This window comes from Mesorhizobium sp. CA5, assembly GCF_020165105.1.
Classification (GTDB): domain Bacteria; phylum Pseudomonadota; class Alphaproteobacteria; order Rhizobiales; family Rhizobiaceae; genus Mesorhizobium.
Map to the genome: position 1 here is coordinate 114335 of NZ_JAIUHJ010000013.1, position 54852 is coordinate 169186.

A 54852-nucleotide genomic window follows, 5' to 3' on the forward strand; every position below is an offset into this window, starting at 1 on the left:
CGCCCCCGTGATGCGGAAGCCACCCAGCTCGTCGGAGAAGGAATAGGCGCCGGTCGCCCAGACCTTCACCGGATCGGCTTCCGCCGGAAGGGTCAAAAAGAGGAGCGGAAGAACCGCGCGCCAGGCCATGCCTGGCGTGAAGAGTAAGCGCTTCGATGAAAAGCCGGCTGGCTCTGGACTGCGCATGACGCGAAGTATCGCCGATAACCAAGCCGTCGAACAATTAAAAACATGCCGTCGCCGCCTGGCCTGTCAACCAAGTGGCGCTGGCCTATGCTTGGCCATGGCCTGCGCGGCGACCGTTTCGTAGGGAAAACCGCGACTTTTTGTCGAAATCGGCATTGTCACGTCAGCGCCGGTTTCGCGTCGCGAATTGATGCGCTATGCAGCGCATGAGCCAGCACAATGCGAGAACATGGCGAGCCAGTGAGGGGCCGATGAGCGAAATCGAACGCGAGAGCATGGAATTCGACGTGGTGATCGTCGGCGCTGGTCCCGCCGGCCTTGCCGCCGCGATCCGTCTGAAGCAGCTCAACCCGGACCTTTCCGTCGTCGTCCTGGAGAAGGGCGGTGAGGTTGGCGCCCATATCCTCTCCGGCGCCGTCGTCGACCCGATCGGCATCGACCGGCTGCTGCCCGGCTGGCGCGAAGAGGAGGGCCATCCGTTCAAGACACCGGTGACGGACGACCATTTCCTGGTGCTCGGGCCCGCCGGTTCCTTCCGCCTGCCGAACTTCCTGATGCCGCCGCTGATGAACAACCACGGCAATTACATCGTCTCGCTGGGCAATGTCTGCCGTTGGCTCGCGACCAAGGCCGAGGCGCTGGGCGTCGAGATCTATCCGGGTTTTGCCGCGGCAAGCCTCGTCTACAACGAGGCCGGCGCCGTCACCGGCGTCATCACCGGCGACATGGGCGTCGAGAAGGACGGCACGCATGGCCCGGCCTACGCGCCCGGCATGGCGCTGATGGGCAAATATGTGCTGATCGGCGAAGGCGCGCGGGGATCTTTGGCCAAGCAGCTCATCGCCAAATACAAGCTTTCCGAAGGCCGCGAGCCCGGCAAATATGGCATCGGCCTCAAGGAGCTCTGGCAGGTCAAGCCCGAGAACCACAAGCCTGGTCTCGTGCAGCATTCCTTCGGCTGGCCGCTCGACATGAAGACCGGCGGCGGCTCCTTCCTCTATCATCTCGAGGACAACCAGGTGGCGGTCGGCTTCGTCGTCCACCTGAACTACAAGAACCCCTATCTGTCGCCCTTCGAGGAATTCCAGCGCTTCAAGACCCATCCGGCGATCGCCGGCACCTTCGAGGGCGCTAAACGCATCGGCTACGGCGCACGCGCCATCACCGAGGGCGGCTGGCAGTCGGTACCGAAGCTTTCCTTCCCCGGCGGCGTGCTGATGGGATGCGCGGCAGGCTTCGTCAACGTGCCGCGCATCAAGGGCTCGCACAATGCGGTGCTCTCCGGCATGCTGGCGGCCGAGCATGTGGCCGGGGCGATTGCCAGCGGCCGCGCCAATGACGAGCTCACGTCCTACGAGGAAGCCTGGCGCGGCACCGATATCGGCAAGGACCTGAAGAAGGTGCGCAACGTCAAGCCGCTCTGGTCGCGCTTCGGCACCGTTGTCGGCGTCGGCATCGGCGGTCTCGACATGTGGCTGAACACGCTGTTCGGCTTCTCGCCCCTCGGTACGCTGAAGCACGGCAAGGCCGACTATGCGACGCTCGAGCCGGCGGCGAAGCATCAGAAGATCGCCTATCCGAAGCCGGATGGCGTCTTGACCTTCGACCGGCTGTCCTCGGTATTCCTGTCGAACACCAACCATGAGGAAAACGAGCCGGTGCACCTGATCGTCGGCGACATGGCGTTGCAGCAGCGTTCCGAGCACGATGTCTTTGCCGGTCCCTCGACCCGCTATTGCCCGGCCGGCGTCTATGAGTGGGTGGACAAGGACGGCAACGCCGCAGCTGACCCGTCGGCCAAGGATGTGCGCTTCGTCATCAACGCGCAGAACTGCGTGCACTGCAAGACCTGCGACATCAAGGATCCGAACCGGAACATCAACTGGGTGCCGCCACAAGGCGGCGAAGGCCCGGTTTACCAAGGCATGTGATCCGCTCCGACCTGGCCGTCTCGACCGCCGCTCCAACAGGCCCGGCGAAGGTCCGATAGCCGCGCCTTATCGGCAGAGACCGTTGAAGCCGGGCGCCGATTATGGTCTGCTTCGCCTCCAAAGTAGGAGGCGGACATGCAGCGCATCAGCCTGGCGATTTTAGCTGCTGCCGGCATGCTTTCTTGCGCGCCTGCCTCCGCCGGCACCAAGCTGACCGTGCATGTGCGCAGTTACGACGTCGCCGGCAGGACCGGGGCTGAACTGATCGAGGCAATGGACGGCCTCGGGCCGAGGCACGGCCATGCCACGCGCGCCATTGCCGAGACCGGCTATACCGTGCATTGGAACCTCGACGTGAAACGGGACAACGGCATCTGCCGGCTGCGCCGGGCCGACGGCACGATCGACCTGACCTACACCTTTCCGCGCCGGACGTCCCCATCCGGCCCGGTCCTGCGCAAGCGCTGGGAGCGCTTCATGGCCGGCGTGCGCCAGCATGAACATACCCATGGCCGCATCGCCAAGCAGATGATGCGGGCGACCGAGACGGCGCTTGCCGGGCTCGAGCGGCAGGACAACTGGTTCTGCACCGGTCTTCGCTGGGACGCCAAACGCCGCATCGACACGATCTATGCCGACTACGAGGCCAGGCAGAATGCCTTCGACGCGCGCGAGCACCGCGACGGCGGCCATGTCGAGAAACTGGTCAATGCATTGATGGGGAAGAACTGAAACTCCAGCCCGTTCGCCGACCGAGCGGACGTCAGCTCCGCGGCTTGTCCGGCGCGTCGTTCGCCGCCAGCGCCGATTTGTGCTCGTCCTCGGGCGCGTTGCTGTCGGTCGGCAGCGTGAATTCGACGAGCACCGGCAGATGGTCGGAGCCGGTATCCTCCAGCCGGGCCGACGAAAGGATCGTCACCCCGCCCTTGCTGAACACCTGGTCGATCGGCAGGCCCGCATAGCGGCGCAGAACGTCGGGCAGCGTCCGGTGGATCCAGGTCGGACCGGCCGACGGCATCAGCGTCATGCCGCTCATTCGCGCCACCCGCCGCACCGCCGCGCTCCACGGCACGGCATTGCAGTCGCCCGCCATGATGGCGGTCTCGCCGAGCGCGGCCAGCGGTTGCGCCAGTTCGCCGATCTGCCAGGATTGCTCCTTCGGCCACGGCCAGCTGAGATGGATCGCGGCGACATTGACCGGAATGCCGCCGAAATCGATCATGGCGGTAGCCATCGCGCCGCGCGGCTCGCAACGCGGCGCGGTGCCGGTGGCGAAGGGACGGCGCGAGAGCAGCGCGACGCCGAAAATGCCATTGGGGTAGTCGCACAGGATACGATAGGGGTAGGCGCCGGCGATATAGCTGAGCTCCTTCGCCCACATGCCGGACACTTCGTCGAGCGTGATGACGTCCGGGTTGGTCCTGCCGATCAGCGACAGCACCTTCTTCGGCGTCGGGTTGTTGAAGCGCAGGTTCATCTGCAACAGGCTGTAAGTGATGCGGTCGGCCGGCTTTGCGACCGCCTGCTGCGCCGACAATCTGGGCAGTGCGCCCGTCGTCGTAGCGAAGCAGGCGATGGCGAAGACCAGCACGGCGACGGCCTGCAGCCGGTAGGGACCGGCCACCAGGGCCAGCGCGAGCAAGGCCGTCAGCAGGCTCAGATGCATGCGGAAATGCGAGAAGGAATCGAAGGCCGGATGCAGCGCGCCGAAGAACCCGGCCAAGAGCGCAGCCGAGCATGCCATCATCGCCAGGACTATCAGCTGAGCCATCATGCTCAAGCGCGCACCGCCCGTTGTCATTTTCTCCGAAGCCCCAGTCTTCCGTTCGGACCGGTTATCGGCCAAATTGCGGCCCAAGCAAGACGACCGATTGCCTCGCCGGTCGCTGGCAGGCGTGCGGCTATTGGAATGCCGTTTCGGAAAAGCTTCTGAGCTTGCGCGAATGCAGCCGCTCCATCGGCATTTCGGCCAGCTTCTCCATCGCCTTGATGCCGATGGTCAGATGCTGCGCCACCTGCCGCTTATAGAACTCGGTCGCCATGCCGGGCAGCTTCAGCTCGCCATGCAGCGGCTTGTCGGAAACGCACAGCAGCGTCCCGTAAGGCACGCGGAAGCGGAAGCCGTTGGCGGCGATGGTGGCCGATTCCATGTCGAGCGCGATGGCCCGGGACTGCGACAGGCGCTGCACCGGTCCGCGCTGGTCGCGCAGCTCCCAGTTGCGGTTGTCGATGGTGGCGACGGTTCCGGTGCGCATGATGCGCTTGAGGTCGTAGCCCGACAGGCCGGTCACTTCGGCGACCGCCTCCTGCAGCGCCACCTGGATTTCGGCCAGCGGTGGGATCGGCACCCAGACCGGCAGGTCGTCGTCGAGCACATGGTCCTCGCGCACATAGGCATGCGCCAGCACATAGTCGCCCAACGCCTGCGTGTTGCGCAGCCCGGCGCAGTGGCCAAGCATCACCCAGGCATGCGGCCTCAGCACCGCTATGTGGTCGGTGATGGTCTTGGCGTTGGACGGGCCGACGCCGATATTGACCATGCTGATGCCGCCATGGCCCGGCTTCTTCAGGTGGTAGGCCGGCATCTGCGGCAGGCGGTGAGGCGGCGTTCCTTCGCTCGGCGAGCCGGCCCCCGCCTTGGTCACGACATTGCCCGGTTCGACGAATTCACTGTAGCCGCCTCCACCACTCTCCATCAGTTCGCGGGCGCGCGCCACGAATTCGTCGATGTAGAACTGGTAATTGGTGAACAGCACGAAGTTCTGGAAGTGCTGCGGACTGGTCGCCGTGTAGTGCGTCATGCGGTGCAGCGAATAATCGATGCGCTGCGCGGTGAAAGGCGCCAGCGGCCGCGGCTCGCCGAACGCCACCTCGAAGGTGCCGTTGGCGATCTGGTCGTCGGTGCCGTCGAGATCGGGCACGTCGAACAGGTCGCGGATCGGCCGCTTGATGCGCTCGGCGGCGGCGCCGTCGACATAGGTGCCTTCCAGGAAGGCGAAATGCAGCGGGATGGGTGTCGTCGATTCCGAGACCGTCACCGTCACGCCGTGATTGCGCATGATGAGCCGAAGCTGCTCGATGAGATAGTTCTCGAACAGTTGCGGCTGCGTGATCGTGGTGGCGAAATGGCCGGGCGTCGGCATATGGCCATAGGCCTGGCGCGAGTCGACCTGGCTGAACGAGGTCGTGGTGACGCCGATCTGCGGATAGAAGGCCCGGTAGCGCTTGCTTTCATCTCCGCCCGCGGCAAGGGCTGAGAAAGAATCGCGCAGGAATTTGGTGTTGCGGTCGTAGAGCGTCTGCAGCGCCGCGACGGCCTTTCTGGCATCGTGGAAGTCCTGCTTGCCGAAGGGCTCCGGCATGACGACCGAGTCGATGGCTTGGGGGTAGATTCGCTTTTCCATGGCTCAATATAGAGATTTGGAAGAGCGGTTGGGAGGGGTGAGCGGACAGGAACCGCAACCCAGCTGGAGATTTTTTGTTATCGCTCCGATTCAAGGTGTGACGCGATTCAGGTCAGGCCGAGTCGAGAAAAGTGGATTCCGAGAACCGGAGCGGAGCGTACTTGAGCTACGCGAGCACCGGAAGCGCAGGAAGCCGCTTTTCGCAGGCCGGCCTGAACTGAATATCGTCACACCTACCCCCGCTGCAGGCTGATCAGCAACACGAAGCCTACGCTGGTGTTCTTGTGCGGCGGCGCCTCGATCCTATGGCTTGTATCGGCCCGCATCATCGGCACCGCCAGCACCGGGGCTGCCAGCAGCATCAGGATAAGCATCGCCCGCGGCAGCAGCCGGAGGATCTTCGTTGCATTGTCGGCGATGCGGTTCATTTCGGTGGTATCCCGGTTTCCAGCTTGGTCGATTTTAAGCTTTGTCGTTTCAGCGCTCGATTTGGTTCACGAGGCCGACAATGCGGGCACCGGCCGTTCCCAAGGGCGGGCCGAATGACCGGCCTCCGCCACCAGGATGGCGAAGAGCATGCCGAACAGGCTCATCAGCAGGCAAACGATGGTAAAGCGACGGGCAAGCATTTCTCTCTCCTTCAATGCGGGAGAAAATGCCTGACGGCCTCTGAACCGGTTCTGAGACCGGTATTCATCTGCGGTTCAAATTGATTGACGAGGGTCTTGCACCGTGCCGGTGCCAGAGCGCGGCGGAGCGCTGTCGCTGCAAAAGAAAACGGGGCCGCGTAGAGCAATTCCAGGAAAAGTGTGAGCGGTTTTCCGTCTGGGATTGCGTCAAACAAAGAAATAGGGCGTTTCACCGTTCCGCAAAAACGGTGAAACGCCCTTGGCCGTCTCGTATGGTCTGGAGTTTGGCGCTCAGAGCTTGTGCCAGGTCTGGCTCTTGCAGATCAGGCCGCCGAGCACGCAGCCGCTCATCTTGAGCGCGGTGCCCGAGAGCGTCGCCTTGCCGGAATAGGTCTTGTCGTTTGCCGGGTCGGTGATGCTGCCGGCATATTTGTTGTCGCCGGCCGCCTTCAGCGAGCCGATCGTCTTGCCGGCGTATTTGCCGGTCTTGAGCGTGATCGAGAAAGAACCGCTCCCGCCGATCGCCGCGGTGTCGCCGGCCTGCGTCTTCCAGTTGCCTTCGATCGGGTCGGCGCATGCGGCGCCCGCCATGATCAAGGTGGCCGCAAGGGCCACAGTCAGCTTTCGAAACATCGTGTCCACCTCCCTATAGGGTTGCGGCGGGCTCCAGTCCGCCTACCTGCCCCTTACGCAAAGGTAAAGCTAATCCAGCCGCCGCCAAAACGAAAGCGGTGCCGCGACGGAAGGTTGCAAGGATTTTCGCCGCGCGGCCGACTGAAAATAAACGCGATCGAAAAACGCTTCGGTTTCCGTGGTTAGCGAAGTCTTGATTCCGCCGCCGGCAATTTTCGTCGAATTTGACGCAAAATGGCTGAAACGCTGGATTCCCATGCTTAACGGTTTTCCGCGTTTACCTCTTGTTTTAGCTTTGTTTTCCTCAAATTAAGCAAGCCATTTAACGACGGATTCAAGGCCAGCCGTCATCCTCGAAAGCATCGAAAGAGCGGCTCGCCCCGAGGAATACCAAGGGAAAAGGAGGCAGCTCTCGGGAGCCAGACAGGGGATTGAAATGGCACGCTTTGAAATGCTTGAAGACGGCTTCGGCGCCATGGGGGCAACTGCCCAGGCCGACATTCTTTTCGAACTGGGCATGATGTATGCGACGGGCCGCGATTGCGAGACCGATGTCGTTGCCGCCCACAAATGGTTCAACATCGCCGCGATCAAGGGCTCGGCCCGCGCCGCCGAGCTGCGCTCGGAACTGTCGGCCACCATGTCGAAAGTCGAGATCGCCACGGCGCTGCGCGAAGCCCGCGAATGGATGACGATGCACTGATCCTCAGCGCGTAGCGCTCAGAGCTCATCGGGACAAGGCCGCGAAAAGACGGCCGGTCAAGAAGAACGAGAACGTGGCGGGTTGAGACAACCGAAGCCACGCAAAAAACAGGGAAGCGAGCGAGTTTCAGGCGCGGGGGCGTCTGGGGAGCTCGACTGCAAAAGCCGTGACCGACCGAAACAAGGTCGGCGCGGCTTTTTGAATTACGCTTGGTAATCAGGCGCGTGGCCCAAGAAATCCTCGTCGGAATGAACCAAAGCCGGCCTCACTGTCCTCTCGACAGTTTCGGCGAAGGGTGAAATTGTCCCGGCTCTGTGGAAGAAGCGCGGCCGGATCGGCACGCGCAAGTGGAGGAGTTCTTATAGTCATGAAAAAATTGGGTATTTTGAGCGCGGCCGCTTTTGGCCTGATGATGAGCGCCCCGGTTGCCTTCGCCGACGACATCACCATTTCGGTGGTCGGCCCCATGACCGGCCAGCTCGCCACCATCGGTGACCAGTTCAAGCAGGGCGCGCAGGCCGCCGCCGACGCGATCAATGCGGCTGGCGGCGTCAACGGCTCCCAGATCAAGCTCGACATCGAAGACGACCAGTGCGATCCGAAGCAGGCGGTCTCGGTCGCCAACCGCATCGTCGCCAACGGCGTCAAATTCGTCGACGGCCATGCCTGCTCGGGCTCCAGCATTCCGGCCTCGGCCGTCTATGCCGAAGCCGGCACGCTGATGATGAGCCCCGCCTCGTCCAACCCGGTGCTGACTGACGCCGCCGCCAAGGCCGGCTGGCCGACCATCATGCGCCTCTACACGCGTGACGACGCGCAGGGCGCCTTCATCGGCCCCTGGATCGCCAAGAAATACGCCGGCAAGAACGTTGTCGTCCTGCACGACAAGAGCGCCTACGGCCAGGGCGTTGCCGACGCCGTGAAGGCGACGATGAATGCCGGCGGTCTCAAGGAAGTCGATTACGAGGGCATCAATGCCGGTGAGAAGGACTATTCGGCCCTCGTCACCAAGCTGAAGGAACTGAAGGCCGACGTCGTCTATTTCGGCGGCTATCACCCCGAGGCGGGTCTGATCCTGCGTCAGGCGGCCGAGCAGAACGTCAAGTTCCAGCTGATCATGCCGGACTCGATCGCTTCGCCGGAATTCTGGCAGGTTGCCGGCCCGGCCGGTGAAGGCACCATGTTCGTCTTCCCGTCGGACCCGCAGGCCAAGCCTGAAGCGAAGGACGCGGTCGCCAAGATCAAGGCCGGCGGCTTCACGCCCGAGGGCTTCACGCTGTTCTCCTATGCGGTGATCCAGGCTGTGGCCGAAGGCGTCAAGCGCGCCGGCACCGACGATCCGGCCAAGGTCGCCGAGGCGCTCAAGGACGGCAAGCCGATCAGCACCGTGGTCGGCGACGTCATCTTCGACGAGAAGGGCGATCTGAAGAACGCCAGCTACGACATCAACCAGTGGCACGACGGCAAATACGCGCCGATCAAGCCGTAATCGGTTCTGCTATCGAGGAAATGGCCGGGCTGTCCCGGCCATTTTTTGGGGGGCGCTAGGGGCGCGACATCCTTTAGCGGATCCGGTCAACCGGCGTCGCCCTTGGAAAATGGGAGACTGGTCCGGCGGCGGGACTTGAACCCGCATCTCCCCACCGCTACTTCTCCGATTGCTGAAGTCGGATTTTCACTCGATAGCGGGGGCTCTATCCGTTGAGCTACGCCGTATTCCTTGTAAACGGTCAGCTTGCCCCCTTCACGAGATGGAGCTTCGGCTTGCCTTTCTTGGCGCGCATCGCGTCCTTGACCGCGATTTTTGCCTTTTTGATCTGAACCATCTCCTTGGCGTAGGGCTTCGCCGCCTTGATGAGCCCCTCGAGGTGGTACACATTGGATTTGCTGCCGACCTGCGAAACGCGCCGCTCCTCGCGCTGGATAAGGCCATCCTTCTCCATTTCGGCGATACGCCGCTGAACGGTGCGAGGGTCGATGTCCATCGCTGCCGCGATCGTCTTCTTCGAAGGATGCGGCTTGTTATCCGGGTGCCACCAGTAAGAGGCGATGTGCATCAGGATGTTGACGTCGATGGCGTCGAGGCCAAGCGCCTTCTGCCGCTCGAGGATCACATTCGGGATGACGGTCCAGCCGGCATCCAAAAGCTCCTTGGTCCATTTCTTCTCGTTGGCCTTCAGGCTGATGCCCTCGGCCGCTTCGCTCTTTGCCATGCGCGCTGACCTTTTTGTTTCGATGAGCGACACATGGCCCCGAGCCGTCCCTTTTGCAAATCGCATGGGGAGGCGCAGGGGCCTGGGGCCTACGTCGTCCTTGGTTGTTCAGCGGGGGTGTAGCTTGGTGAGGTATGGGATATCAAGTCCTGCTTCGCAGGGCGCCGCAACCTCCGACCTCCTAGGCATGATCGCCGCCGGGACGAAGACATGCTGGTCTTGCGAGGGAGGTCCAGAAGTCTCCCGGTTCGGCCAAAAATACTTGTTTCCGGGCCCTTTTTATCGCGAAACTCGTTGTCCGTCGAGAAGAAGGTGAGCGGTGTTGGGCTCATGTCGCGCCCTTCGGCTTCTCAGCTTGGCGGGCCTGCCACGTCGAGACGAGGAACGTGGCCATGGTTCCCGAAAGATTCACCGCTAGCTCGGCATGTCGAGGCAGGGGCCGTGACCGCTTCGGTCCCGGACTATGAGCGTCACCCAGCTTGCTGCGCAGCGATCCCAGAAGCTCCACAATCTGCTGACAGCTACCGAGTAACTGGCGGAACGTCTGCTCGGTATAGTCGTCGGGTGCCAGCTTGAGCGTCTTGGCAAGCTTTCGGTACAGGACGGGGAGATCATCCTTGTCCTGATAGGTCTCGCCAGCCCCATCAAGAATCCACTTGCAGACATCCTCCAGCAGCGTCCGGGCCAAGGTAATCGCTCCTTGGGGGTCGTCCTGCCGGCGATCCACAGCGGCCGTCCAGCGGGCATGGACGTCGTCCGGGTTGAATGCCACCAGTGCGGCCGAGATGCCTTCGTCGCCGGGGCTGCCCAGCCGGGCCTTTTGCACCGCATAAATCGGTGAGCCAGACAATTTCCCGCTGACCGAAAGTCGATAGCCGTCGTGCTGAATCAGATTGTTGAACGCGACTACCAGCTCGGCCTGGGCCTCGGGCGTCTGCGAAACCGGCCCGACAACTTCCGACAGAAATTTGAAGAGCTGCGCCCGAGAGCAGGTCAGCAGCCCCAAATATCCCAGCAATTCGGTGGTTTCCCAGTCATAGTTGCGAACCGTGTGCTGGATAAGATCTTCTTCAAGGGTCCCCTGGGAATTGTCGAACACCGACGGCATATGCCCGACCGGCCAGATGCGCTGGATCAGCTCGAGCTCCGGAAGCTCCGTCGACAAGGGCGTTTTGGCGAAAAGGGCGACTATCCGGCGACGGGTCAGCTCGGTTACAGGACTGTCGTCTCGCTCGTCGATCTTGGCGACGGCCTCGCTGAGCGCGTAGTTCGTGTCCTCCTCCAGAATGGCGCGGGCGACCTCGAGCACCTTGTCCGCCTTGAAAGTCTCCAGGCGCCGCTCGGCATACTTGTACTTGCTCTTCATCGCCTCCTCAGAGGCGCCATCGGCGAGGCCAAGACGCTGGCAATAGCGCGGCACCTGGTAAGCTGAGACGTTGGAGATATGGCCACAGACCAGGTGGCGCAATTCCTTGATGGCGGCAGGCAGAATTGTCTTGGTCATGGTATAGATCTGGATCCGCTCGACTTCATCGAGGCTCACCTCGTCGTGGCGGGAATTATCATAGATACGAGAGATACGCCAAGCCGGCTCGGGTTGTCGCTGCTGGCGCTGATTGTCCATCTAGCCCTGTCATCGGCCGACATTGCGAGGGCCGCGTGACCGATGCCGTCGGCCCTTTTCATTTCGGCTGGGCCTGTGGCTACACTCGGATCGCGCCTGGAGGGATTCGAGAATGGCCAAGGAAGATCGCACCACGATAATTCCCAGGCGGACGCCGGAATCGGCGGCGATGACGGCGAACGTCAAACGAGCGATGGCGATCACCGCCAGACTCAACCGCTTGACTTATGACGATGCTGACGAGGTGCGTGCCTTGTTCAGCGAACTCGTCGGCAAGACCGTGGACGCGAGCTTCCTGCTGATACCGCCGTTCTACGCGACCGGCGGCCCGGATACCCGTGTCGGGCGCAATGTCTTCGTCAACCAGAACTGCACCTTCTACGACCTCGGCGGGCTCGACATTGCCGACGATGTGATGATCGGGCCGAATGTCAGCCTCATCACCTCCGGCCATCCAATCGTCCCTTCCGAGCGGCGCGCCTTCGTCACCGCAAAGCCGATCGTGATCGAGAGGAACGTCTGGATCGCGGCGGGCGTCACCATCATCGGCGGGGTGACGGTAGGCGAGAATTCGGTGGTCGCGGCGGGCTCGGTCGTTACCAGGGACGTTCCGCCGAACACGCTCGTTGGCGGCAATCCCACGAAGATCATTCGTCCGATCGTCGATTGAGCGGGGGACTCTGGGCGCGGCGGCCGGGAAGCCGCTTCAGCCCTGCCCATTCTCCGCAAACCGCACCAGCACCGTGCCGTCGCTGACCTGCGCGCCCTCGGCCGCGATCTCGGCGATCACGCCGTCATGCGGGGCGGCGATCATGTGCTCCATCTTCATCGCTTCGAGGATCAGAAGCGGCTGGCCCTTGATCACGGCATCGCCCGCCGCGGCGCGCACCAGCTTGACCAGCCCCGGCATCGGCGCGCGCAGGCTGCTTGAGGCGGCTCCCGCCTCGTCGGCCTTGGCGAGCGGATCGGGGACCGTGAACGTATAGCCGACCGCGCCCTCGAAGACGGTGACATGGCCGGGCCAGCGGGCGGCATGCGGCATGGTCCTCAAATCATGCGTGTTCACCGCATCATGCGGCGCCTCCAGCGCCACCTGGAAGCGGCCGTCCGAGCGTGCCGAAACCCGCGCCAGGATGTTCTCCTCGCCATAGCGCAAGCGGGTGCGGCGCGAGAGCGGGTGGAAATGGGCATAGCTGGAAAGCGTGGACCAGGGATCGGCGGTGGAAACGGGCACGGCGGTATCCGCCGCCGCCAGCGCCGCGGCTGCGATCGTCTCGTCGCTCGGCGGGGCAATGGCGGTGAGCGCCGCCTGGTGCCGGCCGATCAGCCCGGTATCGAAATCGCCGGCAGCGAAATCGGCGTCGGCAGCGAGCGCCGCCAGGAAGGCGGTGTTGACGGTCGAGCCGGCCACTTCCGTCCGCGCCAACATCTCGCGCAGCGTGCCGAGCGCCGACGCCCGATCCTTGCCGTGCGCTACCAGCTTCGCGATCATCGGATCATAGAAGGGAGAGATCGCATCCCCGGCGCGCACGCCGGTCTCGATGCGTATCGCGGCACCTTCCGGCGCCGCGTCGGGGAATTTGAGATGATGCAGCGTGCCGGTCGCCGGCAGGAACCCTCTCGCGGCGTCCTCGGCATAGAGGCGGGCCTCGAAAGCGTGGCCGGACAAAGCGATCTCATTCTGCATCTTCGGCAGCGTTTCGCCGGACGCGACGCGAAGCTGCCATTCGACGAGATCGACGCCGGTGACCATCTCGGTGACGGGGTGCTCGACCTGCAGTCGGGTGTTCATCTCCATGAACCAGAAGCGGTCGGCCTTGAGCCCCTGAGAGGCGTCGACGATGAACTCGATCGTGCCGGCGCCCGAATAATTGATCGCCTTGGCGGCCTTCACGGCCGCCTCCGTCATCGCCTTGCGCAGCGCCGGCGTCATGCCGGGGGCGGGCGCTTCCTCGATCACCTTCTGGTGGCGGCGCTGCGCCGAGCAGTCGCGTTCGAAAAGATGCACGGCGTTGCCGAAATTGTCGCCGAACACCTGCACTTCGATGTGACGCGGCTTATCGACATATTTTTCCACCAGCACGCGATCGTCGCCGAAGGCCGCCTTCGCCTCCCGCCGCGCGCTGGAAAGCGCCTCCGAGAAATCGTCGGGATGGTCGACGCGCCGCATGCCCTTGCCGCCGCCGCCGGCGCGCGCCTTGATCAGCACCGGGTAGCCGATCTCGCGCGCCTTGGACGCAAGCAGCACGATTTCCTGCGCTTCGCCGTGATAACCCGGCACCACGGGCACGCCGGCCTTTTCCATCAGCCGCTTGGCGGCGTCCTTCAATCCCATGGCGCGGATCGAGGCGGCGGAGGGACCGATGAAGACAAGGCCTGCCGCCGTCGCCTGATCGACGAAATCGGGGTTTTCCGACAGGAAGCCGTAGCCGGGATGGATGGCCTCGGCGCCGGTGGCGAGCGCTGCCGCCACGATCCTGTCGCCGCGCAGATAGCTTTGGCCGACGGGCGAGGGGCCGATATGCACCGCCTCGTCGGCCATCTCGACATGGAGCGCGCGGGCATCCGCGTCCGAATAGACGGCGACGGTGCGCACACCGAGCCTGCGGGCGGTTCGGATGACGCGGCAGGCGATCTCGCCGCGATTGGCGATCAGGATCTTGCCGAACATGGAGCCTCCGCAGCCGGGGTGTGTCTCGGGCGACGACGGCATACCTTCGCGCGCCCCTCTGTCCTGCCGGACATCTCCCCCGCTAGGGGGGAGATTGGCAGCTTTGGCGCAGCCGCTCTCTTTTCAACGATAGTGATTGGCGAAAGCCGTCGTGACGTCCGATCTCCCCCCAAGAGGGGGAGATGTCCTGCAGGACAGAGGGGGGCGCTGTCCCGCCAGCCTCTCCAGCTGATCATCTGAATTTGCCTGTACTGAGCCTTTTGCTCCAAGATCAGCTCTCCCCAATGGCCGCAACGGCCTGCCGATATAGCTCCGCCGTCTGCTCGTCGAAGCAGCAGAAAGTAACCGTATCCGGCAGCGCATTTTGCCCCAGGAAGGCGCTTGCGGCACCAACAGCGATCCCGGTTGCCTGGTCTTTCGGATAGCCATAGATGCCGGTCGAGATCGCCGGGAAAGCGATGGTTCGACAATCATGGCCGAGCGCGAGTTCGAGCGAGCGCCGGTAGCAGGAGGCGAGCAGCTCGGCTTCGCCCTGGCCGCCGCCTCGCCAGACCGGACCGACCGTGTGGATGACATAGCGCGCCGGCAGCCGATAGCCCTTGGTCAGCTTGGCGTCGCCGGTCTTGCAGCCGTGAAGCGTGCGGCACTCGGCAAGCAGCTCCGGCCCGGCCGCGCGATGGATGGCGCCGTCGACGCCGCCGCCGCCCAGCAGCGAGGAATTGGCGGCATTGACGATGGCGTCGACCGCGAGCCTGGTTATATCGCCGGTGTGGATACGGATCCTCTCGCCGAGAGCACTCATCGTCACATCCTGAACACGCCGAATTTCGTCGCCTCTATTCCGGCATTGAGCGCCGCCGAAAGGCTGAGCGCCAGCACGTCGCGGGTCCTGGCCGGATCGATGATGCCGTCGTCCCAGAGCCTGGCCGAGGAATAGAGTGGGTGACCCTCATGCTCGTATTTCATCAGGATCGGCTTCCTGAATTTCGCCTCCTCCTCGGCGCTCCATTCACCGCCCTTACGCTCGATGCCCTCGCGCTTGACCATGGCGAGCACTGTGGCCGCCTGCTCGCCACCCATCACCGAGATGCGCGCGTTCGGCCACATCCACAGGAAGCGGGGCGAATAGGCGCGGCCGCACATGCCGTAATTGCCGGCGCCGAACGAGCCGCCGATGATCACCGTGAGCTTCGGCACCCTTGCGGTGGCGACCGCCATCACCAGCTTGGCGCCGTCCCTGGCGATGCCGCCGGCCTCGTATTTTCGGCCGACCATGAAGCCGGTGATGTTCTGCAGGAAGACCAACGGAATGCCGCGCTGGCAACAGAGCTCGATGAAATGCGCCCCCTTCAGCGCGCTTTCCGAGAACAGCACGCCATTGTTGCCGATGATGCCGACCGGCATGCCGTGCAGACGGGCAAAGCCGGTGACCAACGTCGCGCCGTAATTCTGCTTGAACTCGTCGAACTCCGAGCCGTCGACGAGACGCGCGATCACCTCGCGCACGTCATATGGCTGGCGCAGGTCCGTCGGCACGATGCCGTAAAGTTCGCTCGGATCATGAAGCGGCGGCACCGGTTTCTGCAGATTGAGGTTTAGAGCCTTGTTCCGATTCAGATTCTTGACGATGCGCCGGCAAATGGCCAAGGCGTGTTCATCGTCCATCGCATAGTGGTCGGCGACCCCGGAGAGCCTGGTGTGGACATCGGCGCCGCCGAGCTCCTCGGCGCTGACATCTTCTCCGGTGGCGGCCTTCACCAGCGGCGGGCCGCCGAGAAAAATGGTCGCCTGGTTGCGCACCATGATCGTCTCGTCCGACATTGCCGGCACATAGGCGCCGCCCGCCGTGCAGGAACCCATGACGCAGGCGATCTGCGGGATGCCGGCGGCCGACATATTGGCCTGGTTGTAGAAGATGCGGCCGAAATGCTCGCGGTCGGGAAACACCTCGTCCTGGTTGGGCAGGTTGGCGCCGCCGCTGTCGACCAGATAGACGCAAGGCAAGTTGTTCTGCAGCGCGATCTCCTGCGCCCTGAGATGCTTCTTCACCGTCAGCGGATAATAAGTACCGCCCTTCACCGTGGCGTCGTTGACGACGACCATGACCTCGGTGCCCTCGACGCGGCCGACGCCGGTGATGATGCCGGCCGACGCAATGTCCTCGCCATACATCGACCATGCCGCGAACTGCCCGACCTCAAGGAAGGGCGAGCCGGTGTCGAGCAGTTGCGCCAGCCGCTCGCGCGGCAACAGCTTGCCGCGTGAGACGTGGCGTTCGCGGGCTTCGTCCGAGCCGCCGCGCTCGACGCTTGCCGCCTTCTCGGCGATGTCGGCGACCAGTGCGCGCATGCGCTCCGCATTGGCGCGAAAGGTGTCGGAGGAGGGGGAAATTTGAGTTTGCAGTGTGGCCACGTTAAACCCCCTCCGCCATGATCTCGCGCCCGATCAGCCAGCGGCGGATCTCGCTGGTGCCGGCGCCGATCTCGTAGAGCTTGGCGTCGCGCAGCAGCCGCCCCGTCGGATAGTCGTTGATGTAGCCGTTGCCGCCGAGCAGCTGGATGGCGTCGAGCGCCATCTGCGTCGCCTTCTCGGCCGCGAACAGCACACAGCCGGCGGCGTCCTTGCGCGAGGTCTCGCCGCGGTCGCAGGCGGCCGCAACCGCATAGACGTAGGCCCGCGCGGCGTTCATCGTCGAGTACATGTCGGCGAGCTTGCCCTGCACCAGCTGGAAGGTGCCGATCGGCTGGCCGAACTGCTTGCGCTCATGCACATAGGGCACAGCGACGTCGAGGCAGGCCGCCATCAGCCCGATCGGGCCTCCGGATAGCACCGCGCGCTCGTAGTCGAGCCCCGACATCAGCACCTCGACGCCGCGTCCTTCCTCATGCAGCACGTTCTCGAACGGCACCTCGACATCCTCGAACACAAGCTCGCCGGTGTTGGAACCGCGCATGCCGAGCTTGTCGAGTTTTTGCGCCACCGAAAAGCCGGCCATCGTCTTCTCGACGATGAAAGCCGTGATGCCGCGCGCATGGCGTTCCGGATCGGTCTTGGCATAGACCACCATCGTCCCGGCGTCAGGACCGTTGGTGATCCACATTTTCGAGCCGTTGAGCACGTAGCGGTCGTTGCGCTTTTCGGCGCGCAGGCGAAGCGACACCACGTCCGAGCCGGCGCCTGGTTCCGACATCGCCAACGCGCCGACCGTCTCGCCCGAGCAAAGGGCAGGCAGATACTTCTCCTTCTGCGCCGGCGTGGCCCAGCGGTTGATCTGGTTGACGCAGAGGTTCGAGTGCGCGCCGTAGGAGAGGCCGACCGAGGCGGACGCGCGCGAAATCTCCTCCATCGCGACGACATGCGCGAGATAGCCCATGCCGCTGCCGCCGAAGTCCGGATCGGCGGTGATGCCGAGCAGGCCGAGCGCGCCGAGCTCGCCCCAAAGATGCGCGGGAAATTCGTTGCAACGGTCGATCTCGGCCGCGATCGGCGCGATCCTGTCCTGGGCGAAGCGCCTCACGGTATCGCGCAGCCCCTCGATGTCGCTATCAAGTCCGAAGTTCAGCGTATTCGTGTACATGCCGTTCCTCCCTGCCCCGGTCTTCGCGGAGATCGCGCCGTATCAGAGTGCCACGGCGTCCCTGGCGCGCCCCGAGGGACGCGCGCTGCCATGGCTGATTGTCGCGCCGACCAGGCGCATTGTCATCGAAAGATATGACGCCGTGACTTCGGCGATCGACAGCCGCTCGCCCGGCCGGAACCAGACGATGACGCCGGTCATCATCTGGATCAGCGCCATGGCGGTCAGGCCTGTATCGTCGATCTCGAAGGCGCCGGCCTCGGCGCCGTCGCGCAGGATCGTGCGCAGTTCCTTCTCATAGGCCGTGCGCATTTTGAGGATCTGCGTCAGCCTTTCATGCGAAAGGCTGCGCAATTCCATATTGGAGACATGGGTGGCGTGTCGCCGCCCGATGTGGAAGGCGATGTGGTTTTCGACATAGGCGGTGAGCCGGCCCACCGGATCGACGCTCGCCGGCCGCGCCGCCTCCCAAGCCTCGAGCAGACCTTCCATATGCTCTCGCATCAAGGTGAAAAGCAGATCTTCCTTGGTCGGGAAGTAGCGATAGAGCGCTGCCGCCTGCACCCCGACCTCGGCCGCCAGCTGCCGCATCGACATCGCCTCGTAGCCGAGACGCGCGATCAGGCTGACCGCCGCCTCGCGAACAGCCGCTTCGGTTTTCTCCCCGTCGGAACCTGTGGTGCGCGCCATTTCTGCCTCTGGCGGCAATAATAAAACAAACGTTCAATTAATTCAAGGTGCAAACGTTATCCCCGCTCTGGTTTGCGGAGGTGAAATGAGACTAGTTCCCTGATAAGCGATTTTGAAAGGTTGCCGTTTGCCGCCACGGTGCAGAATTCTGCTCCGTTGCGATCCTTGGGGAAGGTAACGGCATGGATTCCAGGGTCTTCGCGACGGAGCTTCGCTCCTGCTCCGCCCTGGAATGACGATCGCGATGGGCGTTTCGGCCGATCTCCAACGCATGCCGCCTGCGAACGCAAACAAAGCCGACTGGTCAAAATCCCTGCGCAGTGCCACTAAACGATGATCCTGAAATCCAGGGGCGCCTCTTCGGCCGCCTCCTCGACCTCGACATTCGAGACGAGCGCGCCCCGCGGCCCTTGCCACAGGCGTTCGATCATCGCCGTGACAGCGGCATCGGCGCCGGCGATCAGTGCGGTGACCGAGCCGTCACGCTCGTTGTGCACCCAACCCGTCAGCCCGAGACGTATCGCTTCTGCGCGCGCCCAGACGCGGTAACTCACACCTTGAACCGTACCGGAAACGCGCGCCCGAACGATTCTACGTTCGCCTTGCATTGCCTGTGCTCCGCGTTGCACTTGGCGGAATCTGGCACAGCAAAGGGCAAAGGCAACAGGGGCTTGGGCTAGGGTGTGTTGAGATTCAGGTCAGGCCAAGCCGAAAATGGTGGCTTTCGAGACCCGGAGCGGAGCGGACATTCGGGTCCGTGAGCACCGGAAGCGCAGAAAACCAGCATTTGCAGGCTGGCATCACCTGAATATCAACACATCCTAGTTCCCTCGCGCCGCCGCCAGCGCGCCCGGCAGCTCCTCGGCGAAGATGTCGAGCTCATGGTCGAGCCCGACGCTGACCCTGATGCAGCGGTCCAGCACCGGCACCATCGGCTTGCGGATGAACACGTCGCGCGACAGGAGGCCCTGCATCACCTTCAGCGCGAAGGCGCCGTCGCGGCTACAGTCGATGGTGACGAAATTGGTCGCCGACGGCAATGGCTTGAGATCATTCTGCCTGGCAATGGCTGAAATACGCTCACGGCCTGCCGCCACCCGCGCCACGACCGAGCGCAGGTAGTCCTGGTCGGCAAGCGCCTCGAGGCCGGCGATCTGCGCCATGCGGCTGACGCCATAATGATTGCGGATCTTCTCGAAGTCGCGGATCACCTCCGCCTCCGCCACCGCATAGCCGCAGCGTATGCCGGCCAGGCCGTAAGCCTTGGAGAAAGTGCGCATGCGGATGACGTTCGGCCGTGCGACATCGATCGCCGGCAGCGCCGAGGCCGGTCCCAGCTCGCCATAGGCCTCGTCCAGCACCAGCATGGTGGTTTCCGGCAGCGCTTCGATGAAGCGCACGACATCCGGCGCCTCCCACCAGCTTCCCATGGGATTGTCGGGGTTGGAGAGATAGACCAACGGCGCCTTTTCGCTCGCGACCTTGGCGAGAAGACCGTCCAGGTCCTCCTTGTCATTGGCATAGGGGACCGTGACCAGGCGGCCGCCGACGCCGGCGATATGGAAATTGAAGGTGGGATAGGCGCCAAGCGAGGTGACCACCGCGTCGCCAGGGCCGACATACATGCGCGCCACCAGGCCGAGCAGGCCGTCGATACCTTCGCCCACGACCACGTTTTCGATCGCCACGCCGTGATGCGCGGCGGCCGCCACCTTCAGCTCGTAATTGTCGGGGTCGCAATACATCCACTGGTCGCGGGCAACGCTCTCCATGCGGGCTATGACGCGCGGCGAAGGCCCGAAGCTGCTTTCATTGGCGCCGATGCGGGCGCGGAACGGCCGCCCGCGCTCGCGCTCCTGCGCCTCCGGCCCGACGAACGGCACCGTGGTGGGAAGCGCGCCGATGATCGGCGTAAGGGGAGGGCGACGAAGCATGGCGCAAGCTCGCTTGAGAAAGGGTCTTCTTGCTAGCGTGCGCGAGGGGTAGGTGCAAGTTGGGCGACAAGCTGAAATCAGCTGGCTTGACCGGCATCCAGCGTCAGCTCTTGAGAGGTTTGCCGCTTGCATGGGTCTGGTGAACGCAGCGGCGGACGTCTGCCGTTGGCCTCCGAATTCGATGCGGACGACGTATCGCTGGATTCTCCCTGCCGCTTTTGCTAGCGAGGCGGGATGAGCAACCGATTGCCGCCCGCCTGGGCAAAGCACCTCAAGACGCAGCCCTCGGCGAGAGCGGTATCGCCGAAAGCTGTAGCACCCAAAGCCCAGCCGAAGGCCGGCCCGCCCCGCAATCAGGCCGACGATATGCTGTTGAGGCAGGCGCTTGAGCTGCAAAAAGCCGAGCAATTGCCGGAGGCCGAGGAACTCTGCCTGAAGGTTCTGGCGCGTACACCAAACCACCCTTTGGCTTTCTACATACTGGGAACCCTCGGCATCGGATACGATAACGAGAAGGCACTGCGATATTTTGCCCGTGCGGTCGCAGAGGACCCGCGAAATCCTTATTACCACCTTAGCCTCGGCGAAGCCTATTTGCAGCTCAGCGAATTTACGCCGGCAATCAGGCACATTCAGCACGCTCTTGATTTGAAGCCGGATCTGGTGGAGGCGCTTTGTACCTTGGGTGATGCTTACAATGCGTTTGACAAGGGAGAAATGGCGCTGCCGCTCTTCGAGAAGGCGCTGAAGATCGACCGAGATCATCCTCTAGCCCGGATGGGGCTGCCCCACGCGCTCGCAAGCCTCGGTCGTATGGAGGAAGCCGCGGTTCATCTGAAGGAGGCAATAGAACGGCGCATCGCGGTGCCGACCGCGTACAACGCACTTGTACACACGCGCAAGTACACGGAAGAGCCGCCCGAGCTTGCGGCAATCCTAGCCGAGCTTCGAGACCCGGCCCATGGAGCGGAAGGGGCGGCAGCGCTCCATCACGCGGCAGGAAAGTTGCTCAACGACCTCCGTCGCTACAAGGAGGCGATGGATCACTTCAAGAAAGGAAATCAAGCCGGAGGCCAAAAATTCGATCTGGAAAACTACCGTCGCTGGGTGGATGCCATGATCGAAACTTTCACTCCGGAAATGGTGGCTTCAATGGCGGCTCATGGCAGCCCGTCGGAGGTGCCTGTATTCGTTGTCGGCATGCCTCGCTCGGGCACGACGCTGACCGAGCAGATCTGTGCCAGCCATCCCGATGTTCATGGCGCTGGCGAGTTGAGCAAGCTTAGACGAATGGCCAACGGGATCGGCCTCGCACACCGTTCCGACGCGAATCTCGGCAAATCGATGGCGACGATTACTCCCGCTCTGACCAGGGCTTTAGCCGAGGAGCACCTTTCCTATCTGCGCGAGCGGGCTCCCGATTCGCTTCGAATCGTCGACAAGATGCCTCACAATTTCGAGCTGATCGGCCTGATCGGCATTCTTTTTCCCAATGCACGCATCATTCATTGCCGGCGCGATGCCATCGACAATTGCGTCTCATGCTTTGTCCTGCAGTTCAATGAAGCGCACAACTACAGCGCTGATCTTCGGACATTAGGACTTTACTACAGAGAGTATGACCGCCTGATGCGGCATTGGAAGAAGGTTCTTCCGGGTCGCATCTTCGAAAACCGGTATGAAACATTGATTGAAAATCAGGAGGAGCAGTCGCGCCGCTTGATAGATTATCTCGGGCTGCCTTGGGACGATGCCTGCCTGCGTTTCTTTGACAAGGACCGCTCGGTAAATACTTACAGTCGCTGGCAGGTTCGTCAGCCGATCTACAAATCGTCCGTCAAGCGATGGAAGAACTACGAGAGCGAGATCCAGCCTCTGATCGAAGCGTTGGGAGATCTTGCTGAGGTTTGACCAGTAGCAATTCGCGCCGAGCCATAGCGCTCTCTGCGCTGAGTGCTCAGTCTCCAAGGCTCCGATAGCGTGCAATTCCGGCGATCGCCCCGAATGCAGCGCTTTGTGCAAACGGTGCCGGGGTGCTGGAAGGGAGAAAGAAAAACCCGGCGGTTGCCCGCCGGGTTATCGATTTCGATCAGGCAATGCCTGTTAGAACGAACGCTGGAAGCGGAGCAGGCCGCCGACGCTGTTCTTCTTGTCCGCACCGGTGAAGTTGACGGTCGAGGTGGGATCGGCGTTCCACTGGTCAAACTTGCCAAAGTGATCGTAGTCGACTTCGGCGGTGACCGTGAAGCCGGGAACGATGTCGTAGGCGACGTTCGCCGCCACGCCGTAGTTCTTGTCCTCGTCACCCGACACCTGGAGGTTGAACGAGGTCTTCTCGTTGAACTTGTAGGTGCCGCCGGCCCAGAATGCCCAGTTGCCGCCCCAGATCTTGTAGAAGCCGCGACCACGGGCGTCGATGACGTTGGTCGGGTCGCTCAGATTGTTGTCGCTGCCGTAGCCGAACATGCCGAACAGCGACAGTTCATTGGTGACATTCACGTCCAAGCGGACCTTGCCGGCGACTTCCTCGTAGTTGCTATCGTAGGCCACGACGCCGGTGATGGCGCCCCAGCCCTGCGTGTACTTCACGCCGCCGACGACATGCGGAACATAGCTGTCGATCGTGCCGACAGTGCCTGCACCTTCTTCCAGCGAAACCACCGCCGAGAAGCCGTTGCCGGCGTCGAAGTAATACTGGACGACGTTGGTGTCGAAGTCGCCATAGGGGACCAGCGTATCCTGGATCACATTGCCGGCATAGCCGATGAACGTGTCGAAGGCCGATTCGTCCTTACCGACGCGCAGACCACCGAGCTGGATCCAGGCGAAATTCAGCGAGACGTTCTTGTTGCCCGCCGGATTGTCGACATAACCACCTGTGACCGGATTGAAGGATGCGCCGCGATTGTTGTTGCCGAAGTTGAAGCGTGTCTCGGTGTAGGTCTTCAACGTGCCGAGCTCGGTTTCCTGGCCGGTCCAGGTCTTCAGCGTGAAGCGGGTGTTCTTGTACCAGGTGCTGTGGATGTCGCCGTCCTGGTGGTCGACATTCTTCGCGCCGTCGAATGAGCCGACGTCACCGAGGCCGATGTCGTAACGGACATAGCCGCCGATGCGCAGGCAGGTCTCGGTGCCGGGGATATAGAAGTAGCCCGAGCCGTACACGTCGCAGATCTTGACGTATTCAGCCGGTTCCGGCTCGGCGACGGTCACCGCGTCGGCGGCGCGGGCACCGGAAACTGCGATCAGGGCCGCAGCTGAGCCGAGAAGAAGGCTCTTGATGTTCATTTTCTGACCTCCAGTCAGAATCGAACGGAAGCGACGCGTTCGCTCGATCGCAGTCGCTGTCAGTGCTTTGTTATTGCGGTGCTTTTTGCTATGGTGAGCGCTACCAGAGGCGTTTGCTGGCGAACGCGTGTCCGGATCCGGATTTGAGATAGCGCTCCAATGAAGCCGCCTTCGCCTGGCTCGAAAAGGCCAAGTAGGTCACGATTCGCCACGGGAGAAACTTGGAAGTGTGACTGGACTTCCCAGCATTGTGCTCGGCAATCCGCTTCTTCAAATCGGATGCCGATATAGCGCGCTCGCCTTCCGAAGCCTCGCTCTCAAGCAGATAGACATACCATACGAACCGGCCCTCCTTCGCCAAGGCTTCGGAGGGCATCCTCTCCGCCATCCTGCTTCGCACGAACGGTTGGGGCTTGTCCTGCGTAGCTCGGAGAGCAAAGCAGGATGGCGGAGAGGATGGGATTCGAACCCACGAGAAGCTTTTGACCTCTACTCCCTTAGCAGGGGAGCGCCTTCGACCACTCGGCCACCTCTCCGTCGCGCCGCTGGATAAAGAAAAGCGCCGGCACAATCAACAAGCCGGCGGCATAATCGCTGAAAAAACAGCACATCAGCCCGGCCGAGCGCCGCATGAGGCGATTCTGCGGCGGCAACTGGGGCCGACGACTCGCCACTGCGCCGCATTTCCGTCCAGCCGTTGCCGGATTCGGCCGGATTCACTGCCACGCAGCCCTTAATGGTTAATGAGAACTTTCGGAGTGAGGCCAAATCGTGTCATTTGTGCAACAACATCCGGGGATAGCGTCCGGATAGGGCTTCAGCCGGTGCGATCGTAGTTGAACGCCGCCGCCGCCTGGGTAAAGGTCTGGTTCGAAGGAGCGGCGCGGTGCGCATCTTTTTCGGTAAGTGGGGATGGGGCAGGGAACGCTGTCCTTCAGCAAAAAATACCCAGACCCGTTTTTTAACTTTTGACTGGAGGTCAGAAAATGAACATCAAGAGCCTTCTTCTCGGCTCAGCTGCGGCCCTGATCGCAGTTTCCGGTGCCCGCGCCGCCGACGCGGTGACCGTCGCCGAGCCGGAACCGGCTGAATACGTCAAGATCTGCGACGTGTACGGCTCGGGCTACTTCTATATCCCCGGCACCGAGACCTGCCTGCGCATCGGCGGCTATGTCCGTTACGACATCGGCCTCGGTGACGTCGGCTCATTCGACGGCGCGAAGAATGTCGACCACCAGGACGGCGACATCCACAGCACCTGGTACAAGAACGCCCGCTTCACGCTGAAGACCTGGACCGGCCAGGAAACCGAGCTCGGCACGTTGAAGACCTACACCGAGACACGCTTCAACTTCGGCAACAACAATCGCGGCGCATCCTTCACTCCGGCTACTGGTACTGGGACTACCGCGGTTCCGGCCGTTGTTGCGGACAATCCGGCCGGTTTCAAGGGTGTCTCGCTGAACTTCGCCTGGATCCAGCTCGGTGGTCTCCGCGTCGGTAAGGACGAATCGGCCTTCAACACGTTCATCGGCTATGCCGGCAACGTCATCCAGGATACGCTGGTCCCCTACGGCGACTTCGACACCAACGTCGTGCAGTACTACTTCGACGCCGGCAACGGCTTCTCGGCGGTGGTCTCGCTCGAAGAAGGCGCGGGCACCAAGGGCACCATCGACAGCTACGTTCCGCATGTTGTCGGCGGCGTGAAGTACACGCAGGGCTGGGGCGCCATCACCGGCGTCGTTGCTTACGACAGCAACTACGAGGAAGTCGCCGGCAAGGTTCGCCTGGACGTCACCGTCAACGACGCGATTTCGCTGTTCGGCATGTTCGGTTACGGCAGTGACGATAACCTCAACGATCCGACCAACGTTATTCCTGCGAACGGTCGCGGCTTCTACAAGCAGTGGGGCGGCAACTGGGCCTGGTGGGTCGGCGGCACCTACAAGTTCAACGAGAAGACTTCGTTCAACCTCCAGGTTTCGGGTGACGACGACAAGAACTATGGCGTGGCGGCGAACGTTGCCTACGACATCGTTCCCGGCTTCACGGTCACGGCTGAAGTCGACTACGACCACTATGGTCGCTTCAACGATCCGGCCAGCTTCACCAATGTCAACTGGACCGGCGCCGACAAGAAGAACAGCGTCGGCGGTCTCCTCCGCTTCCAGCGCTCCTTCTAAGGGCTGGACTGGTATAACTGAAATCCGGCCCGGGCGTCTTCACGCCCGGGCCGTTTTGTTTTCGCGATTGGTCGAGGCAAACGAAAGGATGGGGGTGAAAACGGTAAGCTGATCGGGTCTGTGGAGCGACTTTGTGGGATCCGCCACTGGCGGATGTGGTCGGCCGCGAGATTCGAAAACTCTTGAAAGGACATCTCCGAACGGTTAGGGCTGAAAGCTTAACCACAGGGGGTGTGGCTAAAAATGTCGAACGAAGCGATTCAAGAGGGGGTGCCCTCTGGTCAATTTGCGGTGTTTTCTTCTCAGAATTCGAAGTTTAGGTACACCTACAACAAGATCCGGGAAGTAAAATCGTACAGGATCGGGGAACTCTTTGCAGCATACCGGGATATACTCTGGGATGATGGGCGGCATAAATACAATGTCAGCTCGTTCATCGGTGAAATAGACGAGATCCTTCTTGGAGAACGTTTCAGCACCTTCGACCAGAACACCTTGGACAATCTTATCGGTACCTTGCGCCAGCGCGGGAACAGCAACGCAACCATCAATCGCAAGATGGCTGCACTCAGCAAGCTGCTGCGCAAGGCTCATAAGATGGGAGATATCCACAGCCTGCCCGAGTTCCGCCGCCAGAAGGAGCGGGCGGGACGGATTCGTTTCCTCGAAAGGGACGAAGAGACAAGGCTGTTCGCTGCCATCAAGAGCCGCAGCGAGGATGCTTACAGACTTTCCGTTTTCCTGGTCGACACCGGCTGCCGTCTAGGCGAGGCGCTCGGCCTGATCTGGAACGACATCCAGGAGCACCGCGTCTCATTTTGGATCACGAAATCCGGCCGCAGCCGCACCATCCCGATGACCGAACGGGTCAAGGAGGTGATCAAGCTGCCGCCGACCACCGAGGGTCGCCGGCCGAAGGGTCCGTTCACCAAGCTCAGCCAGGCGCAGTACCGCGCCATCTGGAACGAAGCGAAAGCGGAAGTCGGTCTTGGCGCCGATGAACAGGTGGTACCGCATATCCTGCGCCACACCTGCGCTTCGCGCCTTGTCCAGGGCGGTATCGACATAAGGCGCGTGCAGATGTGGCTCGGCCACCAGACGCTGTCGATGACCATGCGTTACGCGCACCTCGCCACCAACGATCTCGATGGCTGCGTCGTCGTTCTCGAGAAGCCACGCGGCGACCAGGCGCCGAGCGCCGCGGAGAACTCCGTCTTTGCCTCCCCCTTGACCGCGCCGTCACCTGGCAAAGCCGCTCGCAAGGAGAGCCGACTGGAGCCGGCAAAGGCGCGCCGCAAGAGCTCGAAGGGCAAATAGGCGAGCGCCGCGCGTCGGCGAATCTATATTTCATCGAGAAGGCCTGAGACTGAGTTAGTCTCGGGCTTTACTTTATTGATTTGCGCTCTGCCCGATCGAGGAAATCCGCAATCTCCCGCGGCAGAGTGCCGGTTTCCAGAAAGGGCGCGTGTCCCTGACCTTCGACGGTGATCGTCTCCATGCCGGGATGCCGCCTTCCCATCTCCTCGACGGTCGCAGCGGATAATAGTTTTGAATTGCCGCCGCGAATGGCAAGCAGCGGGATGGCGGCAAGCGCGTCGAACTGCGGCCACAGATCCGGCAACGGCTTGCTGAAATCGACGCCGGCCAGCGTGTCGACCAGCGCCGGATCGAAATCCGGCAGCCAGCCGGCCTCCGTCTCGCGGCAGATTGCCCGGACCATCCGCGCCCAGTCGGCGTCGATGAGCGCTGGGAAATCGGCGCCATGCACGCGCCGCTGAGCATCCACCGCCTCGGCGAATGTCTTCGGTTTCGGCGCGCGATCGAGATAGGAGCGGATATGAGCCAGGCCCGCTGCCTCGATTACCGGGCCGATGTCGTTGAGCACGATGGCTTTCAGCACGGCGGGCTTCAATGCGCCGAGCACATGGATGATCAGGCCGCCCCGCGACGTGCCGACGAAGGTGGCCTGCTCGATGCCGAGCGCCGACAATCCGGCAAGGACATCGCCGGCTTCGACGCCGACATTATAGTGGCTGATATCGGGATCGCGGTCGGATTGCCCGCGCCCGCGATAGTCGAAGGCAACGACCTTGCGCGGCCTTGCCGCCTTGGTTGAAAGGTAAAGCGCCAGTTCGTGGAAGTCGCGGGCGTTGCGGGTGAGTCCGGGAAGGCAGACGACCGGCCAACTGCCGGCGTTCGCCTCGCCGTAGATACGAGCATGGAGCTTCAGGCCGTCTGGCGCGGCGTAGAAAAAGTCGGAAAAGCCTTCGTCGCTCGCCATCGGAACGCTGCTCCTCGTTGAGGTGACCGACAGCTACAGACGAGGGCAAGGGTCGTCAAACACTCTTCCTTCTCCCCTTGTGGGGTGAGAAGCGGTCCGCGTTAGCGGACGAAAAGCCAATTGCTTGGCTTTTCGAGCTTCGAACGCCCTGAGCCTGCGAAGAGCCGGGTAGTGGATCGGCGCGATAGCGCCGAGACGGATGAGGGGTGTTCCAGGGAACGCCGTCGTCTCACTCCGCTGGAACACCCCTCATCCGGCCGCTTCGCGGCCACCTTCTCCCACAAGGGGAGAAGGAAGAACCTCAGCTCCGCCCATTCACGAGATCGCCCACGATGTCGTATTTGCCTGAAATACGCATCTTGTAGACCTCGTAATTCTCCATCACACGCTGCACGTAACTTCTTGTTTCCGTGTAGGGAATCCGCTCGATCCAGTCGACGACGGCGTCCACGTCCTTGCCGCGCGGGTCGCCGTATTTCGCCACCCATTGGGCGGCGCGGTTCGGGCCGGCATTGTAGCCGGCGAAGGTCAGCACATAGGAGCCGCCGAAACGGTCGAGCTGCTCGCCGAGGAAGGCCGAGCCCAGCGTCGCGTTATAGCCGGCATCCGTCGTCAGCCGCGCCTGCGAGAAATTCATGCCGGCCTTTTTTGCCAACTGCTTGGCGGTGCCCGGCATCAACTGCAGCAGGCCGCGCGCGCCGGCGCTGGAAACGGCGCCGATATTGAACTCGCTTTCCTGGCGGGCGATGGCATAGGCGAGCGCCTTGCCGGATCCGGAAATGTTGGCCGAATCGGGAATGACGCCCAGCGGATGCGAAAGCGCGCCGACATCGATGCCGCGCTGGGCGGCGATCTTGCCGACCTTCAGCGCCATGAAATGGTTGCCCTGCTTTTCGGCCAGCACGGCTAGCAGCGCCAGCTCGCCCGGGCTGGTCAGCTGGCCGGCAAGGTCGCGGTAGAGCGTCTCGGCGTAGCGGTCATAGCCCGCTTCCTGCAGCCGTTTGATCGCGCTCACTGCTTCGCGGCCGTCGAAGCTCTGGCGGTCGGCCGCGCTCGGCTTCGGATAGGCGATGTTTAAGGTCCTCAAGCCCACGCGCTCGCCGGCGAGCTGGCCATAGAAGGTCGTGCCGTAGCTGGCCGCGCGCGTGAAATAGTCCTTGGCGCTGCCCGGGCCGCCGACTTCCGCCGCCCGGCCGAGCCAGTAATAGGCGCGCGACAGCGACACCGGGCCCTGGGCGAGCTCGGTGATGCGCTTGAAGTGAGTGGCCGCGGTCGCCGGATCGTTGAGGCCGCGCAGCGCGTACCAGCCGGCATGGAACTCGGCTTCGGCGGCGTTCGGCGGGCTTTCGGCAGCGTGCATGGAGACAATCTTGTAGGCAGTCTTCATGTCGCCCCGGTCGACCAGCTCGCGCGAGAGCACGCGGCGTTCGACCCACCAGGCATCGGGGTCGACCAGCGAATCGCGGTTCGTCGGCGCTTTCAACACGGCAGCAGCGGCTTCGGCGAATTTCTGCTGCTTGCGCAGATACTCCACCTCGGCGAAGAAATAGCCGGCGGAGCGCAGCACTGCGGGCACTGCCTTCAACAGCTTGGCGGCGTTCTTGTCGCCCTTGTCGGCCGCCGCCCAGGCATCCGCCAGCGGCTGTGCGCCGGCGAGGCCGGCGACCCGCAGCGCCGACGACGGCCGGTCGGCATAGAACATGCGCTCCATGCGGTAGCGATGGTCGGCCGCCGGGATCAGCGTGCCGAACTCCTTAATGACGGCTGCCTCATCCTTCGCTTCCAGTTTTTCCGTGCGCCAAAAGGGTACCAGCACCGACCGCGCCGCGGCCTGGTTGCCAAGCGCCACTTGCGAGCGGGCGAGGATGATGACGCCCTCCGGCGTCAGCGGCTGGCTGCGGCCGAAGGCCTGCACCACCACTTGCGGCGGCGGATTTTCGCGATAGAGCGCGCGCTCGCTGTTCTTGCGCAGCGCGATCGTGCCCGGCCATCCAGGCAGCATCTTGGCGGCGTCGGCAATCTCGCCGCTCGGCACCTGGTCGCCGCCGTAAAGCGCGATCGCCCAGGCGAGGATGTGCCGGTCGAGCGAGGCGGCGGGCAGCGTGTCGCGCGCATTGCGCGCGCCAACGATGTTGTTGGCGGCAAGCGCATCGAGCCCGCTCTTCAGTTGCGCTATGTCCGGGGCAATCGGCGTCTGGCCCGGCGCCTGCGGCGCATCCGGCGCCGGAATCGAGGCCGTCGCGCGCGCGTCGACGCTGCCACCGATCGCCATGGTAGGCGTCAGCGCGACGATCGCGCCCAGCAGCGCGAAAAGATGGGGCCGCCTCGTCGGCATTTTATGATCCTAGCACATCGCCAGCAGGCGCGGGCATTGAGAACCCGATGCGAAGCCTAGACTTAGGTCGTGAAGGGCTCGTAAACAAAAGGTTATCGAGGTCGTTCGAATGGCGCTTGCTGGTGTCCCGATTCTGAAATTCGCATGACCTTGATATCGGGCGCGGCGCGAATTTCAGAATCGCAGGACACCAGCCAACTGTCGAATCCAGTATCGTTTTGGTTTTCGATGTTCGCCCCGAGCCTGATATCAACGTCTAGCGAACATCGAAAACCACGACACTGGCATTACACCGATGCTTGCCGCTGAACCATGTCGAGACTATGGTGCGCGGCTTCGCTTTCGGGTAGAAGGCGCGCACTGACCGATCTGATGAAACACCGATGCATGTCGCCCAGAAGCGGAAACCGGTTTTGGGAAGACGACATGCATAAACCGACAAAGTTCCAAGGAGTTTGGACGACATGCTGAGAGGCTCGCTGACTGCGCTCGTGACACCGTTCGAAAAGAGCGGGCGCTTCGACGAGAAAGCCTTTCGCTCGTTTGTCGAATGGCAGATCGCCGAGGGCACCAAGGGTCTCGTTCCCGTCGGCACCACCGGCGAGTCGCCGACGCTGTCGCATGAGGAGCACCGCCATGTCGTCAAGGTCGCCATCGAGGTAGCCAAGGGCAGGGTGCCGGTGGTGGCCGGCGCGGGCTCCAACAACACCGAGGAAGCGGTCGGCCTGGTGAAGTATGCCGAACAGGCCGGCGCCGATGCCGCCCTTGTGGTCACGCCTTACTACAACAAGCCGACGCAGCGCGGCCTCTATGAGCATTTCGCGGCCGTCGCCAGGGCGACCAGGCTGCCGATCATCATCTACAACATCCCGCCGCGTTCGGTGATCGACATGACGCCGGAGACGATGGGCAGGCTGCGCCACGACTTCAAGAACATTGCCGGCGTCAAGGACGCGACCGGCAAGGTCGAGCGCGTCTCCGAGCAGCGCATGACCTGCGGCAAGGATTTCATCCAGCTTTCCGGCGAGGATGCCTCCGCGCTCGGCTTTAACGCTCATGGCGGCGTCGGCTGTATTTCGGTCACCTCGAATGTCGCGCCGCGCCTTTGCTCCGAGTTCCAGGAAGCGACGCTTTCCGGCGACAGCGCCAAGGCGCTCGAGCTGCAGGACCGGCTTCTGCCGTTGCACAAGGCGATCTTCATTGAGCCTGGCGTATCCGGCGCCAAATACGCGCTGTCGAAGCTGGGCAAGGTCGAGAACGTGGTCCGTTCGCCGCTGGTGACGGTGGAGTCCTCGACCGCCGAGAAGCTCGACGCGGCGCTCAAGCACGCCGGCTTGATTAATTAGCGAGCCCGTTTGGAAACTCTACACCTGCGGCCATCTGAAGGCGCCACCTGCGCTTCCGGTGCTCACGTACTATATGTACGCTCCGCTCCGGTTCCGCGCATGGCCCCGAAAGCATCCGCTTTCGGAAAGGACCATGCGCAAAGTCGGGCTGCAGAGCGTCCTTTGCGCGTTTAGAAAACGCGCGGCGCTCTGTTGACACCTTCACCTGACTCGCAGGAGCGAGTTTCGAAACGGACTCTGGACGTCATGAATCAAGTCAAGAAAGCCGATCCCAACAACAAGACCGTTGCGGAAAACCGCAAGGCGCGCTTTTCCTACGAGGTGCTCGACACGATCGAGACCGGCTTGGTGCTGACAGGCACCGAGGTCAAGTCGCTGCGCCAGGGCCAGGCCAACATCCAGGAAAGCTACGCCTCGGCTGAGGGCGGCGAGATCTGGCTGATCAATTCCTATCTGCCGGAATATCTGCAGGCCAACCGCTTCAATCACGAGCCGCGCCGCCGTCGTAAGTTGCTGGTCTCCAAGCGCGAGATGGCAAAGCTCTCGCAAAGCGTCGAGCGTGAAGGCATGACGCTGGTGCCGCTGAAAATCTATTTCAACGACCGCGGTCGCGCCAAGCTGCTGCTCGCGATTGCCCGAGGCAAGAAGCTGCACGACAAGCGCGAGACAGAGAAGCAGCGCGACTGGTCGCGCGAGAAGGGCCGGCTGCTGAAGGAGCGCGGCTGAGCCTCCAGGGCTGGCAGCGCCGGCCGCCTGAAAAAAGCCACCGGCTGGTTCTCCGGTCAGGCGCGCACGAGCCTTTGCGGCAGGGGATGGTCTTGGGGAAGCGGATTGTTTTCTGGGGCCTTGCCGTAGCGGTTGTCGCCAGTGCCGTCGTGGCGGGCGCCTTCTTCTGGTTCCGCGGCTTTTCCCCGGATCGCGAGGAATTTCCGATCCGGGGCATCGACGTCTCACATCATCAGGGAAAGATCGACTGGCCCCGCGTCGCCTCCGACGACGTCGCCTTCGCCATCATCAAGGCGACCGAAGGCGGCACCCATGTCGATACGCAATTCTCCATCAACCTGCGCGAGGCCCGCGCGGCCGGCCTGGCGGTCGGCGCCTATCACTTCTTCACCTTCTGCCGGCCAGGCGCCGACCAGGCGAAGAACTTCATGTCGGTAGTGCCACGCGGTGAGCCGCTTCTGCCGCCGGTGGTCGACATCGAGTTCGGCGGCAATTGCCCGCAGCGCCCGTCGCCCGAGCAACTGAACACCGAGCTTGCTGCATTCCTCGGTCCGGTCGAGACGGCATTCGGCAAGCAGGCGATTTTCTATCTGACCGACGAGGCGGCAGACGCCTATTCCGGCAGCATTCTTAACCGCCGGCGCTGGTTACGTTCGCTGGCGATGAGGCCGCGCGAGAACGACTGGATCTACTGGCAGTATCACAATATGGGCCGCGTCGACGGCATCGAAGGCGATGTCGATCTCAATGTCCTGAAGGGCGGCCGCGAGACGCTGGCGAAGTTGTTTGCGCCGACGCCTTGAATTGCCGGTCCTTGAATCGCTTACCGCACCGCTGAAGGTTTACGATCCTCCCGGCGCCGGTGCATTAAGGCGTCTGTTGGCAATCCGCCCTCCGATTGCTGACAAGCCCATTCCGGCGGCCATGATGGCAATGGCTGCGACCTGGATCGTCATCGGCGTTTCGCCGAGTACCGCCATGCCGACAGCCACGGTGGCGATGGGTATGCCGGGCAGAAACAGCGATGCCGTCTGCGGCCCCAACTGCCCGACGACATAGGTATAGAGGAACATGGCTGCCGCGCCGGCCAGAATCCCCTGGATCACGATCTGGCTGATGATTTCCGTGGCGGCCGCGGCATGGATATGGCTTGGTGCGACGAAGTAGAGAACCGGCAGCGGCAGGCAGGACAGGAGCACTACCGCGGCCGTGGCCGTAACGGGATCGGCACGCCAGCGCCTGACAAGAACGGCATAGGCCGAAAACATTAGGCCCGATCCGATGAAAAGCATATCGCCGAAGAGAACGCCGCCGGTGCCGTCGCGCGCCGGCGCGATGAACAGCGACAGGCCGGCGACAATCGCGAGGACACCGATGGTCCGTTGCCGCGAAGCGCCGTCATTGAAGACGATGCGTGACAGCAGGAACGAAAAGAAGACGATCGACGCTGGACAAAGCGCGGCCGCATGGACGGCAGGGGCATAGGTCAGGCCCCAATTGATAATCAGCGGATAAGGCAATCCGGCCAGCGCCGCCAATGCCAGGGCCCGTCGCCAACCGAGCGCCCTCATGCTTACAAAGCCGTCGCGCCAGACGATCGGCAGAAAGACCACCCCCGCGCCGCCAAAGCGCAAGGCGGCCAGATCCGTCGCCGTCAGATGCTCCCTGAGGCTGAAGCGGGCGGCGACGAATTGGATGGCGTAGATGCCGATCATAATGAGGCCCGCGATGATCGCCAGCCTGGAGTTTCCTGAGTCTCGCGCGTCCGCCATGTTCCGCCGCCGTCGTGACATCGCCATCGAAGATCATCTCCGCACAAAGCGATGAAAGCGCAGGCTATTGCCGAAAAGCCCGTGGCAAAATACGCTCTTTTCTCGAAATTTGAGTGAAACTCGCAGATTAGAGGCAGATCTAGCGTGAATGCTGAAGCAAGCGACCTGGACGGCGTCGACCGCAATCTCCTGCGATTGCTGCAAGAAGATGGGCGTCGCACCACACTTGATCTGGCGGCGCGTGTCGGCCTCTCGCCGACCGGCACCAGCCTACGGGTGAAGCGGCTGTTTCGGGAAGGCTACATCACCGCGGTCAGGGCCGTGCTCAATCCGGCAAAGATCGGACGCGGTACGCTCGTCTTTATCGAGGTGCGTCTCGATCACACGGCGCCGCATATTTTCGAGCGCTTCGCCGAGGCGGTGACCAAGGCGCCCGAGGTTCTCGAGTGCCACATGGTGGTCGGCGGCTTCGACTATTTGGTAAAGGCGCGCATCTCGGAAATGGCCGCCTATCAGGATTTCCTGACGCGGGTCATTCTCGCGCTGCCGGGAGTGAAGGAGACGCACACTTATACCTCCATCGGCGACGTGAAGCCGGATGCGCTGCTGCCGGTATGAGTGGCTGTCAGACCGACAGGAAGCCGCCTGAATCTAGCTCTTCAGGAACGCCGCAATCTCCTTGAACACGCTGACGAACATCTCCTGCGTCAGCACGCCCGTATTGGTGTTGTAGCGTGAGCAATGGTAGCTGGAAAACAGCGCGATGCCGCCGGCTTGCTGCCTCCCGCCATGGCGGAACGGAAAGGCCGCGACGCGCTCGCCCAGCGCCCGCACCGTCGACTGATGCGCGATCGCACCCAGCGTCAGGATGGCACGCAGGTTGGGAAAGCGCGCGATCGTCGGCTTGAGAAAGGTCCGGCAGGTGGCGATCTCGGCGCCCACCGGCTTGTTCTCCGGCGGCACGCAGCGCACCGCATTGGTGATGGCCGTGCCGACGAGTTGCAAGCCGTCATCCGGCCTTGCCTTGAACTCGCCGCGCGCAAAACCGTGCGCGATCAATGTGCCATAGAGCAGGTCGCCGGCATAGTCGCCGGTGAAGGGGCGCCCCGTGCGGTTGGCGCCGCGCAGGCCGGGCGCCAGCCCGACGATCAAGAGGCGGACTGAATCTTCACCCTCCGGCGGCAGGAAGGTCGGCACTGGCGCGTTGAACCAGCCGGGCTCACGCTCGCGCCAGGCGGCGATGAAATCATGCAGCCGCGGGCAAAGCGGGCAGTCACGGCTGGGTTCGGGGGAGGGCACGGCGGTCAAGGCCGCCGCCGTCAATAATCTTCCTCGTCGACTTCGGCGGGTTCCGGCCGGCGCGCCGGCCGCTCGGACGGATCGCGGCCGACTTCGCTCTTCAGCGTCATCAGGTCGATGAAATGATCGGCCTGGCGGCGCAGATCGTCGGAGATCATCGGCGGCTGCGAGGCCATGGTCGAGATGATCGACACCTTGCGCCCGCGCCGCTGCAGCGCTTCGACCAGCGTGCGGAAGTCGCCGTCGCCGGAGAAGATGACATAGTGGTCGACGACATCGGCGAGCTCCAGCGCATCGACGGTCAACTCGATGTCCATGTTGCCCTTGATCTTGCGGCGGCCGGTCGAGTCGGTGAATTCCTTGGCGGGCTTCGTCACCACCTTGAAGCCGTTATAATCGAGCCAGTCGATCAGCGGCCGGATCGACGAATATTCCTGATCCTCGACCAGCGCGGTGTAATAATAGGCGCGCAGCAGGTAGCCGCGCTTCTGGAAGCTCGACAGGAGCTTGCGGTAGTCGATGTCGAAGCCCAGCGCGCGGGACGTGGCATAGAGATTGGCGCCGTCGATGAAAAGAGCGATCTTTTCACGGGGATCGAACATTGAAAAACATTCCTTTCGAAAATTTTTGTCGTCTAAAAGCGCTTGACGAATAGGTCCGGCAAATGAACCTTTGTACCGTCACCTCCGAGATAACGCGCAATTTGCGGATATCCAAGGGCATGGCCCTGTGTTGCAAGCAATTGTGATCGCCACTATGTGGGTAGCTTCACGGCGTGGCGCGATGATGAGCCGGGCAACGGCCCGCCAAGCTGACGCTGGCGCCATAAAGCTTGTATTTCGGCCGCGCTCGCGTTATGGAGCGCGCCAGCTTTCCATCAAATCCATCGCATGAAAGGGGCAGTCCATGGCCCGCGTAACCGTTGAAGATTGCATCGACAAGGTCGACAACCGTTTTGAACTCGTGCTGCTCGCCGGCCATCGCGCCCGCCAGATCAGCCAGGGCGCGCAGATCACCGTTCCGCGCGACAATGACAAGAACCCGGTCATCGCGCTGCGCGAGATCGCCGACGAGACGCTGTCTCCCGACGACCTCAAGGAAGACCTGATCCACTCGCTGCAGAAGCATGTCGAGGTCGACGAGCCGGAAGCCGAGGGCGAGGCGATCGCCGACCAGACCGGCGCGACCGCCGTTGCCGCCGACGCCGACGACGCCGAGGAGAACGTTACTTTCGACCGCATGAGCGAGGAAGACCTGCTCGCCGGCATCGAAGGTCTGGTGCCGCCGGAAAAGAGCGACGACTACTAAGTGCTTTTGTCCGGGTTGGATCAACCATCCAGGACTTCCGTATCTTAGGTTTCGTGGCTATCTATGAGATGCGTCGCACGTCGGTGCGGCGCATCAATCATTTCAGCACCGCGAGATCCCGCCCATGATGCGTCAGTATGAGCTTGTCGAGCGCGTCCAGCGCTACAAGCCTGACGTCAACGAGGCGCTGCTCAACAAGGCCTACGTCTATGCCATGCAGAAGCATGGCCATCAGAAGCGCGCCTCGGGCGATCCCTATTTCTCGCATCCGCTCGAAGTCGCCGCCATCCTCACCGACATGCATATGGACGAAGCGACCATCGCCGTTGCCCTGCTGCATGACACGATCGAGGATACGACCGCGACCCGCGCTGAGATCGACGAGCTCTTCGGCCCCGAGATGGGCAAGCTGGTCGAGGGGCTCACCAAGCTGAAGAAGCTCGATCTGGTCTCGAAAAAGGCCGAGCAGGCGGAGAACCTGCGCAAGCTCCTGCTCGCGATCTCCGAGGACGTCCGCGTTCTGCTCGTCAAGCTCGCCGACCGCCTGCACAACATGCGCACCCTCGACCATATGCCGGAAGCCAAGCGCCTGCGCATCGCCGAGGAGACGATGGAGATCTATGCGCCGCTGGCCGGGCGCATGGGCATGCAAGGCATGCGCGAGGAGCTGGAGGAAATAGCCTTCCGCTACATCAATCCGGAGGCTTACCGCGCCGTTACCGCAAGGCTTGCCGAGATTTTCGAGCGCAACAGGGGCGTCCTGCAGGAGATCGAGACGGCGCTGTCGGGCCTGTTCGAAAAACACGACATCAAGGCAAGCGTGAAGAGCCGGCAGAAGAAGCCGTGGTCGGTGTTCCGCAAGATGGAGGCCAAGGCGCTCTCCTTCGAGCAGCTCTCCGACATCTTCGGTTTCCGCGTCGTGGTCGATTCGGTCGACGACTGTTACCGCGCGCTTGGCGCCATCCACACCACCTGGTCGATGGTGCCCGGCCGTTTCAAGGATTACATCTCGACGCCCAAGCAGAACGACTACCGTTCGATCCACACCACCATCGTCGGCCCGTCGCGCCAGCGCGTCGAATTGCAGATCCGCACCAGAGAGATGAACAAGATCGCCGAATATGGCGTCGCCGCGCATTCGATCTACAAGGATACCGGCGGCAAGATGAACGGCGCGGGCCATGCGATCTCCAGGGAGACCAACGCCTATGCCTGGCTGCGGCGCACCATCGAGCAACTGGCCGAAGGCGACAATCCCGAGGATTTCCTCGAGAACACCAAGCTGGAGCTGTTCCAGGACCAGGTGTTCTGCTTCACGCCCAAGGGCATGCTGATCGCGCTGCCGCGCGGCGCCACCCCGATCGACTTCGCCTATGCCGTCCACACCGATGTCGGCGACACCTGCGTCGGCGCCAAGGTCAACGGCCGCATCATGCCGTTGATGACCGAGCTCAAGAACGGCGACGAGGTCGAGATCATCCGCTCCAAGGCGCAGGTGCCGCCCGCCGCCTGGGAATCGGTCGTGGTCACCGGCAAGGCGCGCGCCGCCATCCGCCGCGCCACCAAGAATGCGATCCGCAAGCAATATTCCGGCCTCGGAGCCCGCATCCTGGAGCGCGCCTTCGAGCGCGCCGGCAAGACATTCACCAAGGAGAGCCTGAAGCCGGTGCTGCACCGGCTGGCGCGCAAGGACATCGAGGACGTGCTGGCCTCGGTCGGCCGCGGCGAGCTGAGTTCCACCGATGTCATGAAAGCGGTCTTCCCCGATTATAAGGATGAGCGTGTCACCGTCGCGGCGCCTAAGCAGCGCGAGGAGGGCTGGTCGAAGATCCGCAACGCCGCCGGCATGCTCTTCCAGATGCCGGGCACCCGCGCCGCGAAGAAGGACAAGGACCAGCAGCGCGACGGCGCGGTGCCGATCCGCGGCGTGCGCGGCGACCTGCCGGTGCGTTTCGCGCCGGAAGGCGCTGTACCCGGCGATCGCATCGTCGGCATCATCCAGCCCGGCACCGGCATCACCATATATCCGATCCAGTCGCCGGCTTTGCAGGCCTTCGACGACCAGCCCGAGCGTTGGATCGATGTGCGCTGGGACATCGACGAGCGCACCAAGGAACGTTTTCCGGCGCGCATCTCGGTCACCGCCATCAATGCGCCCGGGTCGTTGGCCGACATCGCCCAGGTCGTCGCATCCAACGATGCCAACATCCACACGCTGTCGATGATACGCACCGCACCCGATTTCACCGAGATGCTGATCGATCTCGAGGTCTGGGACCTGAAGCATCTCAACCGGCTGCTGTCGCAGCTCAAGGACAATTCGAGCGTCAGCGATGCGCGGCGTGTGAATGGGTGAATAGTGAATAGTGAATAGTGAATAGTGAATAGTGAACTAGAAGGTGCTCTACTGCCATTCACCATCCACCATTCGCCAAGGGGGACCGAACAATGAACACCGACGAAGTGCTGGACATTTTCCGCGAGGCCGGCGCCGTGCTCGAAGGGCATTTCATCCTGACGTCCGGACTGCGCAGTCCGGTCTTCCTGCAGAAGGCGCGGGTGTTCATGCATGCCGACAAGACCGAGCGCCTGTGCAAGGCGCTGGCCGAGAAGATCCGCAAGGCGGTGCCGGGCGGGATAGACTACGTCGTTGGCCCGGCCATCGGCGGCCTGATCCCGGCCTATGAGACCTCGCGCCATCTCGGCGTCCCGGCGATCTGGGTCGAGCGGGAAGGGGGCGAATTCAGGTTGCGCCGCTTCGAGATTGCCAAGGGCTCGCGCGTCGTCATCGTCGAGGACATCGTCACCACCGGCCTGTCGATCCGCGAGACCATCGACTGCCTGCGCGAGCTTGGCGCCGACGTCGCGGCGGCTGCCTGCATCATCGACCGTTCGGCCGGCAAGACCGATGTCGGCGTGCCGCTGATCGCGCTTGCCGAATATGAAGTGCCGGCCTATCCCGCCGACCGCCTGCCGCCGGAACTTGCCGCGATTCCAGCCGTTAAGCCGGGAAGCCGCAACATCTGACATCGCGATGTATGAAAACAGGCACTTGAGCGCGTCGCTTGAATCTCTTTGCCGGAGACGCGCGCCGAGGCGACAATGATCGCCGGGATCGACCATTTCGTGCTGACGGTCCGCTCGCTGGAAGCGACCTGCGATTTCTACCGGCGGGTGCTCGGCATGCGGCGGCTCGACGAACCGAACCGGCCGACCGCGCTTCTGTTCGGCTCGCAGAAGATCAACCTGCACGAAGTCGGTCGCACCTTCGAGCCGAAGGCGAAGGCGCCGACGCCGGGTTCCGGCGATTTCTGCCTCGTGGCGGGAATGCCGCTTGCCGAGGTCCAGGCCAGCCTCGAGGCCAATGGCGTGGCGATCGAAGTCGGTCCGGTCGAACGCACCGGCGCGCGCGGCAAGATGATGTCGGTCTATTTCCGCGATCCGGACGGCAATCTGGTCGAGGTCAGCGAGTATCGGCCCGGCTGAGATCGAGCCGCATGGCGCAGCGCTGGTCCGAAGCCATGCCGTGCCTGGCCTCGTCGTCGAGCAGGCTTGCCAGCCGTTCGTCAATCTCGGCGTCTTCCAGGATGCGAAATCCGGCCTTGCGATAGAAGGGCGCGTTCCAGGCGACGGCGCGAAACGTGGTCAGCGTCACCGCGGCCAGTCCGCGCCGCCCGGCGTCCGCGACCGCCTGTTCGAGCAGGGCGCGGCCGATGCCTTGGCCCTGCCGGTCGAGGCGCACGTCCAACTCCCATATATGTAGCGCATCGCCTTCGATCCCGGCGCTCAGGAAGCCGACCGGCCGGCCCTTCTCGTCTGCGGCAATCCAGCATGCGCCGGCGGCGATCAGCGCGCGATGCCGCTCGACGCTGATATTGTCGCCGTCGGCGAGCCACGCCAGTTCCGCAATGGCGCGGAACGCCAGCCCGGCGGACTGTTCGATCCGCGGCAGCGCCCCGGCGTCCTCGGCCCGCGCCGGTCTAATGGTGATCATCGGCTCCGCATCCGGGTTATTTTCCTCAGTTTCGCCAGAATGACGCTGTTGTTACAGCCTGCGGCAGACCATCGCGGCGGCGTTCGTTGTTGCGCGGCCCGGTCGTCGCTATATCAAAGCTTGTTGCCTTTCTGCGCCCTCGAAGCGCAAGATGTGTTTGCGCGACCCGGTGGGTAGGGGCAGCGCGTATTGGACCGGGAACTGGAACAGAGTGCTTTTTCGACGCCGAGAGCCTGATGGCTTCCTGGAACAGGTGCGTACTTATCTTTGGCCGCGCCGCTCGTTCTCGCGTTCCGTGCAGTATTTCTCCAAACGCATCCTGCGGCTGAAGGCGACGCCGCATTCCGTCGCCGCCGGTGTCGCCGCGGGCGTTTTCGCCTCCTTCTTCCCGCTTGGCTTCCACTTCATCGTCGCCGCCGTGCTGTGCTGGATCATCGCCGGCAATCTGGTCGCGGCAGCGCTCGGCGCGGTGTTCTTCGGCAATCCGCTGACCTTCCCGCTTTTGTGGGGCGCGTCCTGGGAGATCGGCAAGCTGCTCCTGCATGAGCATCTGCCGAAGCACGGCCCGCCCGAGCATCTGGGCGAAATGATGCACAAGCTTTCCTTCGCCAAGCTCTGGCACCCCATTCTGGAGCCGATGCTGATCGGCGCGGTGCCGCTCGGCCTGGTCTTCGGGCTCGTGTTCTACGCCATCACCCGCTGGGGCATGACGGTGTTTCGCGAGCAGCGCCGGAAGCGCATGGCCGAGCGTGCCGAGAAGAAAGCGCGGCAGGGCCGACGGGAAGTGCCGGCGGAATGATCATCGGCATCGGCAGCGACCTGATCGACATCAGACGTATCGAGAAATCGCTGGAGCGGCACGGCCAGCGCTTCGTCCAGCGCATCTATACCGAGGTCGAGCAGGCCAAGTCGGAAAAGCGTGCCGCCCGCGCAGCTTCCTATGCCAAGCGCTTCGCCGCCAAGGAGGCCTGCGCCAAGGCGTTGGGTACCGGCATGGCCGAGGGCGTGTTCTGGCGCGACATGGGCGTGGTCAACCTGCCGAGCGGCGCGCCGACCATGGCGCTGACCGGCGGCGCCGCGGCCAGGCTGGAGAAAATCCTGCCGAATGGGCACCGCGCCTTCATCCATCTCACCATCACCGACGATTTCCCGCTTGCTCAAGCCTTTGTGATCATCGAGGCAGTGCCCGCCGAACAAGCGCCACATTGATTCCATCTGACCACGAGCGGCATGACGTTGCCCAGCGCCCGCCGAGACTCTATACCAACATCGCACAATCGAGGACGACATGAGCGTGGCTGAAAAATCGCAGAAGAAATCCGGCGGGCTTGGTGAGACCTTTTCCGTCATCATCCAGGCTCTGCTGCTCGCGCTCGTCATCCGCACGCTGCTCTTCCAGCCTTTCTCCATTCCGTCCGGCTCGATGCGGCCGACGCTGCTCGAAGGCGACTATCTCTTCGTCACCAAATGGGCCTATGGCTATTCGCGTTACTCGTTGCCCTTCGGTCCCGATCTCTTCTCGGGCCGCATCTGGGGTTCCGAGCCCAAGCGCGGCGACGTGGTGGTGTTCAAGTTCCCGCCGGATCCGTCGGTCGATTACATCAAGCGCGTCGTCGGCCTGCCCGGCGACAAGATTCAGGTGAAGGACGGCCAGCTTTTCATCAATGACGTCGGCGTGCCGCGCGTGAAGACCGGCCAGATCGACAATCCCGATGTCACCGAAGAAAACCGGCCGATCGATGTCTACCGCGAAACGCTGCCGAACGGCGTCAGTTACGACACGCTCGACATCAATTCCGATTCGATCGGCGACAACACGCGCGAATTCGTCGTGCCGCCTGGGCACTATTTCATGATGGGCGACAATCGCGACAATTCCTCCGACAGCCGCTTTGCCGTCGGCTATGTGCCGGCCGAGAACCTTGTCGGCCGCGCCAACCTCATCTTCTTCTCGATCGCCGGCAAGGCGAGCCCGCTCGAGATATGGAAATGGCCGTCGTTGATGCGCGCCGGGCGCCTGTTCCATTTCGTCCACTAGAGCGATGGCGGCCAGCAAGCGTTTGACCGCCGATGCCCTTGCCGAAGCGCTTGTCGAGCGCACCGGCCATGTCTTCGCCGACCGCCAGCGCCTGCAGCGGGCGCTGACCCATGCCAGCGCCCGTTCGACCCATGCCGGCGTCGACTATGAGCGGTTCGAATTCCTTGGGGACCGTGTTCTCGGCCTCGTCGTGGCCGACATGCTGCTCGCCTCCTTTCCCGATGCCGCCGAAGGCGAGCTTTCGCTGCGCCTCAACGCGCTGGTCAATGCCGAGGCGCTGTCGGAAATCTCCGAACAGATCGGCCTGCCGGAATTGGTGCGCGCCGGTTCCGATGTGCGCAATCTCGAGGGCCGCAAGCGCACCAATCTGCGCGCTGATGCGCTGGAATCGCTGATCGCCGTGCTCTATCTCGACGGCGGGATGGATGCGGCGCGCGCGTTCATCCACCGTTACTGGCAGCCGCGCTCGCAGGCGATGGGCGCCGCCCGCCGCGACGCCAAGACCGAATTGCAGGAATGGGCGCATCAGGCGGCCGCCGGCGCCGTGCCGGCCTACCATGTCGACGGCCGTGACGGACCGGACCACGACCCGGTGTTCACGGTCAGCGTAAAAGTCGGCTCTTTCGCGCCCGCCGTCGGCAGCGGCCGCTCCAAGCGCGAGGCCGAGCAGGCCGCGGCGGCTACTCTTTTGCTGCGCGAAGGCGTATGGAGCGCGGCATGACAGAAACGGAAACCACTCAAGTTCCCGCGACGCGCTCCGGTTTCGTAGCGCTGATCGGCGCGCCAAATGCCGGCAAGTCGACGCTGGTCAACCAGCTCGTCGGCGCCAAGGTATCGATCGTCACCCACAAGGTGCAGACCACCCGCGCCATCGTGCGCGGCATTGCCACGCATGACAACGCGCAGATCGTCTTCGTCGACACGCCGGGTATCTTCAAGCCGAAGCGGCGGCTGGACACGGCGATGGTGACCACCGCCTGGGGCGGCGCCAAGGATGCCGATATCGTCGTGCTGCTGATCGACGCCGAGCGCGGCATCAAAGGCGATGCTGATGCCATACTCGACCGGCTGAAGGACGTCAGGCAGCCGATGCTTCTGGTTCTCAACAAGGTCGACCGCGTCAAGCCGGAGACGCTTCTCGCCCTGGCCGCGACCGCGAACGAACGCGTGCCGTTCAAGCGCACTTTCATGGTCTCCGCGCTGACCGGCTCCGGCTGCAAGGACCTGCTCGATTATCTCGCCGAGACGCTTCCGGCCGGTCCCTGGTACTATCCGGAGGACCAGATCTCCGATCTGCCGATGCGCCAGCTCGCGGCCGAGATCACGCGCGAAAAACTTTATCTGAGGCTGCATCAGGAGCTTCCCTATTCCTCGCATATCGAGACCGAGAAATGGGAAGAGAAGAAGGACGGCTCGGTGCGCATCGAGCAGGTCATCTATGTCGAGCGCGACAGCCAGAAGAAGATCGTGCTCGGCCACAAGGGCGAGACGATCCGCGCCATCGGGCAAGCCGCGCGGATGGAGATCGCTGGCATTCTGGAGCAGAAGGTGCACCTCTTCCTGTTCGTGAAGGTGCGCGAGAATTGGGGCGACGACCCCGAGCGCTATCGCGAGATGGGGCTGGAGTTTCCCCACTAATGCATGGACGGATTCCGTTGCCAGATTAGGCTTCTCATTGACCGATAGCTTGGTCGCCAATGGCAATATTGGCAGGATTGATCCCCACGCCTTTCAAGACAAAGGTGACCAAGTCGGGATGAAACATAGCATACGTATCTTGTGTCACCGGATTCCGGCAATCACTCATTGTGCGGCGAAACGCGATCACTAGACGGTCAAAGAGCCCACGCTGGAGGGGGGAATTGGTTTCGCAGTAAGCGAGCAAACGCATGCCGGCTTCAGTTTGCTCGGACAATTGAATTGCTCTTTGCCGATCACCCCATCGCGATCGCTGCAGAAGAGGAGCTCGATCGACCCACAAGACCAGATGCCTTGGTGGAAGGGTACCGGGCTGGGAGACGAGGCGACCGCAGCGCCTGAAGCCGGTTGCTGCGATAAACCGAACAAAGCCGGTGCGGTGCGTCATGCATTTGTCAGACGCCTCGACGACGACTCTTTTGCTGAATTTTGTTGGATTCGTCTGATCGGATGTCGTGATGTCGAACAGCCCCGATTCCGCAAGCGCAAGAAGGGCCGACTCATCCAGCGGAGCATTGAATACTGTGAGATGATAGGGCGGAGGCGACGTGAGCTTTTCAGCGTTCAATGACGCGATTTTATGCGAGCGAATGGTCCGGAGAACGTCGTCCCACTCTGGCCTGAAGACGATGACTGACATAAGTGCAAGGACGATAAAGATGATCCAACGGCCAGATTTATTATCGCGCTTAGTCAGGACAATTCCTGTTATCAACAGTCCGAACAGACACAGCCACATTGCGCCGAACGGTATAACGACGAATATTAAAACGAGCGGATGCAAATCGAGTAAGCCCTTCACTAGAAAGAATGTAACATAGCATGGGTGTTGTGGCATTTGAGCGCGAATTGGCGGTTTCAGTTAAAATTCTGACATGCAGCGAGCTTTTGTCCCATATTCTGAGTCTTTTCGATCGAGATGGATAGCAAAGTAGATATCGACACCCGTCTCGTGCGCCGGCTGGTCGACGCGCAATTTCCCGAATGGCGGCATCTGCCGGTGAGCCCCGTCGCCTTCGGCGGCTGGGACAACCGCACCTTCCATCTCGGCGACGAAATGACGGTCAGGCTGCCAAGTGCGGCTCCTTATTCGCTGCAGGTCGAGAAGGAGCATCGCTGGCTGCCGCAGCTCGCGCCACGTCTGCCGCTGCCGATCCCGGTGCCGCTCGCCATGGGCGAGCCGGCGGCGGGGTATCCCTGGCGCTGGTCCGTCTATCGCTGGATCGAGGGGGAGACGGCACGGAGCGCGCATTGCCGATCTCGGAGCGTTTGCCGTGGCGCTCGCCGATTTCCTTGTCGCTTTGAGGAGCATCGAACCGACGGACGGGCCCGCGCCCGGCCAGCACAATTTCCATCGCGGTGGATCGCTGAGTGTCTATGACGGCGAGGCGCGGCAGGCCATCGCCGCGCTCGAAGGCCGGATCGACACGCAAGCCGCAGCCGCCGTGTGGGAGGCAGCGCTTGCCGCCACCTGGTATGGCTCGCCGGTCTGGTTCCACGGCGATGTCGCCTCGGGCAATCTTCTGGTCGAGGACGGCAGCTTGAGCGCCGTCATCGATTTCGGCACCTCCGGCGTCGGCGACCCGTCTTGCGATCTTGCTATAAGCTGGACATTCTTCGAAGGCGAAAGCCGCGAGGTGTTTCGCACCTGCATCGACGTCGACGACGCCACTTGGGCGCGCGGCCGCGGCTGGGCGCTATGGAAGGCGCTGATCACCGTCGCCGGCCACGACGCCAACCAGGCCGAGGCCGAAAGGCAGCGCAACGTGATCGACGAGGTGCTTGCCGATTACGCAACGTTTCCGTGAGGCTACAGGCCGTTGGCAAAAAAGTGGGACACGGCTCGCTAGCCCCAATCGTGACAGCATCAAATTGGGTCGGGTAGCGCCGCGATGGCTGCCCGCAATTTCGCATTGGGCCGTGGGCTATTATCAAGCAGTTCGAGGATTCGCTTGAAATCGCTCTCGGACACCCTGATCGTTTCGGCCACCGTGATAGCGCCGCCCGGTATGGCGTTGTATGGAAGGAGATCGTTGCTCGATGGCCTGGGCATGATCGTTCCTTTGATCGGGTGCATTCCATACTAGCCGGAATTGACTGTCTGTGCACGGTTTGTCTGAGAAAGCCACATTCAGCATTCAACTTGATTTCGCCGCCCAACGGGTGAAAAGCTCGTCTCATGGAATGGCGCGACGAGGGAATCGTTCTCGGCACTCGCAAGCATGGCGAAACCAGCGCCATCCTCGAGGTGATGACGCGTGCCCATGGCCGCCATCTCGGCCTAGTGCGGGGAGGGCGCTCGCGCAAGCAGCAGCCGGTGCTGCAGCCCGGCAACCGCGTCGATCTTCTGTGGCGGGCGCGGCTCGACGAGCATCTCGGCATCTTCCAGGCCGAAGCGATCGAGATGAACGCCGCGCGGCTGATGGACAGCGCCGTCGCCGTCTACGGCCTGCAGACCATGGCCGCGCATCTGAGGCTGCTGCCCGAGCGCGACGCTCATGACGGGCTCTACGCGGCGCTCGCCGTGATGATTTCGCACCTGGACGATGCCGACGCGGCGGGCGAGCTGGTGGCGCGCTTCGAGCTGCTCATCCTCGATGAACTGGGCTTCGGCCTCGACCTCAGCCAATGCGCGGCGACCGGCACCAGGCAGGATCTCGCCTATGTCTCGCCGAAATCCGGGCGCGCCGTCTCGCGCGAAGCCGGCGCGCCCTGGCACGACAAGATGCTGGCGCTGCCCGCCTTCCTGCAGCGCGGCTCCGGCCTGCGCGCGGATGCGGCAGCCCTGGAGGACGCATTCCGGCTGAGCGGCTTCTTCTTCACCCGTCACGTCTACGAGCCACGAGGCCTCGAGCCGCCCGATGCTCGCGCCGGCTTCCTCGCCGCGCTGCGCCGGCATCATGCCGCGGTGAGGGCGATTGCGGGCGAGGCAGGATAGCGAGGCAGCCGCCTATTCGGCGCTGCGTCGCTCCAGGAAATCGTCGAGCATGGGGCGTTGGCCCTTGAGCATTTTGACGCCGGCTTCGGGCAGCGAAAACCAGCCGGCCTTGTCGACTTCAGGAAACGCTTTCATGGTCCCCGATTTTGGCGGCCACTCCATCGTGAACATATTGCTCCTGACGGCATCCGCATCGATGTCCGCTTCGACGCTCCATGCGATGACGATCTTCCCGCCCGGCTGCTTGTAGCTGCCGAGCGGCCGGAAATCGCCGTCGACGGTGACGCCGAGCTCCTCTTCGGCTTCCCGCTTGGCGGCCTCGAGCTCATCCTCGTTATCGCGGATCAGTCCTTTCGGGATGGTCCACGCGCCTTCATCTTTTCTTGCCCAGAACGGCCCGCCCGGGTGGACGAGCAGGAATTCGAACACACCGGCGGTGCGCCTGTGGATCAGCAGGCCAGCGCTTTTTTGCGGCATCCGTCACCTCGCGGCATTTGCTTCGCCCGCGCGAGAATAGCATGAGTATTCCGCGGCAGAGGTCACGTAATCTCGCCGGCAATGCCGACGCCTCGGCGGTCCGACATTGGATAAACCGGCAAGTTACTGGCAATCGGCGACGAAACATGCTCGATCTTGCCAGTGCATGCCGCCCAAAAGTGCGCAGCGGTTTTGGGAGAACGACATGCACCAAAACAGCGCATGTCGCCTGAAGGTGCACAGCAGCGGTTTGGGGGAACGACATGCACCAAAACAATGACTAAAGGCGCGTCGCCTGACTCCGTTTCGGCGCGAGGCGCCTTTAGCCGGGCAAGACGCTGATTTGCACCAGCCGTCTCATTGCCGCATTCTTTGGCCACGACCGGTCTGGTTTTGAGGGAAACCGCCATGTTTTTCAGCCTGATCGCCATTGCCGCCGTCATAGCTCTTTTCGTCATCGTGTCACGACAGCAGAACCGCATTGCGCTGATCGAGCGCGAGCTCGGTATGCTGCGAGACCTTGTGCAGCCTGGAGCTTCGCTGTCGGCGCCCAACGCGGCGGACGCCGCGCAGGAAGGTCCTCCCGAGGAGGCCAAGGCAGCCGCGGCGCCTGCCGCGCCGTTGGCGGATGGCGCGACCGTGGCCGAGGAGGTCGTCGCGACGCCCGAGACTGCCGAAGGCGAGGCCGTGGCCGGACCCTGGACGAAGGGCAAGGCGGCCCCGGTGCAATCCGCCGCACCGGCGCAACCCCCCACCGTAGCCGAGACGCCCGCGGCCGGATCTCCCGAGGCCCCCAAGGCGGCGCGCCAAACCGATGTCGAAACAGCGCTGGGCACGCGCTGGGCAGTCTGGGTCGGCGGCATCGCGCTGGCGCTGGGCGGCCTGTTCCTGATCCGCTACACCATCGAGGCCGGCATTTTCGGCCCTGGCGTGCGCCTCGCCATGGCCGGCATCCTCGGCCTGGTGCTGATTGCCGGCGCCGAATTCATCCGTCGCACCGGCTTCAGGGTGCCGGTGCAGGGCGCCGCCGGCGCCTACATCCCCGCGATTCTGACCGGGGCGGGCGCCTTCATCCTGTTCGGCACGGTCTACGCGGCGCACGCCATCTATGGCTTCATCGGTCCGGCGACGGCTTTCGCGCTGCTTGGTGTCATCGGCGTCGCGACCATTGGCGCTTCGCTCCTGCATGGCCTGGCGTTGGCCGGCATCGGCCTCGTCGGCGCCATGGTCACGCCGGCGCTGGTCGCCTCGGAAGCACCCAATCCCTGGGCCTTGTTCGTCTATCTCGCGATCGTGCTTGCCGCCACGGCGGCAATCGCCCGCATCCGCGACTGGAGGGCGCTGGTGGCCGCGGCTTTTGCCGGCGCCGGCGTCTGGACCATTCTCTATATGGTCGACGCGCCGGAGGTGAACCTCGCCGCCGTCCTGTTCATCAGCCTGGCGACGCTCGCCGTGCTGGCTTTCGTCTGGCTCGGCCTTTTTTTGGTTACTGGCCGCGAGGATACGGCGCGCGGCTTCGACTGGCCTTCGATCGTGCCCGGCTTCTTCATCGCCTTGAGCGCGCTCGGCCTGTCCGTCGATCCGGCCTTTGCCGGCGCCGGCGATGCCTTGCAGGGGGCGATCCTGTTGGCCGCGCAGGTCGCGGTGGCGCTCTACCGGCCGCGCGCGCTTCCGCTCGTCTTTGCCGCCGGCATCGCGACCGTGATGATCTATCTGGGTATCATCCCGCCCGCCACGATCGGCCCGAATGCGCTCGATGTCGGGCTCGACGCTCAGCCTTTGGCGTCGTCCGACGTGCTGACTTTCCGCATCGGCGTCGCGCTCGGCATGATCTTCCTCGCCGCCGGTTTCTGGGCGGCACGCCGCTTCGCCGCTGCCGCTCCAGTGCGCGCGGCCTGCTGGGCGGCCTGGGGCGTCATTGCACCGCTGGTGGTGCTTCTGGCGCTGTGGCTGACCTTCGGCGATATCGACCGCGATCTCGGCTATGCGCTGCCGGCCCTGTTGCTGGTGCTCGCCTTCGCCGCCGGCGGCGAATGGATCGCGCGCGCCGAGGAGCCGCCGCTGGCCGGCGGCCCGGCCGTGTCATTCGCGCTCGGCGGCGCCGGCGTCGCAGGCCTGCTGATGCTGCACATGGCCTTCGGCTCCGGCTGGACGACCCTGCTGCTCGGCGCCGCCGCTGTCGTCCCGGCGCTGGCAACGCGCCGGCGCACCTACCCCGTGCTGGGCTGGATCGCGGTGGGCGCGGCGGTCGCCGTGCTCGGCCGCGTCGCCTTCGATCCGACCATCGTCGGCGCGGCGTCTCTCGCCAGGACGCCGGTCTTGAACTGGCTGCTGCCGGGCTATGGCGTGCCGGCGCTCGCCTTCGGTTTCGCCGCCTGGCAGCTCGCCCGCACCACCAATGGCCGGCCGCGCCTTGCCATGGAGGCGGCGTCGGCCCTGTTCGCACTGCTTACCATTGCCATGCTGGTGCGCCATGCCATGCATGGCGGCGTCATCGACACCGGCACCGTCACTCTTGCCGAACAGGCGATCTACACGCTGATCGCGCTCGGCGCCGGCGCCATACTGGTCGCCATCGACATGCGTTCGCCGAGCTCGGTCCTGCGTTATGGCTCGATGACCGCCGGCGTGGTTTCGGCCGGCCTGATCGCCGTCCAGCATTTCGTCGTGCTGAACCCGCTGCTGACGGACGAGTCGACCGGCACGGTTCCCGTCTTCAACCTTTTGTTTCTCGCCTATCTGCTGCCGGCGGGCGCCGCCGGGGCGCTGGCACTCTATGTCCGCGACAAGCGCCCGCGATGGTATGCGGCAATGCTCGCGCTGATCGCCGCGCTGCTTGCCTTCGCCTATGCCACGCTCTCGGTGCGCCGCCTGTTCAAGGGCGAGTTCATCGCCCTGTGGAGCGGGCTCGGCCAGCTCGAGACCTATACCTACTCCGCGCTCTGGCTGGTCATCGGCGTGGCGCTGCTTGCCGCCGGCGTCCGGCTGAAATCGCAGGTATTGCGCATCGTGTCGGCGGCGCTGATCGCGGTCGCGGTGCTGAAAGTCTTCCTCTTCGACATGTCGGAACTCGAAGGCGTGCTGCGCGCGCTGTCCTTCATCGGTCTGGGTGCCGTGCTGATCGGGATAGGGCTGTTCTATCAGCGGCTGCTGACAAGGGCGGCGAGGGAAGCGTGAGAGGCTGGAGCTCCTTGGGTCGTTGCGGCTATTTTCGAACGATCCCGCGCAGCCCGCGCTGGTCGGCTGCCTCTTTGATGAGGCCAGCAATCTTTCGAACGAATGCTGGACTGAAAGAACCGATGGGTTTCACCGTGACGAGGTCGTAAGCTTCGTCGGTCCGCACCCGGTTGTACTGGTCGAGGATCAGCCATGACGGAAAATCGAAGCCGCCCCTCCGACACTCGATCTCACTGACTGCAATATGCGTCGGGTTGCTGCGACGTAAGCGGGAACAGGAACAGCGCTGCCGGTGTAGTCGGAGTTCTGACCACAATGCAGACAGGACGCGCCTTACGGCCGGATTCTTCACGAGCGTCGGCCTGCCGCGCCCACAGATAGTAATACCTGAGCAGATCGCCCGGCTTAAACATCCGACCCATCGTCGGCTGTGATGGCTTCCAAACCCGACATCAGCTCGTTGTGGATCGCGTCAGGCGCGTTCTCGATCGTACAAGCGGCGGCATCAGACGAGCCAACGAGTTGCCAGTATTGTCTGGCTGAAAGGATGATCAGCTTCTCTTTACCGCGTTTCGTAAGAGCTACAGGCTCGATCATCGCCGTTTCGAGGATCTCGCCCGATGCGCGGTTCATGTCTGAAAAGGTGAATTGTTTCATCGGTGCCTCATGCGTAATATACCCAGTATACCTATTTTACGTACTAAATAGTGGTCCTATGCGATTTGGGCCGGGAATAAACCGCCCTCCGCCGGCGTTATTCATGCGCTTGGGTAACCGCAGCGGTTGGGCCGCTTCGCGCTGACTGCTTGCACCGCGCCGCGAAGGCGCGTTCTATCCGGATGGAAAGCGACCTCGAAACAAGCGGTCATGGACGACAAGAAGGCAGCGATCCTGAGCGAAATACCGCGGTTGCGGCGCTATGCGCGCTCGCTGCTGCGCGAGCGCGATTCCGCCGACGACCTGGTCCAGGATTGCCTGGAGCGGGCGCTCGTGCGGCTCGACAACTGGCAGACTGGAGAGAGCCCCCGGAGGTGGCTGTTTACGATCATGCATCACTTGTTCATCGACCAGATGCGCAAGGTCAACCGGCGCGGCGAGGCGGCGATGCTGCCTCTCGAAGCCGGTGAAGCCCAAGCCGCGCCCGCCGATCAGGTCGAGACCATCGCCTCGCGCGAGATCATGGATGCCTTGCAGGCGATCAGCCCCGATCGCCGCGCGGCCTTGGTGATGGTCGCCATCGAGGGCTTTTCCTATGCCGAGGCCGCCAACATCCTTGGCGTGCCGGCCGGCACGCTGATGTCGCGCATCGCGCGCGGCCGCGAGGAATTGCGAGGATTGCTCGACGACACATCGCGCCGCCGCTCGATAAGGATCGTCGAGAAATGACCCGCAGCGATTTTTCCGAACGCGATATCCATATGGCCCTCGACGGCGAACTGCCGGGCGAGGAGCGCATGGCTTACGACGCCTGGCTCGAAGCCAATCCCGAGATGAAGGCGAAGTCCGCGCGCTACATTGCCCACCGCGCCGCCATGCGCGCCGCCCTGTCCGGCGTGATGGACGAGCCGGTGCCAGCGAGGCTGCGGCAGGTCGTGCTTGGCGAGGCGCCTGCAAAAGCATCGCCCTGGCGCTCGCGCTGGTGGCTCTCGGCCGCAGCCGCCGTTGTGCTCGCTGTGGGCGGCCTCGGCGGCTATGTCGCCGGCATTGACAGCGTCAGCCGCGGCGACGACGGCGACGACCAGCTCGCCGAGCAGGCGATCGCCGCCCATGTCCTGTACGCCGCCGAGAAGCGCCATGCCGTCGAGGTCCCGGCAAGCGACAAGGACCATCTCCAGACCTGGCTGTCGAACCGAGTCGGGCTGAAGCTGGTTGCGCCCGACCTGGCGGCCGAGGGCTTCCAACTGGTCGGTGGCCGGCTGCTGCCGGCCGGCGGCCAGGGCAAGGCGGCGATGCTGCTCTACGAGGACGCCAAGGGCGAGCGCATCTCGCTCTTTGTCACCGCCGAATCGTCGGCGACGTCCAAGGGCACCTATACTGCCGAGGGGGGCGGACCGGAGGCGGTCTACTGGCTGGATAAAGGCTATGCTTGCGCCGTCGTCGGCTCGTTGCCGCCGGAGCGGCTGTCGGATGTCGCAAAAACCGCTTATGGCCAGCTCGTGGCAGGCATATCGAGCTGAACCGGCTGCCTTTTTCGGCGGCCGGCAGCCCTTTGAACGGCAGTCCTGTTCAAACGCTTTGCCCTTTCCAGCCGGGGCGGAAGCTGTCACAATTCAGCCCTAATCAAGGAGCGATAGCGCTTGATGAATACTGGCGGTCCGGCCGGTGTTCGCGACGCATCCACCGGGGCCGTTTTCTTTAACCCAATCGAGGTTCTCCCAAGCCCGCATGCCTGCCGAGATCCGCAAGGCCCGTGCGTCAGACGTCGATGACCTCGCCGCCATCGAGAAGGCGGTTTTTCCGGGCGACAGGCTCTCGCGCCGCTCCTTTCGCCAGTTCATCGAACGCGACACCGCCGAGATGCTGGTGGCCGAGAACGAGGGCCGCGTCGCCGGCTATGCGGTGGTGCTGTTTCGCAAGGGCAGCGGCGTCGCGCGGCTCTATTCCATCGCCGTCGGCCCATTCTTCGGTCGGCTCGGTATCGGCCGCCTTCTGCTGGCGGCCGCCGAGGAAGCGGCCTTCGAGCACGACCGGCTGTTGCTGCGACTCGAAGTGCGCGAGGACAACGATCGCGCCATTCGTATCTACGAGCAGGCCGGCTATCGAAAACTGGGCCGCGAGCCCGAATATTACGAGGATGGCGCCACGGCGCTGCGCTACGAAAAGACGCTGCGCGGCGACACCCCGACCGCGACCAGGGTGCCGTTCTACCAGCAGACCTGCGAGTTCACCTGCGGCCCTTGCTGCCTGATGATGGCGATGGCCAATTTCGATCCTGGCTTCGTGCCCGATCCCGTCATGGAAATCCGCCTGTGGCGCGAGGCGACCACGGTCTTCATGATGTCCGGCCCTGGCGGCTGCGAGCCTTTCGGCCTGGCGGTCGCCGGCTATGAGAGCGGACTTGCGGCCGAGATATTCGTCTCCTTTTACGGCGCGTTGTTCCTGCAGTCGGTGAGGAGCGAGGACAAGCGGCGGGTGATGGAGCTTGCCCAGGTCGATTTCCGCCGTCGCGCCGAACTCTACGGCATCCCTGTCAATTACCGTCCGTTCGGCATCGGCGACATCCGTGACGCCCTTGCCGGGGGCAAGCTGGTTGTGGTCCTGATCAGTGGCTTCCTGATGTTCGGCAAGAAGGTGCCGCATTGGGTGCTGGCCATCGGCGACGATGGCGACCATATCCTGATCCACGACCCCTGGGTCGAGGATGAAAGGCAGGAAACGATCCTCGATGCCGCGAATATTCCGGTGCCCTACGACATCTTCATGAATATGGCGCAGTTCGGCCGCGACGGTTTGCGCGCCGCCATCACTCTGGGAAAACGCTGAGACAATGACCTGGGTTATCCTGACAGGCAGGCAGAACGATCTCGATCAGGTGGCCACACCCCACAAGATCATCACCAACCGCGACTATCTCGCGCATCCGGCGCTGTTCCGCGGCCAGCGGCCGAAGGTGATCAACCTGTCGAACAATTACGGCTACCAGAGCCGCGGCTACTACGCCTCGCTTCTCGCCGGCTCGCGCGGCCACAGGGTGATCCCGACCGTCGAGACCATGATCGACCTTTCGGAGCGCAAGCTCTACGAGCACGCGCTGCCGGAGCTCGAGCTTGCCTTGAACAAATGCCGCAAGGATCTCG

General features: G+C 63.1%; 57 protein-coding genes, 2 tRNA genes and 1 pseudogene (2 of these 60 only partly in view). 28 read left to right on the forward strand and 32 right to left on the reverse strand.

All coding sequences use genetic code 11. The features are described 5' to 3' along the window. Positions 1–186, reverse strand: partial view of a hypothetical protein gene (locus LB529_RS18310; protein WP_224711884.1) — the beginning only. Its footprint begins 453 nt before the window's first position; 186 of the gene's 639 nt are visible here — the first part of the coding sequence; its start codon is at positions 184–186; the stop codon falls past the left edge of the window. Positions 187–437: 251 nt separating this feature from the next. Between LB529_RS18310 and LB529_RS18315 the strand changes: the two genes are divergently transcribed. Both LB529_RS18315 and LB529_RS18320 read left to right on the forward strand, forming a co-directional pair. Next, positions 438–2117 carry an electron transfer flavoprotein-ubiquinone oxidoreductase gene (locus LB529_RS18315; protein ID WP_224711885.1) on the forward strand — a complete coding sequence of 560 codons (1680 nt, stop codon included), beginning with the start codon at positions 438–440 and terminating at the stop codon, positions 2115–2117. 135 nt (positions 2118–2252) lie between these two features. Next, entirely contained in the window at positions 2253–2849 is a 597-nt protein-coding gene (locus tag LB529_RS18320) for a DUF922 domain-containing protein (RefSeq protein ID WP_224711886.1), read from the forward strand. 31 nt (positions 2850–2880) lie between these two features. On the opposite strand, the gene LB529_RS18325 is transcribed toward LB529_RS18320, so the two are convergent. The 6 genes from LB529_RS18325 to LB529_RS18345 all read right to left on the reverse strand — a co-directional run bounded on the left by LB529_RS18325 (position 2881) and on the right by LB529_RS18345 (position 7041). Further along, the gene (locus LB529_RS18325; protein WP_224711927.1) at positions 2881–3891 is read right to left on the reverse strand and encodes an endonuclease/exonuclease/phosphatase family protein; all 1011 of its coding nucleotides are present in this window, start codon (positions 3889–3891) and stop codon (positions 2881–2883) included. Between the two features lie 127 nt (positions 3892–4018). After that, positions 4019–5479, reverse strand: a complete 1461-nt coding sequence (locus tag LB529_RS18330) for an AMP nucleosidase (RefSeq protein WP_224711928.1) — start codon at positions 5477–5479, stop codon at positions 4019–4021. A gap of 275 nt (positions 5480–5754) precedes the next feature. Beyond that, positions 5755–5949, reverse strand: a complete 195-nt coding sequence (locus LB529_RS18335; RefSeq protein WP_095766908.1) for a hypothetical protein — start codon at positions 5947–5949, stop codon at positions 5755–5757. 66 nt (positions 5950–6015) lie between these two features. Then, positions 6016–6150: a hypothetical protein gene (locus tag LB529_RS29020; protein WP_263481629.1), complete on the reverse strand. Its 135-nt coding sequence runs from the start codon at positions 6148–6150 to the stop codon at positions 6016–6018. 291 nt (positions 6151–6441) lie between these two features. Then, positions 6442–6783 carry a DUF2147 domain-containing protein gene (locus LB529_RS18340; RefSeq protein WP_224529817.1) on the reverse strand — a complete coding sequence of 114 codons (342 nt, stop codon included), beginning with the start codon at positions 6781–6783 and terminating at the stop codon, positions 6442–6444. Positions 6784–6852: 69 nt separating this feature from the next. After that, positions 6853–7041 (reverse strand): hypothetical protein, encoded by a 189-nt coding sequence (locus LB529_RS18345; RefSeq protein WP_224637796.1) that lies wholly within the window; start codon positions 7039–7041, stop codon positions 6853–6855. A gap of 178 nt (positions 7042–7219) precedes the next feature. On the opposite strand from LB529_RS18345, the gene LB529_RS18350 reads away from it, so the two are divergent. Both LB529_RS18350 and LB529_RS18355 read left to right on the forward strand, forming a co-directional pair. Next, positions 7220–7486: a sel1 repeat family protein gene (locus tag LB529_RS18350; RefSeq protein ID WP_027164869.1), complete on the forward strand. Its 267-nt coding sequence runs from the start codon at positions 7220–7222 to the stop codon at positions 7484–7486. Positions 7487–7853: 367 nt separating this feature from the next. Then, entirely contained in the window at positions 7854–8975 is a 1122-nt protein-coding gene (locus LB529_RS18355) for an ABC transporter substrate-binding protein (RefSeq protein ID WP_095766910.1), read from the forward strand. A gap of 118 nt (positions 8976–9093) precedes the next feature. Here LB529_RS18355 and LB529_RS18360 read toward each other — a convergent pair. The 3 genes from LB529_RS18360 to LB529_RS18370 form a co-directional block, all read right to left on the reverse strand. Continuing rightward, a tRNA-OTHER gene (locus LB529_RS18360) sits at positions 9094–9202 on the reverse strand. Between the two features lie 14 nt (positions 9203–9216). After that, a complete protein-coding gene (locus LB529_RS18365) occupies positions 9217–9699 on the reverse strand; it encodes a helix-turn-helix domain-containing protein (RefSeq protein ID WP_224711887.1) in 483 nt (160 codons plus the stop codon). A 328-nt stretch (positions 9700–10027) separates the two neighbouring features. Then, on the reverse strand, positions 10028–11323 hold the full coding sequence (locus tag LB529_RS18370; protein WP_224711888.1) for an abortive infection family protein: 1296 nt from the start codon (positions 11321–11323) through the stop codon (positions 10028–10030). Positions 11324–11435: 112 nt separating this feature from the next. On the opposite strand from LB529_RS18370, the gene LB529_RS18375 reads away from it, so the two are divergent. After that, positions 11436–11993 carry a sugar O-acetyltransferase gene (locus LB529_RS18375; protein WP_224711889.1) on the forward strand — a complete coding sequence of 186 codons (558 nt, stop codon included), beginning with the start codon at positions 11436–11438 and terminating at the stop codon, positions 11991–11993. Positions 11994–12029: 36 nt separating this feature from the next. Here LB529_RS18375 and LB529_RS18380 read toward each other — a convergent pair whose 3' ends face one another. The 7 genes from LB529_RS18380 to LB529_RS18410 form a co-directional block, all read right to left on the reverse strand. Next, positions 12030–13994, reverse strand: a complete 1965-nt coding sequence (locus LB529_RS18380) for an acetyl/propionyl/methylcrotonyl-CoA carboxylase subunit alpha (protein WP_224711890.1) — start codon at positions 13992–13994, stop codon at positions 12030–12032. 271 nt (positions 13995–14265) lie between these two features. Next, on the reverse strand, positions 14266–14796 hold the full coding sequence (locus LB529_RS18385) for an O-acetyl-ADP-ribose deacetylase (protein ID WP_224711891.1): 531 nt from the start codon (positions 14794–14796) through the stop codon (positions 14266–14268). A 2-nt stretch (positions 14797–14798) separates the two neighbouring features. Next, the gene (locus tag LB529_RS18390; RefSeq protein ID WP_224711892.1) at positions 14799–16406 is read right to left on the reverse strand and encodes a carboxyl transferase domain-containing protein; all 1608 of its coding nucleotides are present in this window, start codon (positions 16404–16406) and stop codon (positions 14799–14801) included. Between the two features lies 1 nt (position 16407). Continuing rightward, complete coding sequence (locus LB529_RS18395) at positions 16408–17571, reverse strand: isovaleryl-CoA dehydrogenase (protein WP_224711893.1); 1164 nt, start codon at positions 17569–17571, stop codon at positions 16408–16410. A 42-nt stretch (positions 17572–17613) separates the two neighbouring features. Beyond that, on the reverse strand, positions 17614–18261 hold the full coding sequence (locus LB529_RS18400) for a TetR/AcrR family transcriptional regulator (protein WP_224711894.1): 648 nt from the start codon (positions 18259–18261) through the stop codon (positions 17614–17616). Between the two features lie 326 nt (positions 18262–18587). After that, positions 18588–18869 carry an acylphosphatase gene (locus tag LB529_RS18405; RefSeq protein WP_224711895.1) on the reverse strand — a complete coding sequence of 94 codons (282 nt, stop codon included), beginning with the start codon at positions 18867–18869 and terminating at the stop codon, positions 18588–18590. A gap of 213 nt (positions 18870–19082) precedes the next feature. After that, positions 19083–20195, reverse strand: a complete 1113-nt coding sequence (locus LB529_RS18410) for a pyridoxal phosphate-dependent aminotransferase (protein ID WP_224711896.1) — start codon at positions 20193–20195, stop codon at positions 19083–19085. 234 nt (positions 20196–20429) lie between these two features. Here LB529_RS18410 and LB529_RS18415 point away from each other — a divergent pair, with 234 nt between their 5' ends. Continuing rightward, positions 20430–22106 (forward strand): tetratricopeptide repeat-containing sulfotransferase family protein, encoded by a 1677-nt coding sequence (locus LB529_RS18415; protein ID WP_224711897.1) that lies wholly within the window; start codon positions 20430–20432, stop codon positions 22104–22106. A gap of 192 nt (positions 22107–22298) precedes the next feature. On the opposite strand, the gene LB529_RS18420 is transcribed toward LB529_RS18415, so the two are convergent. The 4 genes from LB529_RS18420 to LB529_RS29025 form a co-directional block, all read right to left on the reverse strand. Next, a complete protein-coding gene (locus tag LB529_RS18420; protein WP_140842538.1) occupies positions 22299–23480 on the reverse strand; it encodes a porin in 1182 nt (393 codons plus the stop codon). A gap of 100 nt (positions 23481–23580) precedes the next feature. Further along, positions 23581–23856, reverse strand: coding sequence for a GIY-YIG nuclease family protein (locus LB529_RS18425; protein ID WP_224711898.1), 276 nt, complete (start codon positions 23854–23856; stop codon positions 23581–23583). A 69-nt stretch (positions 23857–23925) separates the two neighbouring features. Next, positions 23926–24016, reverse strand: a tRNA-Ser gene (locus LB529_RS18430). Beyond that, positions 23978–24112 carry a hypothetical protein gene (locus LB529_RS29025; protein WP_263497300.1) on the reverse strand — a complete coding sequence of 45 codons (135 nt, stop codon included), beginning with the start codon at positions 24110–24112 and terminating at the stop codon, positions 23978–23980. The genes LB529_RS18430 and LB529_RS29025 overlap by 39 nt, the downstream gene beginning before the upstream one ends. A 354-nt stretch (positions 24113–24466) precedes the next feature. Here LB529_RS29025 and LB529_RS18435 point away from each other — a divergent pair, with 354 nt between their 5' ends. Both LB529_RS18435 and LB529_RS18440 read left to right on the forward strand, forming a co-directional pair. Then, positions 24467–25666: a porin gene (locus LB529_RS18435; RefSeq protein ID WP_224711899.1), complete on the forward strand. Its 1200-nt coding sequence runs from the start codon at positions 24467–24469 to the stop codon at positions 25664–25666. A 243-nt stretch (positions 25667–25909) separates the two neighbouring features. Continuing rightward, entirely contained in the window at positions 25910–26983 is a 1074-nt protein-coding gene (locus tag LB529_RS18440) for a tyrosine-type recombinase/integrase (RefSeq protein WP_224711900.1), read from the forward strand. A gap of 67 nt (positions 26984–27050) precedes the next feature. Here the strand turns inward: LB529_RS18440 and LB529_RS18445 are convergent, their stop codons facing one another. Both LB529_RS18445 and LB529_RS18450 read right to left on the reverse strand, forming a co-directional pair. Then, on the reverse strand, positions 27051–27947 hold the full coding sequence (locus LB529_RS18445; protein WP_224711901.1) for an alpha/beta fold hydrolase: 897 nt from the start codon (positions 27945–27947) through the stop codon (positions 27051–27053). Between the two features lie 301 nt (positions 27948–28248). Next, a complete protein-coding gene (locus LB529_RS18450) occupies positions 28249–30282 on the reverse strand; it encodes a lytic transglycosylase domain-containing protein (RefSeq protein WP_224711902.1) in 2034 nt (677 codons plus the stop codon). A gap of 464 nt (positions 30283–30746) precedes the next feature. Here LB529_RS18450 and dapA point away from each other — a divergent pair, with 464 nt between their 5' ends. The 3 genes from dapA (at position 30747) to LB529_RS18465 (ending at position 33157) form a co-directional block, all read left to right on the forward strand. Continuing rightward, entirely contained in the window at positions 30747–31628 is an 882-nt protein-coding gene (gene dapA, locus LB529_RS18455; protein ID WP_095766923.1) for a 4-hydroxy-tetrahydrodipicolinate synthase, read from the forward strand. Between the two features lie 246 nt (positions 31629–31874). Beyond that, entirely contained in the window at positions 31875–32354 is a 480-nt protein-coding gene (gene smpB, locus LB529_RS18460; RefSeq protein ID WP_095766924.1) for an SsrA-binding protein SmpB, read from the forward strand. 86 nt (positions 32355–32440) lie between these two features. Then, positions 32441–33157, forward strand: coding sequence for a GH25 family lysozyme (locus LB529_RS18465; protein WP_411962537.1), 717 nt, complete (start codon positions 32441–32443; stop codon positions 33155–33157). Positions 33158–33196: 39 nt separating this feature from the next. Here the strand turns inward: LB529_RS18465 and LB529_RS18470 are convergent, their stop codons facing one another. Further along, the gene (locus LB529_RS18470) at positions 33197–34153 is read right to left on the reverse strand and encodes a DMT family transporter (protein WP_318012571.1); all 957 of its coding nucleotides are present in this window, start codon (positions 34151–34153) and stop codon (positions 33197–33199) included. A gap of 117 nt (positions 34154–34270) precedes the next feature. On the opposite strand from LB529_RS18470, the gene LB529_RS18475 reads away from it, so the two are divergent. Continuing rightward, positions 34271–34744 carry an Lrp/AsnC ligand binding domain-containing protein gene (locus tag LB529_RS18475; protein WP_224525181.1) on the forward strand — a complete coding sequence of 158 codons (474 nt, stop codon included), beginning with the start codon at positions 34271–34273 and terminating at the stop codon, positions 34742–34744. Positions 34745–34777: 33 nt separating this feature from the next. On the opposite strand, the gene LB529_RS18480 is transcribed toward LB529_RS18475, so the two are convergent. Next, on the reverse strand, positions 34778–35449 hold the full coding sequence (locus tag LB529_RS18480) for a uracil-DNA glycosylase (protein WP_411909024.1): 672 nt from the start codon (positions 35447–35449) through the stop codon (positions 34778–34780). Beyond that, complete coding sequence (locus LB529_RS18485; protein ID WP_095766928.1) at positions 35446–36027, reverse strand: NYN domain-containing protein; 582 nt, start codon at positions 36025–36027, stop codon at positions 35446–35448. Before LB529_RS18485 ends, LB529_RS18480 begins: the two co-directional genes overlap by 4 nt. 304 nt (positions 36028–36331) lie before the next feature. Between LB529_RS18485 and rpoZ the strand changes: the two genes are divergently transcribed. The 4 genes from rpoZ to LB529_RS18505 all read left to right on the forward strand — a co-directional run bounded on the left by rpoZ (position 36332) and on the right by LB529_RS18505 (position 40219). Then, a complete protein-coding gene (rpoZ, locus tag LB529_RS18490) occupies positions 36332–36733 on the forward strand; it encodes a DNA-directed RNA polymerase subunit omega (RefSeq protein ID WP_095766929.1) in 402 nt (133 codons plus the stop codon). Between the two features lie 124 nt (positions 36734–36857). Next, positions 36858–39089 (forward strand): RelA/SpoT family protein, encoded by a 2232-nt coding sequence (locus LB529_RS18495; protein WP_095766930.1) that lies wholly within the window; start codon positions 36858–36860, stop codon positions 39087–39089. 92 nt (positions 39090–39181) lie between these two features. Further along, a complete protein-coding gene (gene pyrE / locus LB529_RS18500) occupies positions 39182–39760 on the forward strand; it encodes an orotate phosphoribosyltransferase (protein WP_224607536.1) in 579 nt (192 codons plus the stop codon). A gap of 75 nt (positions 39761–39835) precedes the next feature. Next, the gene (locus LB529_RS18505) at positions 39836–40219 is read left to right on the forward strand and encodes a VOC family protein (protein ID WP_224711905.1); all 384 of its coding nucleotides are present in this window, start codon (positions 39836–39838) and stop codon (positions 40217–40219) included. Here the strand turns inward: LB529_RS18505 and LB529_RS18510 are convergent. After that, complete coding sequence (locus LB529_RS18510) at positions 40197–40727, reverse strand: GNAT family N-acetyltransferase (protein ID WP_224711906.1); 531 nt, start codon at positions 40725–40727, stop codon at positions 40197–40199. The genes LB529_RS18505 and LB529_RS18510 overlap by 23 nt on opposite strands. Positions 40728–40938: 211 nt before the next feature. Between LB529_RS18510 and LB529_RS18515 the strand changes: the two genes are divergently transcribed. From LB529_RS18515 to era, 5 genes are all read left to right on the forward strand, one after another. Continuing rightward, entirely contained in the window at positions 40939–41526 is a 588-nt protein-coding gene (locus LB529_RS18515) for a DUF2062 domain-containing protein (RefSeq protein ID WP_224711907.1), read from the forward strand. After that, positions 41523–41936 carry a holo-ACP synthase gene (acpS, locus tag LB529_RS18520; RefSeq protein WP_224711908.1) on the forward strand — a complete coding sequence of 138 codons (414 nt, stop codon included), beginning with the start codon at positions 41523–41525 and terminating at the stop codon, positions 41934–41936. The genes LB529_RS18515 and acpS overlap by 4 nt, the downstream gene beginning before the upstream one ends. A gap of 79 nt (positions 41937–42015) precedes the next feature. Then, positions 42016–42765, forward strand: a complete 750-nt coding sequence (gene lepB / locus LB529_RS18525) for a signal peptidase I (RefSeq protein WP_095766934.1) — start codon at positions 42016–42018, stop codon at positions 42763–42765. Next, positions 42752–43486: a ribonuclease III gene (rnc, locus tag LB529_RS18530; protein ID WP_411962540.1), complete on the forward strand. Its 735-nt coding sequence runs from the start codon at positions 42752–42754 to the stop codon at positions 43484–43486. Before lepB ends, rnc begins: the two co-directional genes overlap by 14 nt. Continuing rightward, positions 43471–44403 carry a GTPase Era gene (era, locus tag LB529_RS18535; RefSeq protein WP_224711910.1) on the forward strand — a complete coding sequence of 311 codons (933 nt, stop codon included), beginning with the start codon at positions 43471–43473 and terminating at the stop codon, positions 44401–44403. The genes rnc and era overlap by 16 nt, the downstream gene beginning before the upstream one ends. A gap of 34 nt (positions 44404–44437) precedes the next feature. Here era and LB529_RS18540 read toward each other — a convergent pair whose 3' ends face one another. Beyond that, the gene (locus tag LB529_RS18540; RefSeq protein WP_224607523.1) at positions 44438–45247 is read right to left on the reverse strand and encodes a hypothetical protein; all 810 of its coding nucleotides are present in this window, start codon (positions 45245–45247) and stop codon (positions 44438–44440) included. A 135-nt stretch (positions 45248–45382) separates the two neighbouring features. On the opposite strand from LB529_RS18540, the pseudogene LB529_RS18550 reads away from it, so the two are divergent. Beyond that, positions 45383–46271, forward strand: a pseudogene (locus tag LB529_RS18550) (aminoglycoside phosphotransferase family protein). Between the two features lie 59 nt (positions 46272–46330). Here the strand turns inward: LB529_RS18550 and LB529_RS29225 are convergent. Further along, positions 46331–46540 carry a DUF1778 domain-containing protein gene (locus LB529_RS29225; protein ID WP_411962538.1) on the reverse strand — a complete coding sequence of 70 codons (210 nt, stop codon included), beginning with the start codon at positions 46538–46540 and terminating at the stop codon, positions 46331–46333. Positions 46541–46642: 102 nt separating this feature from the next. Here LB529_RS29225 and recO point away from each other — a divergent pair, with 102 nt between their 5' ends. Beyond that, positions 46643–47401: a DNA repair protein RecO gene (gene recO, locus LB529_RS18560; protein ID WP_224711911.1), complete on the forward strand. Its 759-nt coding sequence runs from the start codon at positions 46643–46645 to the stop codon at positions 47399–47401. Positions 47402–47413: 12 nt separating this feature from the next. Here recO and LB529_RS18565 read toward each other — a convergent pair whose 3' ends face one another. Further along, on the reverse strand, positions 47414–47878 hold the full coding sequence (locus LB529_RS18565) for an NUDIX domain-containing protein (protein WP_224711912.1): 465 nt from the start codon (positions 47876–47878) through the stop codon (positions 47414–47416). A 62-nt stretch (positions 47879–47940) separates the two neighbouring features. Beyond that, positions 47941–48309, reverse strand: a complete 369-nt coding sequence (locus LB529_RS18570; RefSeq protein ID WP_224711913.1) for a hypothetical protein — start codon at positions 48307–48309, stop codon at positions 47941–47943. Here LB529_RS18570 and LB529_RS18575 point away from each other — a divergent pair. Then, positions 48287–51055, forward strand: coding sequence for a DUF2339 domain-containing protein (locus tag LB529_RS18575; RefSeq protein WP_224711914.1), 2769 nt, complete (start codon positions 48287–48289; stop codon positions 51053–51055). The two genes, LB529_RS18570 and LB529_RS18575, sit on opposite strands and share 23 nt — an antisense overlap. 405 nt (positions 51056–51460) lie before the next feature. Here the strand turns inward: LB529_RS18575 and LB529_RS18585 are convergent, their stop codons facing one another. Next, entirely contained in the window at positions 51461–51712 is a 252-nt protein-coding gene (locus LB529_RS18585; protein WP_224544134.1) for a prevent-host-death protein, read from the reverse strand. 210 nt (positions 51713–51922) lie between these two features. Between LB529_RS18585 and LB529_RS18590 the strand changes: the two genes are divergently transcribed. The 4 genes from LB529_RS18590 to LB529_RS18605 all read left to right on the forward strand — a co-directional run. Beyond that, entirely contained in the window at positions 51923–52441 is a 519-nt protein-coding gene (locus LB529_RS18590; protein WP_040984221.1) for an RNA polymerase sigma factor, read from the forward strand. After that, positions 52438–53232 carry an anti-sigma factor family protein gene (locus tag LB529_RS18595; RefSeq protein WP_224711915.1) on the forward strand — a complete coding sequence of 265 codons (795 nt, stop codon included), beginning with the start codon at positions 52438–52440 and terminating at the stop codon, positions 53230–53232. Before LB529_RS18590 ends, LB529_RS18595 begins: the two co-directional genes overlap by 4 nt. Positions 53233–53440: 208 nt before the next feature. Then, positions 53441–54538 (forward strand): GNAT family N-acetyltransferase/peptidase C39 family protein, encoded by a 1098-nt coding sequence (locus LB529_RS18600; RefSeq protein WP_224711916.1) that lies wholly within the window; start codon positions 53441–53443, stop codon positions 54536–54538. A 4-nt stretch (positions 54539–54542) separates the two neighbouring features. Continuing rightward, positions 54543–54852, forward strand: the 5' portion of a protein-coding gene (locus LB529_RS18605) for a RimK family protein (protein ID WP_224605327.1). It continues 1154 nt past the right edge of the window; 310 of the gene's 1464 nt are visible here — the first part of the coding sequence; the start codon lies at positions 54543–54545; the stop codon falls past the right edge of the window.

What these genes read in the sequence shown, in the direction of transcription:
- LB529_RS18330 (WP_224711928.1), bottom strand. Translation starts at nt 5,479, where the DNA reads ATGCCGGAGCCCTTCGGCAAGCAGGACTTCCACGATGCCAGAAAGGCC.
- LB529_RS18370 (WP_224711888.1), bottom strand. Translation starts at nt 11,323, where the DNA reads ATGGACAATCAGCGCCAGCAGCGACAACCCGAGCCGGCTTGGCGTATC.
- pyrE (WP_224607536.1), top strand. Translation starts at nt 39,182, where the DNA reads ATGAACACCGACGAAGTGCTGGACATTTTCCGCGAGGCCGGCGCCGTG.
- acpS (WP_224711908.1), top strand. Translation starts at nt 41,523, where the DNA reads ATGATCATCGGCATCGGCAGCGACCTGATCGACATCAGACGTATCGAG.
- LB529_RS18440 (WP_224711900.1), top strand. Translation starts at nt 25,910, where the DNA reads ATGTCGAACGAAGCGATTCAAGAGGGGGTGCCCTCTGGTCAATTTGCG.
- LB529_RS18570 (WP_224711913.1), bottom strand. Translation starts at nt 48,309, where the DNA reads ATGGCGATCAGGCTGAAAAACATGGCGGTTTCCCTCAAAACCAGACCG.
- LB529_RS18395 (WP_224711893.1), bottom strand. Translation starts at nt 17,571, where the DNA reads ATGTACACGAATACGCTGAACTTCGGACTTGATAGCGACATCGAGGGG.
- LB529_RS18325 (WP_224711927.1), bottom strand. Translation starts at nt 3,891, where the DNA reads ATGATGGCTCAGCTGATAGTCCTGGCGATGATGGCATGCTCGGCTGCG.
- LB529_RS18470 (WP_318012571.1), bottom strand. Translation starts at nt 34,153, where the DNA reads ATGGCGATGTCACGACGGCGGCGGAACATGGCGGACGCGCGAGACTCA.
- LB529_RS18510 (WP_224711906.1), bottom strand. Translation starts at nt 40,727, where the DNA reads ATGATCACCATTAGACCGGCGCGGGCCGAGGACGCCGGGGCGCTGCCG.
- LB529_RS18335 (WP_095766908.1), bottom strand. Translation starts at nt 5,949, where the DNA reads ATGAACCGCATCGCCGACAATGCAACGAAGATCCTCCGGCTGCTGCCG.
- LB529_RS18410 (WP_224711896.1), bottom strand. Translation starts at nt 20,195, where the DNA reads ATGCTTCGTCGCCCTCCCCTTACGCCGATCATCGGCGCGCTTCCCACC.
- LB529_RS18495 (WP_095766930.1), top strand. Translation starts at nt 36,858, where the DNA reads ATGATGCGTCAGTATGAGCTTGTCGAGCGCGTCCAGCGCTACAAGCCT.
- LB529_RS18405 (WP_224711895.1), bottom strand. Translation starts at nt 18,869, where the DNA reads ATGCAAGGCGAACGTAGAATCGTTCGGGCGCGCGTTTCCGGTACGGTT.
- LB529_RS18380 (WP_224711890.1), bottom strand. Translation starts at nt 13,994, where the DNA reads ATGTTCGGCAAGATCCTGATCGCCAATCGCGGCGAGATCGCCTGCCGC.
- LB529_RS18505 (WP_224711905.1), top strand. Translation starts at nt 39,836, where the DNA reads ATGATCGCCGGGATCGACCATTTCGTGCTGACGGTCCGCTCGCTGGAA.
- LB529_RS18435 (WP_224711899.1), top strand. Translation starts at nt 24,467, where the DNA reads ATGAACATCAAGAGCCTTCTTCTCGGCTCAGCTGCGGCCCTGATCGCA.
- LB529_RS18315 (WP_224711885.1), top strand. Translation starts at nt 438, where the DNA reads ATGAGCGAAATCGAACGCGAGAGCATGGAATTCGACGTGGTGATCGTC.
- LB529_RS18450 (WP_224711902.1), bottom strand. Translation starts at nt 30,282, where the DNA reads ATGCCGACGAGGCGGCCCCATCTTTTCGCGCTGCTGGGCGCGATCGTC.
- LB529_RS18415 (WP_224711897.1), top strand. Translation starts at nt 20,430, where the DNA reads ATGAGCAACCGATTGCCGCCCGCCTGGGCAAAGCACCTCAAGACGCAG.
- LB529_RS18565 (WP_224711912.1), bottom strand. Translation starts at nt 47,878, where the DNA reads ATGCCGCAAAAAAGCGCTGGCCTGCTGATCCACAGGCGCACCGCCGGT.
- LB529_RS18400 (WP_224711894.1), bottom strand. Translation starts at nt 18,261, where the DNA reads ATGGCGCGCACCACAGGTTCCGACGGGGAGAAAACCGAAGCGGCTGTT.
- era (WP_224711910.1), top strand. Translation starts at nt 43,471, where the DNA reads ATGGAGCGCGGCATGACAGAAACGGAAACCACTCAAGTTCCCGCGACG.
- LB529_RS29225 (WP_411962538.1), bottom strand. Translation starts at nt 46,540, where the DNA reads ATGCACCCGATCAAAGGAACGATCATGCCCAGGCCATCGAGCAACGAT.
- LB529_RS18385 (WP_224711891.1), bottom strand. Translation starts at nt 14,796, where the DNA reads ATGAGTGCTCTCGGCGAGAGGATCCGTATCCACACCGGCGATATAACC.
- LB529_RS18590 (WP_040984221.1), top strand. Translation starts at nt 51,923, where the DNA reads ATGGACGACAAGAAGGCAGCGATCCTGAGCGAAATACCGCGGTTGCGG.
- lepB (WP_095766934.1), top strand. Translation starts at nt 42,016, where the DNA reads ATGAGCGTGGCTGAAAAATCGCAGAAGAAATCCGGCGGGCTTGGTGAG.
- LB529_RS18355 (WP_095766910.1), top strand. Translation starts at nt 7,854, where the DNA reads ATGAAAAAATTGGGTATTTTGAGCGCGGCCGCTTTTGGCCTGATGATG.
- smpB (WP_095766924.1), top strand. Translation starts at nt 31,875, where the DNA reads ATGAATCAAGTCAAGAAAGCCGATCCCAACAACAAGACCGTTGCGGAA.
- LB529_RS18420 (WP_140842538.1), bottom strand. Translation starts at nt 23,480, where the DNA reads ATGAACATCAAGAGCCTTCTTCTCGGCTCAGCTGCGGCCCTGATCGCA.
- LB529_RS18445 (WP_224711901.1), bottom strand. Translation starts at nt 27,947, where the DNA reads ATGGCGAGCGACGAAGGCTTTTCCGACTTTTTCTACGCCGCGCCAGAC.
- LB529_RS18465 (WP_411962537.1), top strand. Translation starts at nt 32,441, where the DNA reads ATGGTCTTGGGGAAGCGGATTGTTTTCTGGGGCCTTGCCGTAGCGGTT.
- LB529_RS18340 (WP_224529817.1), bottom strand. Translation starts at nt 6,783, where the DNA reads ATGTTTCGAAAGCTGACTGTGGCCCTTGCGGCCACCTTGATCATGGCG.
- LB529_RS18320 (WP_224711886.1), top strand. Translation starts at nt 2,253, where the DNA reads ATGCAGCGCATCAGCCTGGCGATTTTAGCTGCTGCCGGCATGCTTTCT.
- LB529_RS18375 (WP_224711889.1), top strand. Translation starts at nt 11,436, where the DNA reads ATGGCCAAGGAAGATCGCACCACGATAATTCCCAGGCGGACGCCGGAA.
- dapA (WP_095766923.1), top strand. Translation starts at nt 30,747, where the DNA reads ATGCTGAGAGGCTCGCTGACTGCGCTCGTGACACCGTTCGAAAAGAGC.
- LB529_RS18600 (WP_224711916.1), top strand. Translation starts at nt 53,441, where the DNA reads ATGCCTGCCGAGATCCGCAAGGCCCGTGCGTCAGACGTCGATGACCTC.
- LB529_RS18585 (WP_224544134.1), bottom strand. Translation starts at nt 51,712, where the DNA reads ATGAAACAATTCACCTTTTCAGACATGAACCGCGCATCGGGCGAGATC.
- LB529_RS18425 (WP_224711898.1), bottom strand. Translation starts at nt 23,856, where the DNA reads ATGCCCTCCGAAGCCTTGGCGAAGGAGGGCCGGTTCGTATGGTATGTC.
- recO (WP_224711911.1), top strand. Translation starts at nt 46,643, where the DNA reads ATGGAATGGCGCGACGAGGGAATCGTTCTCGGCACTCGCAAGCATGGC.
- LB529_RS18345 (WP_224637796.1), bottom strand. Translation starts at nt 7,041, where the DNA reads ATGGGAATCCAGCGTTTCAGCCATTTTGCGTCAAATTCGACGAAAATT.
- LB529_RS29025 (WP_263497300.1), bottom strand. Translation starts at nt 24,112, where the DNA reads ATGCGGCGCTCGGCCGGGCTGATGTGCTGTTTTTTCAGCGATTATGCC.
- LB529_RS29020 (WP_263481629.1), bottom strand. Translation starts at nt 6,150, where the DNA reads ATGCTTGCCCGTCGCTTTACCATCGTTTGCCTGCTGATGAGCCTGTTC.
- LB529_RS18350 (WP_027164869.1), top strand. Translation starts at nt 7,220, where the DNA reads ATGGCACGCTTTGAAATGCTTGAAGACGGCTTCGGCGCCATGGGGGCA.
- LB529_RS18575 (WP_224711914.1), top strand. Translation starts at nt 48,287, where the DNA reads ATGTTTTTCAGCCTGATCGCCATTGCCGCCGTCATAGCTCTTTTCGTC.
- LB529_RS18595 (WP_224711915.1), top strand. Translation starts at nt 52,438, where the DNA reads ATGACCCGCAGCGATTTTTCCGAACGCGATATCCATATGGCCCTCGAC.
- LB529_RS18485 (WP_095766928.1), bottom strand. Translation starts at nt 36,027, where the DNA reads ATGTTCGATCCCCGTGAAAAGATCGCTCTTTTCATCGACGGCGCCAAT.
- LB529_RS18365 (WP_224711887.1), bottom strand. Translation starts at nt 9,699, where the DNA reads ATGGCAAAGAGCGAAGCGGCCGAGGGCATCAGCCTGAAGGCCAACGAG.
- rpoZ (WP_095766929.1), top strand. Translation starts at nt 36,332, where the DNA reads ATGGCCCGCGTAACCGTTGAAGATTGCATCGACAAGGTCGACAACCGT.